The organism is Streptomyces sp. SS8, from assembly GCF_054072955.1.
In genome coordinates this window covers 1-46,693 of sequence record NZ_JBSVCZ010000037.1, presented here as the reverse complement: position 1 = coordinate 46,693, position 46,693 = coordinate 1, and the positions used below count along the sequence as shown (strand labels likewise).

The 46,693-nt window shown below is 73.0% G+C and carries 46 protein-coding genes, 1 tRNA gene and 2 pseudogenes; 27 read left to right on the top strand and 22 right to left on the bottom strand.

Going from position 1 to position 46,693, the window contains the following annotated elements; translation table 11 throughout:
• Positions 1-9 precede the first annotated feature (9 nt).
• Together ACW69E_RS26000 and ACW69E_RS25995 are read right to left on the bottom strand one after the other, a co-directional pair.
• Positions 10-657: a LysE family translocator gene (locus ACW69E_RS26000; protein WP_457500730.1), complete on the bottom strand. Its 648-nt coding sequence runs from the start codon at positions 655-657 to the stop codon at positions 10-12.
• Positions 650-1,210 (bottom strand): hypothetical protein, encoded by a 561-nt coding sequence (locus tag ACW69E_RS25995; protein WP_457500729.1) that lies wholly within the window; start codon positions 1,208-1,210, stop codon positions 650-652. The genes ACW69E_RS26000 and ACW69E_RS25995 overlap by 8 nt, the downstream gene beginning before the upstream one ends.
• A gap of 195 nt (positions 1,211-1,405) precedes the next feature.
• Between ACW69E_RS25995 and ACW69E_RS25990 the strand changes: the two genes are divergently transcribed.
• Together ACW69E_RS25990 and ACW69E_RS25985 are read left to right on the top strand one after the other, a co-directional pair.
• On the top strand, positions 1,406-2,743 hold the full coding sequence (locus ACW69E_RS25990) for an aminotransferase-like domain-containing protein (RefSeq protein ID WP_457500728.1): 1,338 nt from the start codon (positions 1,406-1,408) through the stop codon (positions 2,741-2,743).
• Positions 2,744-3,454: 711 nt separating this feature from the next.
• The gene (locus ACW69E_RS25985; RefSeq protein WP_457500727.1) at positions 3,455-4,243 is read left to right on the top strand and encodes a LuxR C-terminal-related transcriptional regulator; all 789 of its coding nucleotides are present in this window, start codon (positions 3,455-3,457) and stop codon (positions 4,241-4,243) included.
• Between the two features lie 34 nt (positions 4,244-4,277).
• Here the strand turns inward: ACW69E_RS25985 and ACW69E_RS25980 are convergent, their stop codons facing one another.
• Together ACW69E_RS25980 and ACW69E_RS25975 are read right to left on the bottom strand one after the other, a co-directional pair.
• On the bottom strand, positions 4,278-6,119 hold the full coding sequence (locus ACW69E_RS25980; protein WP_457500726.1) for a glycoside hydrolase family 3 protein: 1,842 nt from the start codon (positions 6,117-6,119) through the stop codon (positions 4,278-4,280).
• 425 nt (positions 6,120-6,544) lie between these two features.
• The gene (locus tag ACW69E_RS25975; protein ID WP_457500725.1) at positions 6,545-7,066 is read right to left on the bottom strand and encodes an N-acetyltransferase family protein; all 522 of its coding nucleotides are present in this window, start codon (positions 7,064-7,066) and stop codon (positions 6,545-6,547) included.
• 182 nt (positions 7,067-7,248) lie between these two features.
• On the opposite strand from ACW69E_RS25975, the gene ACW69E_RS25970 reads away from it, so the two are divergent.
• Positions 7,249-8,265, top strand: coding sequence for a sigma-70 family RNA polymerase sigma factor (locus ACW69E_RS25970; RefSeq protein WP_457500724.1), 1,017 nt, complete (start codon positions 7,249-7,251; stop codon positions 8,263-8,265).
• Between the two features lie 185 nt (positions 8,266-8,450).
• Here the strand turns inward: ACW69E_RS25970 and ACW69E_RS25965 are convergent, their stop codons facing one another.
• Positions 8,451-9,503 carry a P1 family peptidase gene (locus ACW69E_RS25965; RefSeq protein WP_457500723.1) on the bottom strand — a complete coding sequence of 351 codons (1,053 nt, stop codon included), beginning with the start codon at positions 9,501-9,503 and terminating at the stop codon, positions 8,451-8,453.
• 53 nt (positions 9,504-9,556) lie between these two features.
• Between ACW69E_RS25965 and ACW69E_RS25960 the strand changes: the two genes are divergently transcribed.
• On the top strand, positions 9,557-9,754 hold the full coding sequence (locus ACW69E_RS25960; protein WP_457500722.1) for a hypothetical protein: 198 nt from the start codon (positions 9,557-9,559) through the stop codon (positions 9,752-9,754).
• Between the two features lie 46 nt (positions 9,755-9,800).
• On the opposite strand, the gene mscL is transcribed toward ACW69E_RS25960, so the two are convergent.
• From mscL to ACW69E_RS25930, 6 genes are all read right to left on the bottom strand, one after another.
• Entirely contained in the window at positions 9,801-10,391 is a 591-nt protein-coding gene (gene mscL, locus ACW69E_RS25955) for a large conductance mechanosensitive channel protein MscL (protein ID WP_457500721.1), read from the bottom strand.
• Positions 10,392-10,511: 120 nt separating this feature from the next.
• On the bottom strand, positions 10,512-10,985 hold the full coding sequence (locus tag ACW69E_RS25950) for an RcpC/CpaB family pilus assembly protein (RefSeq protein WP_457500720.1): 474 nt from the start codon (positions 10,983-10,985) through the stop codon (positions 10,512-10,514).
• Between the two features lie 428 nt (positions 10,986-11,413).
• Positions 11,414-12,244: an S-methyl-5'-thioadenosine phosphorylase gene (locus ACW69E_RS25945; RefSeq protein ID WP_457500719.1), complete on the bottom strand. Its 831-nt coding sequence runs from the start codon at positions 12,242-12,244 to the stop codon at positions 11,414-11,416.
• Between the two features lie 112 nt (positions 12,245-12,356).
• Entirely contained in the window at positions 12,357-12,689 is a 333-nt protein-coding gene (locus ACW69E_RS25940) for an FmdB family zinc ribbon protein (RefSeq protein ID WP_457500718.1), read from the bottom strand.
• 144 nt (positions 12,690-12,833) lie between these two features.
• On the bottom strand, positions 12,834-14,168 hold the full coding sequence (locus tag ACW69E_RS25935) for an MFS transporter (protein ID WP_457500717.1): 1,335 nt from the start codon (positions 14,166-14,168) through the stop codon (positions 12,834-12,836).
• 288 nt (positions 14,169-14,456) lie between these two features.
• On the bottom strand, positions 14,457-15,938 hold the full coding sequence (locus tag ACW69E_RS25930; RefSeq protein WP_457500716.1) for a potassium/proton antiporter: 1,482 nt from the start codon (positions 15,936-15,938) through the stop codon (positions 14,457-14,459).
• 219 nt (positions 15,939-16,157) lie between these two features.
• Between ACW69E_RS25930 and ACW69E_RS25925 the strand changes: the two genes are divergently transcribed.
• Complete coding sequence (locus tag ACW69E_RS25925; RefSeq protein WP_457500715.1) at positions 16,158-18,941, top strand: penicillin acylase family protein; 2,784 nt, start codon at positions 16,158-16,160, stop codon at positions 18,939-18,941.
• A gap of 43 nt (positions 18,942-18,984) precedes the next feature.
• On the opposite strand, the gene ACW69E_RS25920 is transcribed toward ACW69E_RS25925, so the two are convergent.
• Positions 18,985-19,569: a 5-formyltetrahydrofolate cyclo-ligase gene (locus tag ACW69E_RS25920; protein WP_457500714.1), complete on the bottom strand. Its 585-nt coding sequence runs from the start codon at positions 19,567-19,569 to the stop codon at positions 18,985-18,987.
• 251 nt (positions 19,570-19,820) lie between these two features.
• Between ACW69E_RS25920 and galU the strand changes: the two genes are divergently transcribed.
• The 7 genes from galU (at position 19,821) to ACW69E_RS25885 (ending at position 25,362) form a co-directional block, all read left to right on the top strand.
• The gene (gene galU / locus ACW69E_RS25915) at positions 19,821-20,726 is read left to right on the top strand and encodes a UTP--glucose-1-phosphate uridylyltransferase GalU (protein WP_457500713.1); all 906 of its coding nucleotides are present in this window, start codon (positions 19,821-19,823) and stop codon (positions 20,724-20,726) included.
• A gap of 4 nt (positions 20,727-20,730) precedes the next feature.
• On the top strand, positions 20,731-22,140 hold the full coding sequence (locus tag ACW69E_RS25910; RefSeq protein WP_457500712.1) for a molybdopterin molybdotransferase MoeA: 1,410 nt from the start codon (positions 20,731-20,733) through the stop codon (positions 22,138-22,140).
• Positions 22,141-22,204: 64 nt separating this feature from the next.
• On the top strand, positions 22,205-22,714 hold the full coding sequence (gene moaC, locus ACW69E_RS25905) for a cyclic pyranopterin monophosphate synthase MoaC (RefSeq protein WP_457500711.1): 510 nt from the start codon (positions 22,205-22,207) through the stop codon (positions 22,712-22,714).
• 56 nt (positions 22,715-22,770) lie between these two features.
• Positions 22,771-23,265: a MogA/MoaB family molybdenum cofactor biosynthesis protein gene (locus ACW69E_RS25900; protein ID WP_457500732.1), complete on the top strand. Its 495-nt coding sequence runs from the start codon at positions 22,771-22,773 to the stop codon at positions 23,263-23,265.
• The gene (locus ACW69E_RS25895) at positions 23,262-23,888 is read left to right on the top strand and encodes a GNAT family N-acetyltransferase (protein ID WP_457500731.1); all 627 of its coding nucleotides are present in this window, start codon (positions 23,262-23,264) and stop codon (positions 23,886-23,888) included. The genes ACW69E_RS25900 and ACW69E_RS25895 overlap by 4 nt, the downstream gene beginning before the upstream one ends.
• A gap of 172 nt (positions 23,889-24,060) precedes the next feature.
• Entirely contained in the window at positions 24,061-25,185 is a 1,125-nt protein-coding gene (gene sepX, locus ACW69E_RS25890; protein ID WP_457500710.1) for a divisome protein SepX/GlpR, read from the top strand.
• A gap of 103 nt (positions 25,186-25,288) precedes the next feature.
• Positions 25,289-25,362 (top strand) — tRNA-Ala (locus ACW69E_RS25885).
• Positions 25,363-25,610: 248 nt separating this feature from the next.
• Here ACW69E_RS25885 and ACW69E_RS25880 read toward each other — a convergent pair.
• Positions 25,611-27,063: pseudogene (locus tag ACW69E_RS25880) on the bottom strand (glycosyltransferase family 39 protein).
• 626 nt (positions 27,064-27,689) lie between these two features.
• A pseudogene (locus ACW69E_RS25875) lies at positions 27,690-28,061 on the bottom strand (IS1380 family transposase); the annotation flags it as partial.
• Positions 28,062-28,408: 347 nt separating this feature from the next.
• On the opposite strand from ACW69E_RS25875, the gene ACW69E_RS25870 reads away from it, so the two are divergent.
• From ACW69E_RS25870 to ACW69E_RS25855, 4 genes are all read left to right on the top strand, one after another.
• Entirely contained in the window at positions 28,409-28,819 is a 411-nt protein-coding gene (locus ACW69E_RS25870) for a hypothetical protein (protein ID WP_457500709.1), read from the top strand.
• Between the two features lie 646 nt (positions 28,820-29,465).
• The gene (locus ACW69E_RS25865; protein ID WP_457500708.1) at positions 29,466-29,684 is read left to right on the top strand and encodes a hypothetical protein; all 219 of its coding nucleotides are present in this window, start codon (positions 29,466-29,468) and stop codon (positions 29,682-29,684) included.
• A gap of 222 nt (positions 29,685-29,906) precedes the next feature.
• Complete coding sequence (locus ACW69E_RS25860; protein WP_457500707.1) at positions 29,907-30,158, top strand: hypothetical protein; 252 nt, start codon at positions 29,907-29,909, stop codon at positions 30,156-30,158.
• Between the two features lie 11 nt (positions 30,159-30,169).
• Positions 30,170-30,616, top strand: coding sequence for a hypothetical protein (locus ACW69E_RS25855; protein ID WP_457500706.1), 447 nt, complete (start codon positions 30,170-30,172; stop codon positions 30,614-30,616).
• A 163-nt stretch (positions 30,617-30,779) separates the two neighbouring features.
• Here ACW69E_RS25855 and ACW69E_RS25850 read toward each other — a convergent pair whose 3' ends face one another.
• A complete protein-coding gene (locus tag ACW69E_RS25850; protein ID WP_457500705.1) occupies positions 30,780-31,028 on the bottom strand; it encodes a winged helix-turn-helix domain-containing protein in 249 nt (82 codons plus the stop codon).
• A 194-nt stretch (positions 31,029-31,222) separates the two neighbouring features.
• Here ACW69E_RS25850 and ACW69E_RS25845 point away from each other — a divergent pair, with 194 nt between their 5' ends.
• Positions 31,223-31,633 carry a hypothetical protein gene (locus ACW69E_RS25845; protein WP_457500704.1) on the top strand — a complete coding sequence of 137 codons (411 nt, stop codon included), beginning with the start codon at positions 31,223-31,225 and terminating at the stop codon, positions 31,631-31,633.
• Positions 31,630-32,127, top strand: a complete 498-nt coding sequence (locus tag ACW69E_RS25840) for a hypothetical protein (protein ID WP_457500703.1) — start codon at positions 31,630-31,632, stop codon at positions 32,125-32,127. Before ACW69E_RS25845 ends, ACW69E_RS25840 begins: the two co-directional genes overlap by 4 nt.
• 209 nt (positions 32,128-32,336) lie before the next feature.
• Here ACW69E_RS25840 and ACW69E_RS25835 read toward each other — a convergent pair whose 3' ends face one another.
• Positions 32,337-32,870, bottom strand: a complete 534-nt coding sequence (locus tag ACW69E_RS25835; RefSeq protein ID WP_457500702.1) for an NUDIX domain-containing protein — start codon at positions 32,868-32,870, stop codon at positions 32,337-32,339.
• Between the two features lies 1 nt (position 32,871).
• The gene (locus ACW69E_RS25830) at positions 32,872-33,945 is read right to left on the bottom strand and encodes a MerR family transcriptional regulator (protein ID WP_457500701.1); all 1,074 of its coding nucleotides are present in this window, start codon (positions 33,943-33,945) and stop codon (positions 32,872-32,874) included.
• A 108-nt stretch (positions 33,946-34,053) separates the two neighbouring features.
• Here ACW69E_RS25830 and ACW69E_RS25825 point away from each other — a divergent pair, with 108 nt between their 5' ends.
• The 5 genes from ACW69E_RS25825 (at position 34,054) to ACW69E_RS25805 (ending at position 37,403) form a co-directional block, all read left to right on the top strand.
• Positions 34,054-34,689, top strand: a complete 636-nt coding sequence (locus ACW69E_RS25825; RefSeq protein WP_457500700.1) for a sigma-70 family RNA polymerase sigma factor — start codon at positions 34,054-34,056, stop codon at positions 34,687-34,689.
• Between the two features lie 34 nt (positions 34,690-34,723).
• Positions 34,724-35,350: a DUF4383 domain-containing protein gene (locus ACW69E_RS25820; RefSeq protein WP_457500699.1), complete on the top strand. Its 627-nt coding sequence runs from the start codon at positions 34,724-34,726 to the stop codon at positions 35,348-35,350.
• A gap of 148 nt (positions 35,351-35,498) precedes the next feature.
• A complete protein-coding gene (locus ACW69E_RS25815; protein WP_457500698.1) occupies positions 35,499-36,338 on the top strand; it encodes a DUF4397 domain-containing protein in 840 nt (279 codons plus the stop codon).
• 5 nt (positions 36,339-36,343) lie between these two features.
• On the top strand, positions 36,344-37,012 hold the full coding sequence (locus ACW69E_RS25810) for a class F sortase (protein WP_457500697.1): 669 nt from the start codon (positions 36,344-36,346) through the stop codon (positions 37,010-37,012).
• 91 nt (positions 37,013-37,103) lie between these two features.
• The gene (locus ACW69E_RS25805) at positions 37,104-37,403 is read left to right on the top strand and encodes a zf-HC2 domain-containing protein (RefSeq protein ID WP_457500696.1); all 300 of its coding nucleotides are present in this window, start codon (positions 37,104-37,106) and stop codon (positions 37,401-37,403) included.
• 6 nt (positions 37,404-37,409) lie between these two features.
• Here the strand turns inward: ACW69E_RS25805 and ACW69E_RS25800 are convergent, their stop codons facing one another.
• From ACW69E_RS25800 to ACW69E_RS25790, 3 genes are all read right to left on the bottom strand, one after another.
• A complete protein-coding gene (locus ACW69E_RS25800) occupies positions 37,410-38,171 on the bottom strand; it encodes an SAM-dependent methyltransferase (protein WP_457500695.1) in 762 nt (253 codons plus the stop codon).
• A 129-nt stretch (positions 38,172-38,300) separates the two neighbouring features.
• A complete protein-coding gene (locus ACW69E_RS25795) occupies positions 38,301-39,239 on the bottom strand; it encodes an arylamine N-acetyltransferase family protein (protein ID WP_457500694.1) in 939 nt (312 codons plus the stop codon).
• Positions 39,240-39,400: 161 nt separating this feature from the next.
• Positions 39,401-39,880, bottom strand: coding sequence for a GNAT family N-acetyltransferase (locus ACW69E_RS25790; RefSeq protein ID WP_457500693.1), 480 nt, complete (start codon positions 39,878-39,880; stop codon positions 39,401-39,403).
• Between the two features lie 22 nt (positions 39,881-39,902).
• Here ACW69E_RS25790 and ACW69E_RS25785 point away from each other — a divergent pair, with 22 nt between their 5' ends.
• On the top strand, positions 39,903-40,700 hold the full coding sequence (locus tag ACW69E_RS25785) for an exodeoxyribonuclease III (protein WP_457500692.1): 798 nt from the start codon (positions 39,903-39,905) through the stop codon (positions 40,698-40,700).
• Here ACW69E_RS25785 and ACW69E_RS25780 read toward each other — a convergent pair.
• The gene (locus tag ACW69E_RS25780) at positions 40,688-41,959 is read right to left on the bottom strand and encodes an FUSC family protein (RefSeq protein WP_457500691.1); all 1,272 of its coding nucleotides are present in this window, start codon (positions 41,957-41,959) and stop codon (positions 40,688-40,690) included. The two genes, ACW69E_RS25785 and ACW69E_RS25780, sit on opposite strands and share 13 nt — an antisense overlap.
• Positions 41,960-42,037: 78 nt before the next feature.
• Entirely contained in the window at positions 42,038-42,958 is a 921-nt protein-coding gene (locus ACW69E_RS25775) for a MerR family transcriptional regulator (protein ID WP_457500690.1), read from the bottom strand.
• 200 nt (positions 42,959-43,158) lie between these two features.
• Between ACW69E_RS25775 and ACW69E_RS25770 the strand changes: the two genes are divergently transcribed.
• The 3 genes from ACW69E_RS25770 to ACW69E_RS25760 are packed head-to-tail and all read left to right on the top strand — an operon-like array spanning position 43,159 to position 46,531.
• Positions 43,159-44,679 carry a flavin-containing monooxygenase gene (locus ACW69E_RS25770; protein ID WP_457500689.1) on the top strand — a complete coding sequence of 507 codons (1,521 nt, stop codon included), beginning with the start codon at positions 43,159-43,161 and terminating at the stop codon, positions 44,677-44,679.
• Positions 44,676-45,647, top strand: coding sequence for an alpha/beta fold hydrolase (locus ACW69E_RS25765; protein WP_457500688.1), 972 nt, complete (start codon positions 44,676-44,678; stop codon positions 45,645-45,647). The genes ACW69E_RS25770 and ACW69E_RS25765 overlap by 4 nt, the downstream gene beginning before the upstream one ends.
• Entirely contained in the window at positions 45,647-46,531 is an 885-nt protein-coding gene (locus tag ACW69E_RS25760) for an SDR family oxidoreductase (RefSeq protein WP_457500687.1), read from the top strand. The genes ACW69E_RS25765 and ACW69E_RS25760 overlap by 1 nt, the downstream gene beginning before the upstream one ends.
• Positions 46,532-46,693 lie beyond the last annotated feature (162 nt).

The following is a 46,693-nucleotide window of genomic DNA, read 5'->3' as shown; positions in this document are numbered from 1 at the left end:
GGCGAGAGGTCAGCTCGGACCGCTCGGTGTCGAGGTGTCGATGGCCAGCGAGACGGCAAGCGCACCGAGGGCCGTTCCCATCAGGTAGCGCTGGAACTTCAGCCAGGAGGGGCGGCGGGCGAGGAAGACGGAGATGGTTCCGGCCGCCAGCACGATGAGCAGGTTGACGGTGAGGGCCACCACGATCTGGACGGAGCCGAGCATGATGCCCTGGAGCAGCACGTTGCTCGCCGTCGGGTCGACGAACTGGGGGATGAGCGAGAGGTACATGATGGCGATCTTCGGATTGAGCAGGTTCGTCATCAGCCCCATCGTGAACAGCCTGCGCGGCGGGTCGTGCGGAATCTCCTGGGGGGCGAAGACGGACAGACCGCCGGGCTTCAGCGCGCTCCAGGCGAGGTAGGCCAGATAGGCCGCGCCGGCTATCTTCACGGCGGTGTACAGCTCGGGTACCGCGATGAAGACGACCGACAGGCCGAGGTTGGTGGCCACCAGATAGACGAGGAAGCCCACGGCGACGCCGCCGAGGGACACGACTCCGGCACGCCTTCCCTGGGTGATGCTCCGGGAGACGAGATAGATCATGTTCGGCCCGGGGGTGAGCACCATTCCCAGGGCCACCATCGCGACGCCGAGAACCCCGCTCGCCTCAACCATGGCTTTCCACCGCTTCCCCCCCGGTCCCGCGGGCTCCGTTCAGTACCTCGGAGAGGCTGTGGACGATGTCGTGGAGGAAATGGCGGGTGAGGAGGTCCAGGGTGGGCCGAGGAGCGGGGAAGCGGGGGTCCTCGTACTCCCAGTCGTCGTCGGTGAGCACGGCCAGGCGGTCGGCCAGGGCCCCGGCGGCCCGGCCCAGCTCCTCGGATGTCCGCCGGGCGTCCTCGTCCCGGTAACGCGGCGGAGGCTCCGAGCCCCCGGGTGCCGGTGCGGCCGGCGGGGCGGGCCCGAGGACCGTGTCGATCCGCCGGTGGAACAGGATGCACATGTCGCGTATATGGCAGCCGTGCTCCAGTGGCGACCAGGGGAGCGTGCCGTCGTGTCGCCGGGCGGTGCCGGGGGCCGCCAGCACCTGCTGCCAGCCTGCCGCGTACTCCAGGAGCAGGTCCGAGGCCTTCCACCGGCTGTACGGACGGGAGGTGAAGGCGCATCGGCCGCACCGGGGTAACGGGAGCGGGGGACGGTCCAGCAGTGTGTGTGCCGTGGTGTTCACCGGGCTGCGGCCACCTTCCTGGTGGTGTGTCCTGCGGCTGTCTGTCGGCTGTCCGACCAGTGCGCCCGAATCGTCCTGCGTCCACTGCTCGGTGCGATAGCGAGTGTATGGCGGATTCATGGTCCGATCAATGTGGAGCATTGCCCTCGGTGTAATACTGTGTTTGGATGCCGGTACACCGGGGGGGAGGATGCCGTGAAGGACTACAGGAGCGTCGCCGACGCGGTCGCCGAGGAGATCAGGTCGGGCCGCCTCAGGGCAGGAGACCGGCTTCCCCCGCAGCGCGACTTCGCCCGGCGGCACGGCATCGCCGGTTCCACGGCCACCCGCGTCTACCGGGAACTCGCCCGCCGGGGCCTTACCGTCGGAGAGGTGGGCCGCGGCACCTTCGTGCGCGCCGCCCCCGGCGTGGTCCCCTCTTCCCCGCCCGAGCCCGCGGGCGGCCGGGTCGACCTGGAGCTCACCCACCCGGTGGTGCCCGGGCAGGCCGGGTTGCTCTCCGCCGGACTCGGCAGGCTGCTGCGTCCCGACGTCCTGGGGCCCGCGCTGCGGCCGGCCGGTCCGGACGGCGGCCCCGCCACGCGCGAGGCCGCCGCCGATCTGCTGACGCGCGGCGGCTGGCGCCCCGACCCCGCGAGAGTGCTGTTCGCCGGGAGCGGCCGGCAGGCGGTCTCGGCCGTCGTCGCGGCGCTGGTCCGGCCGGGTGCCCGGCTGGGCGTGGAGGAACTGACCTACCCGGCGGTCAAGGCGATCGCCGCCCGGTTCGGCATCACCCTCGTGCCGCTGGCCGTGGACGACGCGGGGCTGGTCCCCGAAGCCGTCGAGGAGGCCCACGAGGCCGGGCCGCTGCACGCGGTCTACGTCCAGCCGGTCCTGCACAACCCGCTGTCGCTCACCATGCCCGCGGAGCGGCTGGAGCGGCTGGCGGACACCCTGGCGAGGCTCAGGATCCATGCGATCGAGGACGCCGTGTGGTCCTTCCTCCGGGACGACCTGCCGCCTCTGGCGTCCCGCGCGCCCGAATGGACGATCGTCGTCGACAGCCTCTCCAAGCGGCTCTCGCCGGGGCTGTCCCTCGGGATCGTGGTGGCCCCCGCGTCCGTCGCGAACCGCGTCTCCGTGTCGCTGCGCTCGGGAGGCTGGACCCCGATGCGATTCGCACTGGAGGCGATGTCCCAGTGGCAGGCGGACGGCACGGTGCGGGCGGTCGTGCGGGCCAAGCAGCGGGAGGCCGGGGTGCGGCAGGAGATCGCCCGGCGCCACCTGGGCGACTTCGTGACGCGGGGCGCCCCCTGCTCGTACTACCGCTGGTGGGAGCTGCCCCCGGCCTGGCGTGCCGACACCTTCGTCGCCGCCGCCGCGCGGCACGGCATCGGGGTCACACCGGCCGCGGCGTTCTCCGTCGGCCGTCACCGGATTCCCGACGCGGTCCGCCTGGGCCTGGCCTCGCCCGCCCCCGACACCCTCTCCCGGGCCCTGGCCACCCTGGCCGATCTCGCCCGGTCGGCTCCGGCCGACCTCGCCGCCGACTGAGGGCGGGACGTGCGGAGCGGAGCCGGAGGAGCCGTCGGATGGCCTTCCGGACGGGGCTCGCGGCACGGACGGCGGGCGGCTGAGCGGCGACCCGGAAACCCTCCGGTTTCGGCTCAGTGTCCGGGCGGATTCCGCAGGAAAAGGACCTGATATCGGATTGCGGAACCCGCTGTTTCGATGCAGCAGCCCCATGCCGAATCGAGGAGTGAATCCCGGGCGCAGGGGGATGAAACCGAAATAAAAGTGCGGGAAAAGCTGACGGTCCGAGACATATCGACACCTCATCGATGTGATTTTTCCCACGTTTGGCGGAACTCGGTTCCTGTTCACAAAGGCAGCCGGATGCCGGCCTCGCGGTCCAGATGCGAGAAAGCGCCATATTTATTCGTCCGGCCTCTTTGTGTGGCGGCATGTCAATCCTGTGCATATTCCCCGGGCGATGCCAGCCTGCTTGGCGTCGTAATCGCGCAAAGCGGCAACACGAAGGACGGGCAGATGTGTCGTTATCCTGAAATGGGTGCATCTCCTCGAGAGGTGCGCGTGTGCGACGAGGGGCTGCAGCTGTACCGCGAGGCACTGGAGGCGGGGACCGTATCAGGCGGCGTGCCCGAATGCCTCGTCGAGTGCGGCCTTCTGAGGCCGCTGCCGGGCAGGGAGAACTCGTTCGTCCCCGTTCCCCCGAGAGTCGCGGAATCGGAAGTGGTCCGTTCGGTGGAGCGAGAAATAGAGCAGTACGAGGGAATCCTGGCGGCTCTGCGTTCCTCTTTCCTCGCCGCGGAAATCGTCTACCGGGACACCCAGCGGCAGGCGGAACCCTCCATCGAATCGCTGAAAGGCGAGAAGGTGATCGGGGAGGCGCTGAGGCTGGCGGTGGAGTCGTGCAGGGAGGAACTGCTGACCGCGCAGCCGGGTGGCGGCCGGCCCCCCGCGCTGCTCGCCGAAGCGCTGCCCCGCGACCTGGCCCTGGTACGGCGGGGCCTGCGGCAGCGCACGCTCTACCAGCACAGCGTGCGCTCGCACCGGCCCACCCTGGCGTACATCGAACGGGTCCTGGCCGAAGGAGCCCAGGTCCGTACGCTGGACGAGATCTTCGAGCGTGTCATCATCTGCGATCGCACGGTCGCCTTCATCCCCGGCGCCCCGGAACGGAGGAACGCCGCGCTGGCCATCCGCCACCCCGGCGCCATCGACTTCCTCACCAAGGTGTTCGAGCACATGTGGGAGCGCGCGGAACCCGTGTCCATCTCCATGGACCGGCACCGCCCCGACCTGCTCACCGACTCCGTCCGCAGGACCGTGCTCCGCATGGTCGTGACCGGGCACACGGACGAGAGCATCGCGGCCCGCCTGGGTGTGAGCGCCCGCACCGTCTCCACGCACATCAAGAAGATCTCCGAGGCGCTGGGCAGCCGAAGCCGGGCGGAACTGGGCTACCTCGTCTCCCAGCGGCGGCTCCTCGAAGCCGGGAACACCTCCGCCGGGACCCCGGCGACGCCCTAGTGGTACCGCCCCGGGGTGCCCGGCCGCCTGCGGATCAGTACGTCAGGCCGTGTCCGAAGGGGTAGAGGGTGCCGGTGGAGCCGGCGTCCGGGACGGCGACCGGGAGCCTGCCGGCGGGGGAGAGGTCGCCGTAGACGGTGCGGACGGCGGCCCGGAGGGAGGGGGCGCCGTAGGAGTAGGTGGCCAGGTAGGCGGGGACGCCGGGGAAGCGGCGGATGTCGTACGGGTTGCGGACGGCGACGGCGACGACGGGTGTGCCGGTGTCCATCAGGGCCTGGACCAGTCTCGCCTGGGCGGTGCCCTTCTCCGAGCCCGCCGCGGCCGCGTTGACGGAGACGATCACCAGGCCGTGGCCCGCCGCCGCCCCGGCCGCCTCGGTGATGCGGTCCGCAGAGGGGATCGCGCCCGTCTCCAGGACGGTGGCGCTCTGGCCGGGCCGCTCGGCGACGGCGTCGGCGAGGGCCCGGGTGGTGCCCACCCCCCAGCCGGTGACCAGGACGGAGCGGGCGCCGGAGGAGAGGGGGAGGAGGGAGCCCTCGTTCCTGACCAGGGTGACGGTGCGGTCGGTGATGGCCTGGGCGTCGGCCCTGTGGCGTTCGGAGCCGACGGTGCGCACGGCGTGCTGCTCGTCCACGTACGGGTGCCGGAAGAGGTCCCGGCGGAGCTTGTGCGCCAGGATCCGCTCCACGGATGCGTCCAGACGGGAGACGGGGATCCGCCCGCCGCGTACGGCCTCCAGGACGGCGTCGTAGGCGGTGTCGAGCTTCGGCGCCAGGACGAGCTGGTCGCAGCCGGCCATGAGGGCCTGGACCGGTGCCACGTCCGGCGGGAACTGGCCCGAGGCGCCCTGCATGTCCAGGGCGTCGGTGACGATCAGGCCCTCGAAGCCCAGCTCCTCGCGCAGCAGCCCGGTGATGATCGGCCGCGACATGGTGGCCGGGACGCCCGACGGGTCCAGGGCCGGGACGACGATGTGGGCCGTCATGATCGTGTCGACGCCGCGTGCGATGGCGGCCCGGAAGGGCGGCAGGTCGATGTCCTCCAGTTCCTCGCGGGTGTGGTCGATCCGCGGGAGGCCGGTGTGGCTGTCGGTGTCGGTGTCGCCGTGCCCGGGGAAGTGCTTGGCGGCGGAGGCGACCCGGCCGCGGTGGTAGCCGCTCACGGAGGCGTCGACCAGGGAGGCGCACAGGGAGGGGTCGGAGCCGAAGGAGCGGACACCGATGACCGGGTTCTCGGGGTTGACGTTGACGTCGGCGACGGGGGCGTAGTTCTGGTTGACGCCCATCGCCGCCAGCTCCAGGCCGATGATCTCGGCCGAGCGCCGGGTGTCGGAGGTGGACCGGCCCGCCGCCAGCGCCATGTTCCCGGGCAGGAGGGTGGCGGGGTCGGTGAGGCGGTAGACGACGCTGCCGCCTTCCTGGTCGATGGAGACCAGCAGCGGTACGCGGGCGCCCGCGCCGCGCGCGGCGTGCTGGAGGCCGTTGGACAGACGGGTGGTCTGGAGCGGGTCGCGGACGTTGTCGGGGCCGCGGCGGGCGTCGAAGTAGATGACCCCGCCCGGCCGGTACTTGGCGATGACCTCGGCGGGGGTGTCCACGCCGTACAGGGTGCGGTTGCCCGCGGACGCGGTGTCGGCGGACTGTCCGTAGACCTCGACGACGAAGAGTTGCCCGATCTTGTCCTCCAGGGACATGCGGCGCACCAGCGCCCGGGCCCTGGCTCTGGCGCGCGCGTGGTCACCGCCGGAGGCGGCGGCCTGTCCGGCGGCCGCGTTCGCCGGGGAGGAGAGGGCGGCGGAGGCGGTCAGCGCCGCGGTGACACCGAACAGGCCGGTGGCGAGGGCTTGTCTGCGGCTGGGAGTCGCGGGCTGCTGCATCGGGTCTCTCCTCACATGGGCGGACGGAGCGGGTGGGGCCGGTGGTGCGCGTGCGGAGGGGAAGGCATGTGGGGGTGGGCGCCGGGGCGGTGGCGGCCACATCGTTCCAGCGCGCCGGGCCCAGGGCCAGAGGGATGCGGGACTGTCAGTGGTCGGGCCATTGGCGGGGGCGCGGAGGGCGGCGCGGGGAACTCGGGGGCCGGGACGGGGGACGGCTTCGGGAGGTGGGGCGGGGGGAGGCGGGCCGGGGGTCGGGCGGGTCCACCGGGATTGTGCGGTGGCGGCCGGTGCCGGGTGCGGCGACGCGCGGCGGGGGCGCGGCACGGTGGCCCTGGAGGGTGACGGGAGGAGGCGTCCGGCGGGTCCGGCGGGCGCCGCGCGTGGGCGGCGCGTGCGCCGTGCCCCGGTCGCCGGTCCCGGCCGCCTCAGGGGTTCAGCGGCTTCTCGTACCAGGCCACGTCCCAGTACCGGCCGAACTTCCGGCCGACCTCGCCGTACGTGCCGATGTGGCGGAAGCCGAAGCGGGCGTGGAGGCGTACGGATGCCTCGTTGGGCTGGGCGATGCCCGCGTAGGCGCGGTGGACGTCCTCGCCGCCGAGGGCGTCGAAGAGGCGCTCGTACAGCAGGGTGCCGACGCCCCGCCCGCACGCGTCGGGGGCGAGGTAGACGCTGACCTCGACCGAGGTGGAGTAGGCGGGTCTGGGGCGGAAGGGGCTGCTGGTGGCGTAGCCCAGAAGGCGGTTCGATTCCGCGTCCAGGGCAACCAGAAGGCGGTGCGGGCCGTCCTTGGGGTGGGAGAGCAGCCAGGGACGCCTGGCCTCGGGGGCGAGGGGCTCGGTGTCGAATGTGACGGGGGTCTCACGTACGTAGTGGTTGTAGATGTCCGTCAGGTCCGGAAGGTCGCCTTCCTCGCCCGCTCTGACCTGGACTTCCCCGCGTTCGGTCATGGAAGGCCCCCTCTGTGTGGCGGCGCAGAATACCGCAAGATCCGGAAAAACGATGCGCGCCGTGGGAATTCTGTCCGGATTGAAGTCGTTGATTCCATCGGAACGGGCACCCGAACCAGGAGACGCCGGGTGGCTGGACCGCCACCGACCAGTTGTAGACCACGACTCGCAAGGGAGTACGCATGGCAACCCGTGCCGTCGCCCGTCGTCAGGCCGACTCCAACGGCGCTGATGAGGCACGACCTGTACGTACCTCGTCTGCAGGGGATGTAGCGGACCGGGACCTGGTCGGCATGTACCTCGACGAGATCGCCCGCACCCCGCTGCTGGACGCGGCGAAGGAGGTCGAGCTCTCGCTCGCCATCGAGGCGGGCGTGTACGCCCGGCAGATCCTCGACGGCGAGGTCGAGCCCGTCTCGGGGGACTCGCCGGCGGCGACCGCGACCCGCGAGGAACTGGAGGCCGTGGCCGCCGAAGGCGAGCGCGCCAAGGACGTCTTCATCCGTTCCAACCTGCGCCTGGTCGTCGCCGTCGCGCGGCGCTACCCCCGCAGCGGCCTGCCGCTGCTGGACCTGATCCAGGAGGGGAACGCGGGCCTGGTGCGGGCGGTGGAGAAGTTCGACTACCGCAAGGGCTTCAAGTTCTCCACGTACGCGACGTGGTGGATCCGCCAGGCCATCACGCGGTCGATCGCCGACCAGTCGCGGACCATCCGCCTCCCCGTCCACCTGGTCGAGGAACTGGGACGGATCCGGCGTGTGCAGCGGGAGTTCAACCGCGAGCACGGCCGCGACCCCGAGCCCGCCGAGATCGCCGAGGAGCTGGGCTCCAGCCCCGAGCGCATCACGGACGTGCTGGACTGGGCGCGTGACCCGGTCAGCCTGAACATGTCCGTGGACGACGAGGGCGAGACGCAGTTCGGCGACCTGCTGGAGGACACCTCCGCGACCTCTCCCGAGGACTCCGTGCTCGTGATGCTGCGGCGCGAGGAACTGGAGGACATGATCGGCCGGCTCGACGACCGGACCGCCTCCATCATCCGGGCGCGCTACGGCATCGAGGACGGGCGCGAGCGCACGCTGACCGAGGTCGGCAAGCAGCACGGCCTGACGAGGGAACGCATTCGCCAGATCGAGAAGCACGCCCTGCTCGAACTGAAGAAGATGGCCCATGACACGGGCTTCGACGCGGCGGCGTGACGGCGTCCGGCGCGGTGGGACACACCGCGCCGTGACGGGACACGACCGAAGACGACCGAACACGCCCCTGGACAGGGACCCCGGCGCACCCCCCGGCGCCGGGGTCCCGCTGTGTGCGGAGCCCGTGACGCCCGGCGCCCCGGTGGTGCGGGGGCGGCGGGAACCCGGGGCCGGAAGGTACCGGCTCATGGGCGGCCGTAGAGGTCGTGGTACGCCGGGAACACCCCACCCGGACCGTCCACACCCTCCGCGGCCCGCACCGCTTTGACCACCGCACGCGTCAGGGCGTCCGCGCCGGCCGCCAGCACGTCGTTGATCTCCTCCGCCTCCGGACGGCGAGCACCGGTGGACAGGGCGAAGACGGTGTCCCCGTCGGTGAGCAGATGCACCGGGCGGACCGCGCGGGCCAGTCCGTCGTGGGAGGTGCCCGCCAGCTTCTGCGCCTGGGCCGGGCTGAGCTCGGCGTCGGTGGCCACCACGGCCAGCGTGGTGTTGAGGGGCGGGCGCACCGAGGCGGCCGAACGGCGCTCCGACTCCTGCTGGGCGGCGGCCAGGGACCGCAGTGCCTCGGCGTGCTCGGCCTCCGAGGGGAAGGCCGGACGCTTGCCGTACAGCTCGCCGTAGAGCACGCCCGTGGCCGGGTCCAGGGTCGAGCCCACCGCGTTGACCACGGCCAGCGCGCCCACCGTGGTGCCCGAGGGCAGGACAGTGCTCGCGGTGCCCACCCCGCCCTTGAGCCCGCCCGCCACGGCCCCCGCGCCGGCCCCGACGTTGCCCTGGGGGACCGGCTCGCCGACGCTCGTACGGGCGGCCGCCTCGGCCGCCTCCCGGCCGAGCGCGGCGTCGGGGCGGGCCCGCCAGGATCCGCCGCGGCCCAGGTCGAAGAGGCAGGCGGCCGGGACCACGGGCACCACCTGGTCCGGCTCCGGACCGACGGGGAAGCCTCTGCCCCGCTCCTCCAGCCAGGCGGTCACCCCGCAGGCGGCGTCCAGCCCGAAGGCGCTGCCCCCGGTCAGGACCACGGCGTCGACGCGCTCCACCAGATTGCGCGGATCCAGGGCGTCGGTCTCCCGGGTGCCGGGCCCGCCGCCCCGTACGTCCACGGCGGCGGTCGCCCCGCCCTCCGGGGCGAGGACCACGGTCGTGCCCGTCAGCCAGCCGTCGCCGATCCGCTGGGCGTGGCCGACCCGCAGGCCCTGGACATCGGTCAGTGCGTCGTTGACCCTCGAGGCGCTCATGAGGCCATGATCCTCCTCCCGGGCGCGGACCGGGGCCGCCGTACTCTGGAGGAATGAGCACCCCCGCCACCCCCGGCTCCGGCGCCGCGCCCCGCGACCCGGCCTCCGCGCTGGACTTCTCCGATCCGCTGAGCAGGCCCTCGGCCGACGACACCGACCGGGGCTGGGGCGAGCGCCCGGAGGCGGGCGGCGACGGCGGCGCGGGCGATCTGGCCCGCTTCCTGGACGAGAAGCCCCCGCACCACCTCTGAGGCCACCGGCGAGACCGTTCGTGGGGCACTGTGGGGGACGCTCGCGTCAGGGCTTCTTCGAGATACCCCCGGATGTGCCGGACGCACCGGACGGCCCCTCGGAGCCCGGCCCGGAGCTGCCCCCGGAGGCGTTGCGCTGCGCCGTCAGCAGGGCGGCGGCGTCCGTGGTGCCGTTGCCCTCGCGCTGGGCCAGCAGCGCGTCGCGGATCTCGGTGAGCAGCTCCACCTCGGTCTTCTGGACGGGAGTCGCGGCCTGCTCCGCCGCCTCCTTGGCGCTCAGGGCGTCCAGCCGCTGCTTGAACTTGTTCATCGGCACGATCATCAGGAAGTAGACGACCGCGGCGGTGATCAGGAAGGTCAGCGCGGCGCTCAGCACCGAGCCCCACTTGATGGCGATGCCGCTGAGGGCCGCGCCCGTCGCCTCGTCGAAATCGCACGGGCCCTGGAGGCAGGACTGGTAGTGGTCGAGGTCCCTGGGGCCGATGGAGCCCACCACCGGGTTGATGACGCCCTCCACCACCGAGTTCACGATCTTGGTGAAGGCCGCCCCGATGACGACGGCGACGGCCAGATCGACCACGTTGCCCCGCATCAGGAATGACCTGAACCCGGCCAGGACGCCCTGCTTCTCGCTCAAGAGACTGCCTTTCCTCCGCACACGCGCTCCGGCCTCCGCCGGGTGAACGCAGCACACGCTGCACGAACACCGCGCGCACTGTCCAGCCCGGGCCACGGTCCGGTCCCCGGCGGGCGGCGGTCAGCACAGCGTCACCGCCAGAAGGGAGTGCGCCGCCGCGCCGGCGAGCCGGGCGGCCGTCGCTCGGGGCACCGAGAGCACCACCAGCGCCCCCTCCCGGTCGCCGGGGCCGGCCCCCGGCCCGGGGGCCGGTTCGGGTACGGCCGCCACCCGCACGTTCCGGGCGATGGTCCGTGCGCTGCCTGCCGGGCCGTCGGCGGGGCCGCCGGCCGGGGTGCCGGCGGGCGTGGCCAGTACGTCCACCCTGTCCCCGGGACGCAGCAGCCGTACCGCCTCCGCGTCCGGGATCCGCACCGGGGCGTCCACCGTCGCGTCGCCTTCCTCCCCGCCCGGGGACGCGGGCGGAGGCGGGGCCGCCGGTGCTTTCCCGGCCGCGGGCCGGTCCGCGGGAAGCGCATGGCCCCCGCCCCCGCCCTCCGCGGGCGCTCCTTGGAAGGCGGCACCCGCGGCGACGACGGCCAGCAGCAGTGCCATCGCCCGGAACCACCGGCCGGCCGCCCGGAGGGGGCCGAGAGGGCCCCGCCCCGCGCGCACCGGTTCGAACTCCGGCACAGGACCCGCGGCCGGAGGGCTTGAGGGCGGGGGCAGGGAGTGGGGTGTGGAGTGGGAGGAGGACGAAGCCGGGGAGAACGAGGGTGAGGAGGAGGGAGGAGCGGACAGGAAGGAAGAGGACATCGCGGTCACCGCCTTGTGGTGGAAACACCCCCCACGATGTCCGGTTCCGCGGCGGCCCGCCGGGCCCTGTGGACCACCCACAGGTTGTGGACAACTCGCTCACCCGCACGAGGGACGGAACCCGCACGAGGGACGGAACCCGCACGAGTCGCGCCCGCACCCGCCCCTGCCGCGCGCTCCGCCGTTCCCGCAGCGCCCCCGGCCGGTTGCCGGGAGGCCGGCGGCCCTTACGGAAGCTCGATCCCCGGGTCCATCCCGTCCAGCGCCGTCGCGCACGCGCAGTCCCGCTCCGCCGGCAGCCCGGCCACCGTGTCGAAGAGCACCTCGCGCAGCCGCCCGACGTTCTGCGCGAAGACCTGGAGCACCTCCTCGTGCGAGACGCCCTCGCCCGTCTCCGCACCGGCGTCCAGATCGGTGACCAGCGCCATCGAGGAGTAGCACAGGCCCAGTTCGCGGGCGAGGACCGCCTCCGGGTGCCCCGTCATCCCGACCACCGACCAGCCCTGCGCCGCGTGCCAGCGCGATTCCGCGCGGGTGGAGAAGCGCGGCCCCTCGATCACCACCATGGTGCCGCCGTCCACCGGCTCCCAGCCGCGCCCGCGCGCCGCCGCGACGGCCGCCGCCCGGCCCGTCTCGCAGTAGGGGTCGGCGAAGGACAGGTGCACCACGTTCGGCACCGAGCCGTCGGGCAGCGCCTCGCCGTCGTAGAAGGTCTGGACGCGCGACTTGGTGCGGTCCACGAGCTGGTCGGGCACCACCAGGGTGCCGGGCCCGTACTCGGGCCGCAGACCGCCCACCGCGCACGGTCCCAGCACCCGCCGTACACCGACCGAGCGCAGTGCCCACAGGTTGGCCCGGTAGTTGATCCGGTGCGGGGGAAGGTGGTGCTTGCGGCCGTGCCGGGGCAGGAAGGCCACCCGGCGCCCGGCGATCTCGCCGATGAAGAGGGAGTCGCTGGGCTCGCCGTACGGCGTGTCCACCGCGACCTCTATCACGTCGTCCAGGAACGAGTAGAAGCCGGACCCGCCGATGACGCCTGTCTCCGCCTGTGCGCTCATGGCCGAACACACTAGTCCCCGCCCGACGCCGCGGCCCCGCCGCGGTGCGTACCGAGACGGGGCCGGGGGAAGCCGGTTCCGGCTCCGGGCCGGAGGGCGGCAGACGGTGGGATCAGGCCGCCGAGGAGCCGGCCTTGGACGACGAGCCGCCGGACGAGCCCGAGCTCTTCTCGGAGGAAGAGGACGACGCCGACGAGGACGACGAGGACGACGAAGAAGACGAGGACGACGATGTCGAAGAGGACGACGACGTGCTGCCGGACGAGGAACCGCGGCTGTCGTTCCGGTAGAAGCCGGAGCCCTTGAAGACGATGCCGACCGCGGAGAACACCTTCTTCAGGCGGCCCTTGCAGCTCGGGCACTCGGTGAGCGCGTCGTCGGTGAACTTCTGAACCGCTTCCAGGCCCTCGCCGCACTCGGTGCACTGGTACTGATAGGTCGGCACTTGCTCCTCCTGGCACTCTTCCTTGTGGAGTGCTAACGACGCACCATGGTGCAGTATTCCGGCCTCTTAGTCCACCGGGAGCCGGTGGACGGTGACTCGCGCCACGCTCCAGGGCCCTTTCCCGTCCTCCGTCCGGAGCCCCCGTCACCCGGTCCGCGGCTCCCGCCCGCCGCCCGTCCGCCCGTCCGCGGCCTGCCCGTCCTGCGGCTTCAGCCGGCCGCGCAGCGCCGCCACCGTGACCAGCGCCAGAGCCGTGGCGGCCAGCGGCACCGTGAACCCGGCGCTCGGCCCGAAGCCGTCCGTCAGCTGCCCGGCGGCCGACGCGGCGCCGGCCTGGCCCAGCGCCACCGCGCCGGCCATCCAGGTGAACGCCTCGGTGCGCACGCCGGCCGGAGCCAGCCGCTCCACCAGGGTGAAGCCGGTGATCAGACTCGGCGCGATGCCCATGCCCGCCAGCAGTCCGAGGACGGCCAGCAGCGGGACCGCGTCCACCGCCCACAGCGGCGCGGTGGTCAGCGTCAGCAGCGCGTACGCCGCCAGCAGCCGCCGCTGCGGGGCCGAGCGCCAGGTCAGGGCGCCGAACACGAGGCCGGCGAGCATGTTGCCCGCGGCGAAGGTCCCGTACAGCACGCCGTTGAGGCCCGGCTGCCCGATGGAGTCGGTGAAGGCGGCCAGCGACACCTGCATCCCGCCGAAGACCGAGCCGATCCCGAGGAAGGCGACGATCAGCACCCGCACCCCCGGCACCGACAGGGCCGAGGGGTGCGGCGCGCCGTCCGCTCCGCGGGCGCGGCGGTGGGCGGGGGGCGCGGTACGGCGCTGGGCCGCGAAGACCAGCCCGCCGACGACGGTCAGGGCCGCCTCGGCGGCCAGCCCTGCGGCCGGGTGCACCCCGGTGCACAGGGCGGTGGCCAGGACCGGACCGATGACGAAGGTGAGCTCGTCGGTGACCGACTCGAACGCCGCAGCCGTCGACAGCAGCCGGGCGCCGCCCGGCCTGCCTGAATCACCCGGCGGACCCGAACCGCCCGGCGAGCCCGGCCCGCCCCTGAGCAGATGCGCCCAGCGGGCCCGCACCATCGGGCCGACCTGCGGCACCGAGGCGCCGGCCGGCACGGCCGCCAGCAGCAGCGCCCACAGCGGTGCCCGGGACAGCGCCAGGGCCGCCAGCACGCCCACGGCGGCGGCGTGCAGCAGCACCCCGGGCACCAGGACCGCCCGCTGGCCGAAGCGGTCGGCGAGCCGGCCGCTCCGGGGTGCGAACAGGGCCATCGACACGCCGGTCACGGCCGAGACGGTGCCCGCCGTGCCGAACGATCCGGTGGTGTCCTCGACCAGCAGCACGATGCCGAGCGTCAGCATCGCGAAGGGCTGGCGGGCCAGGAAGCCGGGCAGCAGGAACGTCCACGCACCCGGGGTGCGCAGCAGGTCCCGGTAGCCGGGCTTCCGGTTCGTGACGGGAGTGACCGTGGTGGCCACGGCCGTACCTTTCTGCCGCCTGGTAGCGCGCCGCGGGCCGTACGGCGCGCGGTGTCGCGGTACGGCGGGGGCACGCCGAAGGCCGTCCTCTCGCACGGACCGCGGCGTGTGGTCGGCCGGGCGGCCGTGCCGGCCCTGCATCAGGCGGGGTCGAAACTCCGGTAGCTCCGAAAGTCGGACAAACGTACGGCCTCAGGGTAGCCGATCACCCCGCGGGCCCGAGCCCGTCCCGAGCCCGTCCCGGGCCCGTCCCGGGCCCGTCGCGAGCCCGTCCCGGGCCCGCCCCCCTCAGCCCCTCCGCAGCGCCGAGCTGCCCGCCGTCCCCAGCCAGCCAGCCAGCTTGCCGCCACGGCCCACGGCCATCAGCCGCCGCTCGGTGGCGTCCCGCACCGCGTCGGTGGCGACCACCAGCAGCTCGTCGCCGCGTCGCAGGACGGTCGTCGGCGAGGGCACGAAGCTGCTGTCCCCCCGTACGACCAGGGTGACCGCCGCGCCCTTCGGCAGCCGCAGCTCCGTCACCTCCACGCCGTGCATCCGCGAGCTCTTCGGGATGGAGATCGAGATCAGATGGCCGCGCAGCCGCTCCAGCGGGGCCGACTCGATCTCCAGGTCCTGCGCACCGTCGCCGTCGGCCAGTCCCAGCTTCCGGGTGACCCAGGGGAGGGTCGGGCCCTGGATCAGGGTGAAGACCACCACCAGGACGAAGACGATGTTGAAGATCCGGCCGCTGTCGCGGCCCGGTTCGGCCATGGGGATCGTCGCCAGGATGATGGGCACCGCGCCGCGCAGTCCTGCCCAGGACATCAGCGCCTGCTCCCGCAGGGGCAGGCGGAAGGGCAGGGAGCACAGCAGCACCGAGACCGGCCGGGCCACCAGCGTCAGCACCACTCCGATGGTCAGCGCGGCCCCGAAGTCTTCCAGCAGCTCCGAGGGGGCGGCCAGCAGGCCGAGCAGGACGAACAGGCCGATCTGCGCGATCCAGGCCAGACCCTCCGCGAAGCCCCGGGTGGCGGGACGGTGCGGCAGCTTGGCGTTGCCGAGGACGATCCCGCAGATGTAGGTCGCCAGGAAGCCGCTGCCCTGCGCCAGCGTGCCCCCCGAGTACGCCAGGACGCACAGCGCCATCACCGCGATCGGGTACAGGCCGGAGGAGGACAGCGCCATGTGCCGCATCCCGTACTCGCCCAGCTTGCCGACGAGGACTCCGGCCGCGATGCCGATCGCCAGCTGCAGCGCGATGTTTCCGACCAGGGAGTACCACGAGTCCATCTGGCCGGACGCCGAGAAGGCGATCACCAGGATGACCACGGGCGGGTCGTTGAACCCCGACTCCGCCTCCACCGTCCCGGCCAGCCGCCGGGGCAGCGGCATTTTGCGCAGCACGGAGAAGACGGCGGCGGCGTCGGTCGACGAGACCACCGCGCCCATGATCAGTGCCAGTTGCCAGTCCAGGCCGACCAGGTAGTGGGCGCCCGCGGCGGTGACCCCCACGCTGATTCCGACACCCACCGTCGCGAGCACGGCGGCGGCGGGCATGACCGGCTGGATGTCGCGCCACTTGGTACTCAGTCCGCCCTCGGCCAGGATCACCACGAGCGCCGCGTAGCCCAGCACCTGGGTCAGCTCGGCGTTGTCGAATTCCACCCCGAGGCCGTCCTGTCCCAGGGCCAGACCGAGACCCAGGTAGATCAGGAGGCTGGGCAGGCCGGTGCGCGTGGAGAGCCGGACCGCGGCGATGGAGATGAGCAGGACGATCGCGGAGACCAGCATGAGTTCGTTGAGGCGGTCGACAGTCAGAAGCGGATCCTTCCGTGGGCGTGCGGAGGCAACGGCCGGGACCCGACCGCCGGGAAGTCATTTCTTTGCCTAACAATTTACCATTGGTTGAATCTCCGGCTCCTGATGCTCGGACTCCCTGCCGACCGGCGACCCGGCTCGTCCTATGGTTGCTCCAGCACCTCGGTCCCACCCTGCCCTCGAAGGACAGCGATGCCCGCCAAGAAGACCCCGCGACGCGCCCGCCTTCTCGTGATCGCAGTCGTGCTGCTGCTCGTGGCGGGCGTCGGCTACGGCGCCTACTGGAGCGTCGGCACCGTCCGCGCGTCCTTCCCGCAGACGACCGGCTCGATAGAGCTGGAGGGCCTCTCCGCCCCGGTCACCGTCAAACGCGACGAGCACGGCATACCCCAGCTCTACGCCGACAGCGCCGAGGACCTCTTCCGCGCTCAGGGCTATGTCCACGCCCAGGACCGCTTCTGGGAGATGGACGTACGGCGGCACATGACGGCCGGCCGGCTGTCGGAGATGTTCGGCGAGAGCCAGGTCGAGACCGACGCCTTCCTGCGCACCCTGGGCTGGCGGGAGGTGGCGCAGGAGGAGTACGACACCAAGCTGTCGGAGACGACCAAGAAGTACCTGCTGGCCTACGCCGAGGGCGTCAACTCCTACCTGGGCGGCCGCAGCGGCGCGGAACTCTCCCTGGAGTACGCGGCTCTGGGCCTGGTCAGCGACTACAAGCCGCACAAGTGGTCGCCGGTGGACTCCGTGGCCTGGCTCAAGGCCATGGCCTGGGACCTGCGCGGCAACATGCAGGACGAGATAGACCGGGCCCTGCTCTCCAGCCGCCTGACGAACAAGCAGATCGAGGCGCTCTACCCGGACTACCCCTTCGACCGGAACAAGCCGATCGTCCAGGACGGCGCCGTCAGCGCCCTCGACGGCGCCTACGACCCGAAGGGCACCCCCGCGGAGGGCGGGAACCCCGCGCAGAACGGCACCACCGCCCCCGGCACCACTGATCCCGGCGCCACGAACCCCGGCGCCACGAACCCCGGCGGCGCCGGCCAGGGCACCGAGACCGGCCAGGGAGTGCGGACCCAGCTCGCCGCGCTGGCCGCCTCCCTCGACGCCGTCCCCGCCCTCCTGGGCCCCAGCGGCGACGGCATCGGCTCCAACTCCTGGGTCGTCTCCGGCGAGTACACGACCACCGGCAAGCCGCTGCTCGCCAACGACCCGCACCTGGCCCCGCAGCTCCCCTCCCTCTGGTACCAGATGGGCCTGCACTGCAACTCGGTCGGCAAGGACTGCCCCTTCGACGTGGCGGGCTTCACCTTCTCCGGCATGCCCGGCGTGATAATCGGCCACAACCAGGAGATCTCCTGGGGCTTCACCAACCTCGGCGCCGACGTCACCGACCTGTACCTGGAGAAGATCGAGAACGGCACGTACCTCTACGACGGGAAGAAGGTCCCGTACGAGACCCGCGAGGAGGTCATCAAGGTCGCGGGCGGCGAGGACCGGAGGATCACCGTCCGCTCCACCCGCCACGGCCCCCTCGTCTCCGACCGCAGCGACGAGCTGGCCGGAGTCGGCGACCACGCCCCGGTCGGCGACGTCGCGCCCGACCGCGGCAAGGGCTACGCCGTCGCGCTGCGCTGGACGGCGCTGGAGCCCTCCAGGACCATGGACGCGGTCTTCGAGCTGAACACCGCCACCGACTTCGACGGGTTCCGCAAGGCCGCCCGGAAGTTCGCCGTCCCCTCCCAGAATCTGGTCTACGCCGACACCGAGGGCAACATCGGCTACCAGGCCCCCGGCCGCATACCGGTCCGCGCCGAGGGCCACGACGGCCGCTACCCGGCGCCCGGCTGGAACCCGGACTACGAGTGGGAGAGCTACATACCGCAGGAGGCCCTGCCCTGGGAGTACAACCCGGAGCGCGGCTACATCGTCACCGCCAACCAGGCCGTGATCGACGCGGAGAAGTACCCCTACCCGCTCACCGAGGACTGGGGCTACGGCGCCCGCAGCCAGCGGATCGACGACCTCATCCAGTCCAAGATCAAGGACGGCGGCAAGGTCTCCACGGACGACATGCGCACCATGCAGCTGGACAACAGCAGCGAGATAGCCAAGATCCTGGTGCCGTACCTGCTGAAGATCGACGTCAAGGACCCCTACGTCCGCCAGGCGCAGGAGCTGCTGGAGGGCTGGGACTACACCCAGGACGCCGACTCCGCGCCCGCCGCCTACTTCAACGGCGTGTGGCGCAACCTCCTCAAGCTCGGCTTCGGCAACAAGCTCCCCAAGGAGGTCCGCGTCGAGGGCGAGTGCCTGCGGGTCCGCCCGGCCGACGAGTCCGGCCCGATCGAGGACCTGAGCGGCAACCCGCGCACCGTCCGCGAGTGCGGCACGCGCGCCCCGGCGTCCGCGCAGCCCGACGGCGGCGACCGCTGGTACGAGGTCGTGCGCACGCTGCTGGACGAGCCCGACAGCGGCTGGTGGACCCCCGGCAGCCGCTTCGAGGAGGGCGAGGGAGACCGCGACGCGCTGCTGGCCCGCGCCATGGAGGACGCCCGCTGGGAGCTGACCACCAAGCTCGGCAAGGACATCGAGACCTGGAGCTGGGGCCGTCTGCACCGGCTGATACTCCAGAACCAGACCCTGGGCACCGAGGGCCCCGGCTTCGTCCAGCACCTGCTCAACCGCGGCCCGTGGGACCTGGGCGGCGGCGAGGCGGCCGTCGACGCCACCGGCTGGAACGCCGCGGGCGGTTACGAGGTGATCTGGGTGCCGTCGATGCGGATGGTGGTCAACCTGGCCGACCTCGACGGGTCGAGCTGGATCAACCTCACCGGCGCCTCCGGCCACGCCTACCACTCCAACTACGTTGACCAGACGGACATGTGGGCCGAGGGCGAGCAGCTGGACTGGGCGTTCAGCCGCAAGGCCGTCGAGGACGCGACCGTGGACACCATGGCCCTCACCCCGTAACCGCCCTCACCCCGTACCGCCGCGAGCCCCGCGCCCGCCGGTCTCACGCCGTGAAGCGGTGCACCCCCTCGGGGGTCACCGCGGCGTGCACCGGACGGTCGTGGGGCTCCGCCGGTACCCGGCGCAGGTACTCGCCGGAGTGCAGCAGCACCACAAGCGCCGGGGCGGCCCCGGAAGCCTCGATCCGGGCCAGCACCCGGTCGTAGCTGCCCCCGCCGCGCCCCAGGCGCATCCCGCGCCGGTCCACCGCCAGCCCCGGCAGCAGCACGGCGTCCGCCCCGGTCACGGCCTGCGGCCCCAGCCGCCGCCCGGTGGGCTCCAGCAGCCCCCGGCGGGCGGGGGAGAGGAACTCGGCGCCCTCGTACGCGGCCCAGTCCAGGTCGTCGTCCGGCAGCAGCACCGGCAGCAGCACGCGTACGCCGCGCCAGTGGAGTTCGTCCACCAATGCGCGGGTGTCCGGCTCGCGCCCCACCGAGACGTACGCGGCGACGGTGCGCGCCCCGGCCAGCTCGGGCAGTTCCAGGGCGTGCCGGGCGAGCGCGCCGGCGAGCCGGTGGACGCCGTCCTCGGGCAGATGAGCCCGCGCCGCCAGCAGGGAACGCCGCAGGGCCCGCTTCTCACCGGCCACCGTCCGCGGCCCTTCCCCCGGTTCCGTGTCCGGTGCCGCGTGTGTACCCCGGTGTGCTCCGGTGGTTCCGTCGTCCTTCACGCCGTGTTCATCTCCCCGGCTCGATTACGCCAGTCCCTCGCCATGGCAGGCGCATTATCATCCTGATGGCGCGCCAGCGCGGCCCCGAGCGCCGGGACATTCTCCCGTAAACCGCAACGGACCAGTCAGACATGCGCGTTACGGGACAAACCAACGGCTATGGTGCAGACATGACTACCTCGCGTACACGGCGGATCACCAAGGCCGTCATCCCGGCCGCCGGGCTCGGCACCCGCTTCCTTCCGGCGACGAAGGCCACCCCGAAGGAGATGCTGCCGGTCGTCGACAAGCCCGCGATCCAGTACGTGGTGGAGGAGGCCGTCACCGCCGGCCTCCCCGACGTCCTGATGGTCACCGGCCGCAACAAGCGCCCGCTGGAGGACCACTTCGACCGCAACTACGAGCTGGAGGAGGTGCTGCGCAGCAAGGGCGACGCCACCAAGCTCACCCGCGTCCAGGAGTCCACCGACCTGGCCACCATCCACTACGTACGCCAGGGCGACCCCAGGGGCCTGGGCCACGCGGTGCTGTGCGCCGCCCCGCACGTCGGCGACCAGCCCTTCGCCGTCCTCCTCGGCGACGACCTCATCGACGCGCGCGACCCGCTGCTGTCCAGGATGATCGAGGTCCAGGAGACCTACGGCGGCAGCGTCGTGGCGCTGCTGGAGGTCGACCCGGCCAGCATCCACCTCTACGGCTGCGCCGTCGCCGAGCCCACCGGCGACGACGACGTCGTGCGCGTGTCGGACCTGGTGGAGAAGCCCTCCCGCGAGGACGCCCCCAGCAACCTGGCCGTCATCGGCCGTTACGTCCTGGACCCGGCCGTCTTCGAGGTGCTGCGCAAGACCGAGCCCGGCCGCGGCGGCGAGATCCAGCTCACCGATGCCCTCCAGACCCTCGCCGGGGATCCGGGAATCGGCGGCCCGGTCCACGGTGTGGTATTCAAGGGCCGCCGCTACGACACCGGCGACCGCGGGGACTACCTCCGCGCCATCGTCAGGCTGGCGAGCGAGCGCGAGGACCTGGGCCCGGACTTCCGCGCCTGGCTGCGAGACTTCGTCAAAGAGGAGCTGTAGGCACTTGAGCGGTACCCGGTCCGTCGACGAGCACCTGGCCGACATCCTGCGGTCGGTCCGGCCGCTGGAACCCATCGAGCTGCACCTGCTCGACGCCCAGGGCTGCGTGCTCACCGAGGACGTCCTGGTGCCCGTCTCCCTGCCGCCCTTCGACAACAGCTCCATGGACGGCTACGCGGTGCGCGTCGCCGACGTGGAGAAGGCGGACGAGGACGCCCCGGCGGTGCTGGAGGTCGTCGGCGACGTGGCGGCGGGCGCCGGCCGGCCGCCCGAGGTCGGCCCCGGCCAGGCCGCCCGTGTGATGACCGGCGCACCGCTGCCGCCCGGCGCCGAGGCCGTCGTCCCCGTGGAGTGGACCGACGGCGGCACCGGCGGCGGCCCGGCCGACGCCATGGCCGCCCACAGCGCCGACCCGTCCGGCGCGGCCGGCGAGGTCCGCGTCCACCGCCCGGTGGCGGCACGGCAGTACGTGCGGGGCAAGGGGAGCGACGTACGCGCCGGCTCCGTCGCCCTGGAGGCCGGCACCGTCCTGGGCCCGGCGCAGATCGGCCTGCTGGCCGCCGTCGGCTGCGGCACCGTCACCGTACGGCCGCGCCCGCGCGTGGTGGTGCTCTCCACCGGCAGCGAACTGGTCCGCCCCGGCGCGCCGTTGGGCCCCGGCCAGATCCACGACTCCAACAGCTTCGCGCTGACCGCCGCCGCCCGCGACGCCGGCGCCATCGCCTACCGCGTCGGCGCGGTGGCCGACGACGCCGCCGCCCTGCGCACCGTCATCGAGGACCAGCTCGTACGCGCCGACGCCATCGTCACCAGCGGCGGCGTCAGCGTCGGCGCGTACGACGTGGTCAAGGAGGCGCTCACCGGGCTGGAGGGCACCGTCCTGGGCGGCGCCGAGCCGCCGGGCGACGGGGACGGCGAGGACGGGGAGGGCTGGGACAGCGGGGGCGAGGGCGCCGGGAGCGCCGGCGACACGCCGCGGCCCCCCGCGCGCGTGGAGTTCCGCCGCCTGGCCATGCAGCCCGGCAAACCACAGGGCTTCGGCCTGGTCGGCCCCGACCGGATCCCGCTGTTCGCCCTTCCCGGCAACCCCGTCAGCTCCTACGTCTCCTTCGAACTGTTCGTCCGTCCCGCCCTGCGCGCCCTGATGGGCCTGGAGCCCGTCACCCGGCGTACGGTCACCGCCCGCCTGGAGTGCGAGGAGCCGATCGCCTCCCCGGAGGGCAAGCGCCAGTTCCTGCGCGGCCGGTACGAGCCCCCGGCCGCCGGGGAGGGGCTGGGCACGGTCAGCCCGGTGGGCGGCCCCGGCTCGCACCTGCTGGGCTCGCTGGCCCGCGCCGACGCGCTGGTCGTCGTACCCGAGCGGACCACCGAGGTCGCCCGGGGCGACGAACTGGAGATCGTGCTCCTGGACTGACTCGACGGTGCCCGCGCCGCGGCGGGTACCGTTGACGTCCGGAGCGGACCGACGCGGGAGAGCGATGAGCAGCGCGCGACAGGGGAGTCCAGCAGGCGAGGCCGCCGGCCTCACCCACATCGACGAGGCGGGCGCGGCCCGGATGGTCGACGTCTCGGCCAAGGACGCCACCGTCCGTACGGCGCGCGCCACCGGCCGCGTACGCGTCTCCCCCCGGGTGGTGGAGCTGCTGCGCGGCGAGGGCGTACCCAAGGGCGACGCGCTCTCGGTCGCCCGTATCGCCGGGATCATGGGCGCCAAGCGCACCCCCGACCTCGTACCGCTGTGCCACCCGCTGGCCCTGTCCGGGGTGAAGGTCGACCTCGCCGTCGCCGACGACGCGGTGGAGATCGCGGCGACGGTGCGCACCACCGACCGCACGGGTGTGGAGATGGAGGCGCTGACGGCCGTGTCGGTCGCGGCGCTGACGGTCGTCGACATGGTCAAGGCCGTCGACAAGGGGGCCGTCATCACGGACGTGCGGGTGGAGGAGAAGACCGGGGGAGCCTCCGGGGACTGGAGCCGCGACCGATGACCGAGCCCGCTCCCGTGTCCGCCCCCGCGCCCGCCTCCGAGCCGGAGCCCGCGCCGATGGCCCGCCGCGCCCTCGCCGTCACCGTCTCCAACCGCGCCGCCGCGGGCGTCTACTCCGACACCACCGGCCCGCTGCTGGCCCGGGCCCTGAGCGCGCTGGGCTTCGCCACCGACGGCCCGCGCGTCGTCCCCGACGGCGAGCCCGTCCAGGAGGTACTGCGCGAGGCCGTCGCCGACGGCTACGCCGTGGTGCTCACCACCGGCGGCACCGGCATCTCGCCCACCGACCGCACCCCGGAGATGACCCGGGCCGTGCTCGACCACGAGGTCCCCGGCATTCCCGAGGCCATCCGCGCCGCCGGGAGGCCCAAGGTGCCCACCGCGGCCCTCTCGCGCGGCGTCGCGGGTGTCGCCGGCCGCACCCTGATCGTCAACCTCCCCGGCTCCACCGGGGGCGTACGCGACGGCCTGGCGGTCCTGGAGCCCCTGCTGCCGCACGCCGTGGACCAGATCCACGGCGGCGACCACCCCAGGAAGGACGCACCCCACTGAACGCACCCTGGCCGGTCGAGCTGACGGACGGTGACATCACCCTCCGCCCCATAAGGCTGCGCGACCACCGCGTCTGGCGCGAGGTGAACCAGCGCAACCGTGACTGGCTGCGCCCCTGGGAGGCCACCGTCCCGCCCGCCCTGCCCGGCCGTCTGCCGCCGCGCCGCCCGACGTACCGGCAGATGGTCCGGCACCTTCGGGCGGAGGCGCAGGCGGGCCGGATGCTGCCCTTCGTGATCGAGTACCAGGGGCGGCTGGTCGGCCAGCTCACCGTCGCGGGCATCACCTGGGGCTCGATGTGCTCGGGCCACATCGGTTACTGGGTGGACCGGGAGGTGGCCGGACGCGGTGTGATGCCGACGGCCGTCGCGCTCGCCGTGGACCACTGCTTCCGCACCGTCGGACTGCACCGGATCGAGGTCTGCATCCGCCCGGAGAACGGACCGAGCCGCCGGGTGGTGGAGAAACTGGGATTCCGGGAGGAGGGGCTGCGGCCGCGTTATCTGCACATCGACGGCGCCTGGCGCGACCATCTGGTCTACGCGCTGACCACGGAGGACGTCCCCGGCGGCCTGCTGGAAGGCTGGCGCCGGCGCTCTCTTCCAGGCGCCTCGCAGAAATAAAATAAATGTTCGATATTGCCTGAGGGTAAGACACCTTACAGTCAGCGGACGGACACATTCGCGGAGGCTGGCCGCCTTAATCGCAAAAAACGGTTGAGATATCAGCCGGATCGTGCGACACACCGCGCCAATTGGCGTATCACCCTCGCGAAACCCCTCTACCGTGTGGTGGGTGAGCAGCAGCGGCCTCATCTACGCAGTCATCGTCGGGGCCTGGGCCGCCTACCTGGTGCCGATGTGGCTCCGCAGGCAGGACGAACTCAACGAGGCTCGTCCGACGGAGCGCTTCGGCACCGCCATCCGGCTGCTGTCCGGCCGGGCTGGCATGGAGCGCCGGTACGCCAGGAACGTCAAGGAGGCGTCCGGGGACGGCGGCCCCGCCGACGGTGACGACCAGGGTGCCCCGGGCGTCGACGTCCGGGCGCTCGCCGACCCCGTGACCGAGCACATCACGGTCCCCGGCCCCGCGACGGTCGCGCGCGCCGAGGCCCCCACCGAGGTTCGCCGCCCCCAGCAGGAGCAGCAGGACCGGCCCGGCAGGCCCGACCGGCCGAGCCGGCCCGGCTACCCGAACCAGGGGCAGAAGGGGCGGGCCAAGCTCCTCGCCCGCCGCCGGCGCACCACGATGGTGCTCTTCCTCGCCTTCACGCTCGGTGCGATCGTCGCGGCGGTCGGCGGCATCGCGTTCCTGTGGGCCCCGGCCGTCCCGGCCGGGCTGCTGAGCGCCTACATCGCCCATATGCGCGCCCAGGAGAGGCGCCGCTTCGAGTTCGTGATGGACCGGCGCCACGCCGAGGACGCCGCCCGCCACCTGCGCGAGCGCCGCACGGACCGCGCCGACCACACGGAACGGGCGGACCACGCCACCGGCGGTCGTACCGCCACCGGCCGCAACGCCACCGGCCGCAACGCCTCCGCCCACACCCCCGAACCGGCCCCCGAGCCCGCCCCCGACCCGGAGGCGGACGAACGGCGCGCCCTGGTGGAGCAGACCGACCACGCCGAGTGGGTGGACGCCCAGCGCCGCGAGCGCACCCCCGCCCCGGCGGAGAGCGGCTGGGAGCCCACCCCCGTACCGCTGCCCACCTACGTCAACGCCCCCGTCGCCCCGCGCACCGCCCGCAGCCTGGACCTGGAGGCCCCGGACGCCTGGAGTTCCGCCCGCTCCACCACGGCCTCCTCCGAGCCCGCCCGGCCCTCCGGCCCGGCCTCCTCGCACTCGTCCTCCCCGCGCCGCCGGACCCCGCTCTTCGACCAGTACGCGGACGAGGACCGCCCCCGCGCGGCCAACGAGTGACCCCGCCCGCCCCGGGCGCCCCCGTCGTCCCGCCCATCGTGACCAGCGCGGGAACGGATTTCCGCGCACGGGCATGGGGATGCTAGGGTTTCACCCGTTGCAAGGGCCTGTAGCGCAGTCCGGTAGCGCACCTCGTTCGCATCGAGGGGGTCAGGGGTTCAAATCCCCTCAGGTCCACACGGCAGCAAGAAGCCCCTCCCAGGGTCTCCCGGGAGGGGCTTTTCCGTGCTGTACAGCAGCGGCGTACAGCGGGCGGCGCGCGAGCCGCTTGGAGGAACCCGCCGCGCATCCCCACGGACCACGGCCGAACCGCCCGGCCGCCCGGGCGGACGACCGCAGTGTGCGGCTGCGCCGCGCACCGGGCCGGGACTGGCCGGCGGATGCCTCCCGATACCGCCGGACCGCTCCGGCTCCGAGGTTCGGGATCATGAAGGCCGGCCGGGCGTGCGCCTCTCGTACACGGTCACTTTCCGGCCGCGGACCTGTTCATGAGCCACCGGCCGGAAGTACTCCCGGAGCGTGGAGATCTTGACCCGGTCCCGCGCCGAACTCGCCGGCTTCGCCACGTCTTCCGCGTCGGTGACCAGAACGATGCGCTGCCGGGCGAGCATCTCGGTACGTATGCGCGCGGCGTCCCGCTCCGTTCCCTTCAGTGTTCCCGAGCGTTCCGGCGTCTCCTTCAGAGCTATGTCCCGCAAGCCCGTGAAGGCGTGTGGGGAGAGCCAGCCGGGTGTCCCGCCGCGCTGCCGGGACGAACAGCACGGCGTCCCCGGACTTCTTCAACCGTTCCACCTGCGCCGCGGCTGCCAGGACGTCGTCCACGCGGCTCTGCGGCGATCGCTTCGCGAGCGCCTGCGGAAGTAGGGCGACCGTGACGGGCAGGACCCAGCGCGCGGCGCTCCACGACAACCGCTGCACCGCCCCCACCAGCGCGCCGAGAAGGACACCGACCATCAGAGCCGAGCCCAGCAGGCTGAACAGCACATACCGGTCCACGAAAAGCGGTCTGAACAGCGAGAGCCCGACGAGACCGAGCTGCGGGACCGCGAGCAGGGGCAGACCGACGGCCGCCGCCGAGAGCCGGCCCGCCCGGGGCCGGTCCAGCAGGGTCCCGGCGCCGGCGATCGCAAGCAGGACCGCCGGTCCGATCAGCATGTGCCAGGTCAGCGGAGGGATCCAGGACACCTGCCCGGACTGTGTCCGGCTGAAGAGGATCAGCGGCGTGACGCCTGCCGTTGCCGTCACGGATGCCGCGGTCCAACAGGCCCATGTCCCGCGCCTGGCCCGTGCCCACACCAGGGTCGTCAGGTGTGCGGGCAGTATCAGCAGCGAGAGCCAGTTCAACAGGCCGCACACGAAGACCGTGCAGCTGTAGGCGGTCCAGTACCCCCACCGGTTCCGCCGCCCCTGCAGTATCGCCACGAGCAGCAGCGTCAAGAGCCCGGCGCCCGCCGCCACCAGGGCGTACGGGCGGCCCTCCTGAAGGTGGAACTGCACGGGGGGAAGCAGTCCGAGCGCCATGCCTGCGCCCGTACCCACCGGATTCCCGGAAAGCCGCCGACCGAGTTCCGCCACACATGCCGCTCCCGCCGCGACCGCCAGCACCGAGGGCAGCCGTAACACGGTGGTGGAAGGACCGAAGTACTCGAACAGCGCGTGCATGAGCAGGTAGTAGAGGGCGTGGACGACATCGACGTGCTCCAGCATGCGCGTTATGTCGCCGGTGGACCGGAGGGCGACCTGCCAGGTCGCGGCCTCGTCCCGCCAGACACTGTCCTCCCGCGACAGCCCCCACAGGCCGAGCGCGACAGTCCACAGGAAAGGAACAAGCCAAACGGGAAATATGCACCGGGATCGTACATCGTTGAGTATCCTCAACTTCGGCGCTCCCCTGGCCGGACAAATCAGCGCGGTTGCTCGCAAAGGTGTCGCTCGGCGTGAATCCGTGTGACGTGCGGGCCGGAAGCACGGTCATGCTGTTTCCGGCAAGGATCGCTGCGCTCTGAGCCGGGAGTTTCGCGGAACGGTCCGGTGGCGTCAACTCTGTTTCCTGTGCGGGTGGTCGGGTGGGAGTTGGGGGCTGAGGAGGTGTGTGCCGGGCGACTTCTCCGCGTCGGTGGAGATTCGGTTCGGAGTGGAAGCGGGAGTGTGAAAAAGTGGATCCAGTAATTCCGGTATTGAATTCGTCGAGTCGGGTGTGCAGTGGTGGTCGCCGCACATGGCGACATCGTCCGCGGTGCCTATGACAACGCGTTCGCCCTGGGAGCGCCGCCCGCCCCCAGGCGAGTCTGGCGGCGGAGGCATCGGCCCCCGGCGAGTTGGGGCGATCTCCGCCCGGCTGGGAAGCGATTTCCGTGCGCATCGGAATTCCCGGCCGGGAGCACCCGTGAACACGCTGCACGGCGACGCGAATTCCCTCCTGTGGAAACCGGGAGGGGCTTCTTCGATTTCCGCATGCACCGGCCTGTGAAGCCCGGCGGCGGACCCTCACGCGTTCTGTTCCCGAGTCTGGGCAGGTCGGCGTCGGTGAGCCGCGACTGGGCCCCGGGAGGGGGCCGTTCCTTGCGGACGATCAGCCGCATGCCCGCTGGCCGGCCGTGCAGGACGTCGCCGGTGAGTTCGGCGACCCAGGCTCCGCCGCGGACCTCACCGTCCGGCTCGACGGCCGGTCCCCAGGCCGAGGCCGGAACCTGCAGCACATGCTGGTGGATCGCGCCGGTGATCACCATGCCGACGGAGCAGGAGAGCCGGCGTCCGAGCTGGACGAGCCAGGCGACGAATTCGTGGGTGCCGTCGGCGGAGTCGGTGCGGATCAGGGGCTGCCGCCCGCGCCGGTGCCTCTTCGGCAGTCGCGCCAAGGCCAGTTGGGCGGTGGTTCGTTTGCTTCCTCATGCGACTGGAGGAGTCTAGATTGGGTGTTATGGCAGAGGACTCCAACGAGAACACTCCACCTACCTCCTCACCCTTGCCGCCACCACCTTCACTGCCACCATCCTCACCTCCCCTACAGCCGCAACAACCAAGGTCGGCATGGTGGATTGTCGGTCTCCTCGCCCCTGTCCTCGTCGCGATCATTGGCTTGATCGGGGTGTTGATCGCCAACAGCCAGGGATCAGCTCCCACCGAAGGGTCGAAACCACCAAACAGTGCGACAGAGTCGGCGGATCCAGCGCTCTCAGGGAGCTCGAAGCCACCAACCGGTGCGACTGCCTCGTCTCCAACCGTGCCGTCCGGCAGTGGCGGCACCAAGGAGGCGACCCCAAAAGTGAGATTTGGGCCTAAAGTATTTGATTTCCCCGGCGACGAGAATATTGACCTGGATTCGAAACCGCCGATTCTCATCGCCACACTGACCGGTGGCACAGACGTGGGTTTCTACGGCGACAGGACCTCGCTCGGCACCCTCAACGGTGAGCCCAGACTTGCCCCTCTTCCTCCCTCAGGTTCTGATCCGAGTGAGGCCGAATGCGTTGCGGCGGTGCAGGCGAACGGCACATATAACTTGCCTCTGACGAGGGGAGCCCGCTACTGCGCGATTTCCCGTGATGGGCGCACGGCCTACCTGCGTGCTGTCGCGGCTCCGACTGCGGGAACCATTCGGCTCGAAGTCACCGTTTGGGAAATCCCGGACTGATCCAGCGGCGGGCACTCACAGGAAGGGAACCCTGGGGACGACTGCAGCCCGGGGCTGTTCCATAACGACACGGGCTTGACCGATGAACGGTCCTCATGCCGGGTTCTGCGCGGCGGTCGACCGCATACCGCGGGGGCTCACTCGCCTTGCCGCAAGGAGCCTCGATGCGCCTCCGTACGGCCCTGGTCGCCGTCACCGGCGCCTTCTCTTACCGGTACGTTGGCCTGAGCGGAGCGCCGCGGTCGGTGACCCTGCACGCCCCGCGGAGCCCAGGCTGTGTCCCGCTCGCAGAGGTCGCGGGCCCCGGCTCGTCCCAGCACGCTTTCACTTCGCACAGCGACACTGACGAGTGGGTGATGGTGTTCACCGAGCCCGACTGCACGGGCGACTCTTGGCCCCTGCGCCCGCACGGGCAGCCCGCCACCCACCGGCTCACGCTGCGCTCGGTGTATTTCACCGGCCGCCGCCTTTGACGTGGACACGCGGGTAGGAACCGATACGCTCCTTCACCCGGGAAGTGCCTCCGACGATGGCAGGAACAGGGACCTGGGCAATACTCGTTCATGCTGCTCAGAGGAACTTCTCGTTTGCCTGGCCAACCGTCGGACACCGGGCTTCACGAAAGCGCGAGGCTAGGTTGTCACCTGTGAACGCATCGAAGCCCTCTCTGTTCAGGCGGATGACCGCGGCGCTCGGCCTCACCCACGCTCCGGAGGGTGAGCCCCGCCCCGGTGGGCCGAAGGTCTCACGGTTCGGCCGTTTCGTCTCACCGCGCCTGGACCAGGAGCTGAAGGAACTGCAGGTCCGGGTCGCGCAACTTGAGGAACTGCTGGGTCGTCGGCAGGCCGAAGACACCCGGAACTGAGCCGAGCGCGCCCGGCGGCGTCTTTCTTTACGAGACCTCCCCCATGACGAGGCCGGAGGGCACGGACAACGCGAGACGCCGATGCCCGACGTGCGGGCCGGCCGGGGGCCGGGCGGGATCCTTGGGCAAGGGCTGGGAACGGGTACCTCGGCACCGGCCCTCCCGCGGCACGTGCGCAGCAGCTCAGGCCGTGGCTCTCGCAGAACCTGCCATGCTTGGAGTATGGCAACTCGGAAGATCGCCATCACCGTGCCCGAAGGGCTGGTGGAATCGATCAAGGAGCGCGTCGATGCGCGCGGAGTGTCCGGTTACACGGCGGCTGCCGCCGCTCATCAGGACGCCATGGACCGACTTCGCGAGTTGGCCGAACGCCTGGAGGAGGAGCACGGTGCCGTGACGGACGACGAGCAGCAGGCGGCGCTGGACCGCATCGCCGCCATCGACGGCTGGCACGACGAACAGCGGTCACGCTGAAGCGAGGCCGCGTGAGTCGCACCACCCGGGCGAAGTCGCACCGGCCGCGACGGCGTGTCCTCGTTTTCGGCTCCGAGGCGCTCCCCAAGGCGGTTCAGGGGGATCGGGAGACGGCCGCGCTGATCAAGACGGCCCCGCGGCTCGACATCCCGATCGTCACCTCGGCGCTCACGACCCTGGAGGCGTGGGATCCGCGCGAAGCGTCGAGACAGGCGTTGTGGAACTGGACGCTGTCCCGGATTCGCGTCGTACACACGGACGACCGGGTGATCGCGACGGCGCGCGACATGTGGAAGGCGGCCGGCCTGCACGGGCACAAGTACGCCATCGACGCGGTTCTGGCGGCTGTGGCCGGGCAGGAGGCCGCGCAGGGTGCCCAAGTGACCGTTTTCACCTCCGACACCGACGACATGCGGCAACTCCTCGCAGGCCACCCGGTGCGAGTCGAGAAGGTCTGACGAGGCGTCCACGTCTTTCCGTCAATGCCCGGCATACCTCTGTCGCCACACCCAGGGCGGAGGAGGTCGGTCCCGCGGGACGCGGACGGATGGGCGAGAGTGCGGCTTCCCAGTGAGGCGGGTTCGGCGGACGGTGCCGCCGGGGGTGACGGCTCCTGGTCCGTTACTCGCCGTCCTTGTCGGCGGGCTCGGACGCGATCACGTACGTTCCTTTGATCGGCAGGGTGGCGACCAGGCCTCGGGTGCGCAACTCGGCGACGGCGCGCCGGACCGTTCCGATGCTCACGCCGTAGATCTCGGTCATCTCCCGCTCACCGGGCAGACGTCCCCCTACTGGTGGCTGTCCCGCCTTGATCTCGGCGGCGATCCGGTCCGCCAGCTCCATGTACAGGTACTGAGGCAATTCAGGCATACGCACACGGTGTCGCGCACGTCCGCGTCCTGAAGGAGTAGGACGCGTACTTATGCGTCCGGACGCGTTAGTAGTCATAGGGGTGCATGGGGACGCATAGGGGAGTAGTCTGATCGCGTAACGAGACAAGAAGACCCCCGCGACCGTCCGACCGGCCCGGGGGCATGGCCACCAACTTCTAGGGAGTTGATGACGTGCGTGACCTTATCGCGCGTTTCCTGGGCTGGGCCCTGAGCCCCGCCCTTCTGTGGGCTCTGACGCTGCTGTTTCCGGCCACCGGGAGGCGCCGGAGGGTGCGGGCGCCGCAGCGCCGGGCGGCCTCGGTGCGAGCCCTCCGGACCGACGAGAGCGCGGCCTGCCCGGCCGTGGAGACGGAGCCCGTACGGCGGGCCCCGCGCAGCCGCGGGGAGGCGTCGGACGTGGCACCCGTCCGGCCGTACTGGACGGCGCACGAGCGGTCGGTGCGCAGGAGGCGCCGGCGGGTGCTGTGGATGGCGACCGTGGGGCTGGACCTCGACACGCGGAACATCCACCTCCAGACGCACGGCGTCCGCGCCCGGCCCGTCCTGGGGCCCGGCTGGACCGTGACCGGAGGCGGCCTGTGAGGAAGGCGGGAACGGGCGCGGAGGAGGCCGGATACATCTCCGTGCGCTGCGCGATCGGGGCGCACGGCGAGTGCGCCGAGGCCGAGCCGGGGGAGAGCGGCGTACCCGGAGTGCGTCATCTGGCGTGCGGCTGCCCCTGCCATCCGGGGCGGGAGGAGAGGGCGGTGCCCGCTCCCGTGCCGCCGCCCGGTGGTGAGGGCTGGTACCGGCTGTGCTGGGCCGGCCGCCCCGACAGGGAGCTGGACCGGCTGTTCCCGAGCGTGTCCTACGGGGTGCTGATCGGCCGGGACGTGCCGGTGATGCTGCGCGGGATGCGCGGCTGCCTGGCCCCGTCGGTCTTCCATGACCCCGCCCGCGTCCGTGAGCGGGCCGACACCGGACAGGGCTGGTCGTACGAGGACGGCAACCTCACCGTCCACGCCCACCGCATCGCCGAACCGGCAGGCCCGCAGCCGCTGTTCGGCGGCGCGGAGTGGAAGGGTGCGGGCCGGTGACGTCCCAACGCGGGCGCCGCGGGCGTCTGGAGTCGTGTACGTGGACCACCCTCCTGGTCACGGTCTCGGCCGTCTCCGTGGTCCTGCTCCTCCAGGCCGCCCACCGGGGCTGAGGCAGGGCAGGCGGTCCGGCCGCAGGCCATGGCGTAGGCGCCCTTCCCGGGTCTGGGAAGGGCGCCGACGGGTCGCGGGCAGGTGGGTCCGGGCGCTCAGGTGTCCCAGCGGATGAGGGAGAGTTGCGGGCCGCCGGTGAGGTAGGCGCGGAGGGCGCCACCGGTGGAGGGGACGAAGTTCTCCGGGATGGCGTCGACGGGGACCCAGCGGACCTGGGAGTGCTTGCCCGGTTCGAGATTCTCGGGCTCGCCCGACCACTCGTGGGCGGCGAAGACGACGGTGAGGTAGCCGTTCGGGGACTCGACGCCCCAGGCCCCGTGGACGACATGGGCCAGGCGCAGGTGCTCGGCCTTCACCACCAGGCCGGTCTCCTCACGGAGTTCGCGCACGGCGGTCCCGGTGACGGGCTCGCCGGGGTCGCTCTTGCCGGTGGGCAGGTCCCACATCCCCTGTGCGAACTTGGCCCGCGGACCGCGCCGGAGGAGGAGGACGCGGTCGGCGGCCCGGTCGTGGACGATGACGGCCGCCACCAGCAGGGTCATCGATTCGAGCGCGGGCGGGAGAGCGGTGCGGGTCTCGTGCTCGGGCTGTGCCACGGTGATCCCTTCGGGAGTCGGGTTCCCGAGCATGTCAGGCCGGACGATCCGGCGGCCGGGGTTCCGGCGGGGCGGTCAGCAGGTCGAGGGCGTCGCGCAGGCCGCGGGGGCGGGCGATGCCCGGCAGGCGCAGCCCCCGCCAGCCCGGCCCGGCGACCAGTACGGCGGGGCGCACGCGGGCGCCGCGCACGCCCCAGGCGGTGGCGCGCACCCGGCGGACCAGGGCGGGGTCGGCGGTGCGGCGGGTCTGGGACCACAGGACGACGGCGGACGGCCCGGTGCGGCGCACCGCCTCCTCCATCGCCCCGGCCGGGACGGAGGCGCCGAACATCCGGATGCCGACGCCGTGTTCGGCCAGCGCGGCGGCCAGGACCTCCAGTGGGAGGGTGTGGGTCTCGTCGGGCGCGCAGGCCAGCAGCACCGGTCCGGAGGGTCCGGAGGGTGCGGGCGAGGCGGCGGGTGCGGGGCGCGGCCGGGCCGCCACTCGGCGCAGGGCCGAGGAGACGTGCCAGGACAGCAGGTGCTCCACCTCCACATAGCGCTCGCCGGAGGTGACCCACTTGCGGCCCGCCGCCCGCAGGGTGGGCATGATCACCTCCTCCCAGGCGCCGGCCACGCCGTGCGCGGCGATGGCCCGGTCCAGCAGGTCGTCGAGGGCGGGGGCGTCCAGGCGTACGGCCGCGCGGGCCAGGCCCCGGCACTCCCGGCTCACGCTGCTGCCCACGGGCAGGGTGTTGCCGCCGCCCGCGCGGGCCGGCGCGGAGGAGGACGGTTCGGCCGGTTCCGCGGGGTGTGAGGGTTCCCCGGGCGCGGGCTGCGCGGGCGCGGGGGCCGCCGCGCCCGGCGAGGCGGCGGCGCGCGCCTGGCGGGCGGCCTCCGCCGGGGGCACGCCGGAGGCGGTCAGGCGGCACATGGCCTCCAGTACCGCGATGTCCTGCGGCGACCACCGCCGGTGACGGCCGCCCTCCCGGACGCTCGGCCCCAGCCCGTACCGCCGGTCCCACGAGCGCAGGGTGGTGGGCGCGACGCCCAGTCGCCGGGCGACGGCGCCGGTGCTGAGCCCCGCCTGCCCGGGCGTGCGGTCGTCGGTTTCCGGAGCATCCGCCATGCGTCCAGAGTAGTCGACGCAGAAACGATGCGACTTGCTGCCAATCGTCATGCGCTCCACCGTGGAAACACCGAAGCGCACCCCGCGCCCGGTGGGAGGAGCGAAGCCATGACGCTTGCGACGGCCCAGGTGGCGGCCCCGCGCCCGGCCCCTCGCCCGGACACGCTCACGCGGCCGCGCCGACCGGCCCCCGGGGACGCGGCCGCCTCCGAGGAGGAGGTGGCCCGCGCCCTCACGCACGGCGAGGAGTGGGCCCTGGCCGAACTCTTCGAACGCTGGGGCACGCTCGTCCACACCCTGTCCGCCCGCGTCCTGGGAGACGGCCAGGACGCGGAGGACGTCACCCAGCAGGTCTTCCTGGCCGCCTGGCGCGGCCGGGACGCCTACCGGCCCGAGCGCGGCACGCTGCCGGGCTGGCTCGTCGGCATCACCCGCAAGGTGACGGCCGACGCGCTGGCCGCCCGCGCCCGGCGCCGCGAGCCGGCCGCGGTGGGCTCCACGTTCCCACCCGCCGCGGCCGGACCCCATCCGGACGAGGTCCTGGACCGCCTCCTGGTCGCCCGCGCGCTGACCGAGCTGTCCGCGCCCCAGCGCCGGGTGCTCTTCCTGGCCTTCTACGAGGACCTCACCCACGCCGAGATAGCCCGCCGCACCGGCCTGCCCCTGGGCACGGTCAAGGCGCACGCCCGCAGGGGACTGCTGCGGCTGCGCCGGCGGATGGACGCCGTCCGGTACACCCCGTGACCCTCCGCGAACTCCCGCGAGGAGACGATCAACCATGAACATCCGGGACGAACTGCCCATCGACCACCGGCTGGCCGGTGTCTACCGCTACGGAGCCGCCGTCAGCGGCCTCATCCTGCTGGTCTTCGGAGTCCTCGGATTCGCCAACCGGCTCGACTTCTTCGACACCACCGGCTCCGAGATAGCCGGGCTGTCCAGCAACGGCCTGCTGAGCCTTGTCTCGGTGACGGTCGGAACGCTCCTGATCACAGGTGCGGTCGTCGGCGGCAACTTCGCCTCCACGCTCAACATGACGGTCGGCGCGCTGTTCATCCTCAGCGGCTTCGTCAACCTCGCCCTGCTGGAGACATCCGCCAACATCCTGGCGTTCCGCATGCCCAACGTCATCTTCAGCTTCCTGATGGGCCTGGTCATCGGCACATTCGGGATGTACGGGCGGATAAGTGGCGGACTGCCGCACGACAACCCATACTGGCTCAGGCGCCACCCCGAACAGGCCGCCGCCGAGGAGGAGCGCAGGCGCCGCCTGGCGGCAGCGGGGATCGGCGCACCGGGCCCCGCCCCCGAGGTCCTCGGAGCAGGGGGCGCACGGGGGACAGGTCCGGACCGGCCCGCTCTGAACCGTGACAACCACCGTGAAAGCGCCCGAGGAAGGGTGTAGCGGCACGCCGACCGACCAACCCCCCGCAGCAGGCGACGGACGGTCAATTCAGAAAAATCCGTCGCCAAGCGCATCCGAAAGGGCCGGCAGTCCGGAAGAGAGGGTGAAGTCCCGCACCTGAGCGGGGCTCCCACGAAGGGAAATCCCGATGATGAACTCGCGCAGCAGGAAGATCGCCTCCGTCACCGCCGGTGCGTGCGTACTGTCCCTGGCCGTGGCCGTCCCCGCCTCCGCGGACAACCACACACAGGGCGAGAAGGCATCGGTCTCGGTCTTCCACGGCGTCCCCGGTCTCACCGTCGACGTCTACGCCAACGGAAACGAACTGCTCCCCGACTTCGAGCCCGGCACCCTGACCGAGCCTCAGGCACTGGACCTGGGCACCTACGACATCGAGGTCTTCGCGGACGGCGAGGGCCCCGACGGCGACCCCGCCATCCAGAAGAGCGTCGAGGTCCCGGCCGGCGCGAACGCCACGCTCGCCGCGCACCTGAACGCCGACGGCGACCCGGTCCTCACCGCCTTCGTCAACGACACCTCCAAGGTCCCGGCCGGGCAGTCCCGGCTGACCGTCCGCCATGTGGCCGCCGCTCCGGCCGTGGACGTCCGCGCGGGCGGCGAACCGGTCATCGAGGGACTGACCAACCCCAACGAGAAGTCGCTGGAGGTGCCCGCCGGCACGGTCAGCGCCGATGTGGTCCTCGCCGGCACCGAGACGGTGGCCATCGGCCCCGCCGACCTGGAACTCGGCGAGGGCGCCAACACCGTCGTCTACGCCTGGGGCAGCGCCGAGGACGAGAACCTCGCGCTGAAGACGCAGACGATCGACGGCATGGCCTCCGCGCCGGGCGGCGTGGACGCCGGTGAGAGCGGTGCGATGGCCGCCGACAACGAGTCCGCCACCGCCTGGCTGGCCTGGGGCACCGCGGGCGCCGTCGCGGTCGCCGGTCTGCTGGCCGCCCGCCGCCGCTACGCCAGGGACAACTGACGGCCATGCGTGCCTCCATCAGGGGTGGGCGGCCCTCCGCGGCGGCCGTGACGGCCGCCGCGGTGGTCGCCGCCGTCCTGGCGGCGCTGCTGGCCTGGTCGCTGCGGCCGTCCGGAGCCGCGGTGCCGCAGGACTTCGGCGACCGGCCGCGGGCCCAGGAGCCCGCGGCCGGGGCGCCGTTCGAGGTCCACGACAGCGAGGCGGACGGCGCGGGCGGCGCGTCCGCCCCCGAGCCGGCGGCCCTGAGCATCCCCCGGCTCTCCCTGGACGCCCGCGTCCAGGACGTCGGGGTCGAGGACGACGGCACGGTGGAGATCCCCGAGGACGCCGGGCAGGCCGGCTGGTACCGCTACGGGCCGGCGCCGGGCGCGCCCGCCGGATCCGCCGTCGTCGTCGGCCACGTCGACGACCGCACCGGCGACCTGGGCGCCTTCGCCAAGCTGTACGGCGTCCGCGAGGGCGACGACATCACCGTCGAGCGCCAAGGCGCCCCGCCGCTGCGGTACGAGGTGACGGCCCGTGAGGTGGTCGACCGGGACAGCCTCCCCGACGAGGTGTTCCGGCGCGACGGACGGCCGGTGCTGACCCTGGTCACCTGCGCGCCCCCGTACGACCGGGAGAGCGGCGGTTACCAGAGGAACCTGCTGGTGTACGCCATCCCCGCCGGGGAGTGAGGCCGAGGGACGACCGGGGCCGGGCCGCCGGCACGGCACGGTACGGTCCGGCGACAGGCCGCCACGGCGGCATGGTGAGGAGGAGGACGGCGTGGACCACTGCGACCCCACCCTGTCGGCCGCGCTCGCCTTCGGAGAGGCCTCCGAACAGGAGACCCGTGCCGCCGAGCGGCATCTGGAGCACTGCGCCGCCTGCCGCGAGGAGTTGGCGGCCCTGCGGGAGCTGGCGGACACCGCCCGCCGCGCCGCCCCCGCCGACAGCGTGTCCGTACGGCCGCCGCCGCGCGTGTGGGAGGCCATCGCAGCCGGGATCGCCGCCGAGCGCCGGGGCGGCGGGCAGGGGGACGGGCGGAACGGCGGACGGAACGGAACGGGCGGCGGGCCGGAGTGACGCCGGTCAGCCGGCGGGGATCAGCGTGAGGTAGGCCAGCCCCAGCACACCCCGGTAGTGCAGCCAGGCGGACCGGTGCCCCTCGACACGTTCCCGGACCCCGGCGGCCGAGGGATGGCCGCCGTGGCTCGCCAGCCACTCCTCGGCATCGGCCAGGTAGCCCGACTCGAACTCCTCCCACTCGTCCTCGTTCGCCGTCTCGATCCACTCGACCCGGAACCCGGCGCCCACGGCGGCGTCCACCAGACCCACGAGAGGGAGGTGGTCCGAGGCGGACGCCCCCGGCCACATGCCCGACAGCTCGGCGGCGGTGGGGGTGCGCTGCCAGAAGCCCTCGCCGAGCAGTACGCGCCCTCCCGGGGAGACCAGCCCGCGCAGCTCCGCGAGGGCGGGGGCGGTGTGACGGGGCGGTTCGACGGGGGTGAGGGCCTGGCTCGCCCCGAGGCACAGGACGAGGTCGGCGGGGCCGCGCCCGGTGTGCTCGGCGGACTCCCGGACGAACTCCATCCGGTCGGCCAGCCCGCGCGACGCGGCGTTCCGGCGGCCGCGCTCCAGGTCCTCGGCGCCGATGTCCAGGCCCGTGCCCGTGCAGCCGGGCACCGCTTCGAGCACGCGCAGCGTCATCTCGCCCCAGCCGCAACCGATGTCGAGGACGGTGGCGGGGCGGTTGCGGGCGAGGCGCGCCACCATGCGGTCGGCCCGCGTCCCGGAGAGGGGGCCGTGGAAGGCGAGACGGGTCAGCCGGGGCGGCGCGTCGGTGTCGGTCACGCGGGGAACGCTAGCGACGCGGACGGTGGCGGGACAGCGAATATCCGGAAGGCGCCGGGCGCCCGGCAGGGCGGGGGCGCGTGCGGGGGCGAAGGCGCGGCGCTCCGCCCGGGCCGGGGCCCCCGCCCCTCAGCCGGCGGGGACGCCGACCGGGCCGCTGTCGGCGGGAAGGCGCTCCACGGCACCGGCGAGCGCCTCGGCGTCGGCCGCGTCCAGCCCGATACCGAAGACGTCCCCCAGCACCTCGGGCACCTCGTGCGGCTTCAGCTCCCGCACCCGGCGCGAGCCGTCCGCGCGGGCGGTGGTCACCCAGCTCGCGCCGTACAGCGCCTGGCGGACGTCCGGGCCGGTGCGCTGGGCGATCGGGCGCCGCACGAACGGCGAGCGGGGGTGGGTGGAGACGTAGTGGTTGCCCATCTCCCAGTCGATCGCGTACCGCGGGTCCAGGGTGAAGGTGTGCAGGTCCGACCATTCCTCCCCGGCCCCGCGCCGCTCGTGCAGCACCCACTCCCGGGCCTTCGCGGTCGTACCCAGGGGCGTGACGGTGCGCTCCAGCCGGAACTCCCATCCGCTGTCGGAGGTCCGCGCGCCGTCGGCCAGCTCGACCGGCTCCAGCGGGCTGCCGCCGAAGCCGATGTCGCAGATCCACACCCGCCCGGTGTCCGCCGTCTCGGCCGTCTCCACGCGCAGGACGGCGTGCGTGGCGGGGCGTACGCGGCCCGAACCCATGCCCACCCGCGAGGTCAGGCCGCCGACGCCGAAGCCCAGCCGCTCCAGGGCGGCGGCGAAGAGCCGGGCGTGCTCGAAGCAGTAGCCGCCGCGCGCCCGGCGCACGATCTTGTCCTGGAGTGCGGGCAGGTCGAGCCGGACCGGCCGGCCCAGGACGATCTCCAGGTTCTCGAAGGGGACGCCCAGCACGTGCGCGCGGTGCAGGGCGCGCAGGGTCGCCTCGGTCGGGGAGCGGTCCCCGGTGTGGCCGATGCGGGCCAGATAGGCGTCCAGGTCCAGCTCCGCGCCGTCCCAGCGCCGGTCCGCGCCGTCCCCGCCGGTGTTCTCCGCGTCCGTCATGACCGTACCGTCCTCCCCGTCGTGTGCTTCCGCGCGGGCCGGCGGGCACCGGCCTGCGCAGACGAACCTAGGACCTCAAGCGGGCTTGAGGTCAAGGAGCGGCCGGGCCGGTGCTGGGCCCGACTCGGAGACTCGGAGGCTCAGGGGCTCGGCTCGGCGGCTCAGCGCAGCGGCTTGGCGTAGCAGCGGCTGCCCGGCTCGTGCCGGTAGACCCCGAACTTCTCGGTGGGCGTGTAGCCGCTCGACTCGTACAGCGCCATCGCCTCCGGCTGCATGGTGCCGGTCTCCAGCACCATCCGCAGCCGCCCCGCCTCCCGGGCGTCCTCCTCCAGCAGGGCCAGGATGCGGCGGGACAGCCCCTGGCGCCGCGCCTCGCGGATCACGAACATCCGCTTGAGCTCGGCGTCGCCGTCGCGGTAGTTCTCCCCGTTCTCGTCCATCGCCCGCCAGCCGCCGGTGGCCACGGGCCGGTCCCGCTCGTCGTACGCGATCAGGAACAGGCCGCGCGGCGGCGAGAACATCCCGGGTTCCAGAGGTGTGACATCGCCCTCGCCGCCGTAGCGCTCGGCGTACTCCAGCTGCACCAGATCGGTGAGCTTCGCGGCGTCGGGGTGGTCGTAGGCGACGGGCGTGATGCGCATGTCCGCATCGTAAGGTGCCGGGGTGCTGACGATTTCGACGGTCAATGTGAACGGGCTGCGCGCCGCGGCGAAGAAGGGCTACACCCAGTGGCTGGCCGCCACCGACGCGGATGTGGTGTGCCTGCAGGAGGTGCGCGCCGAGCCGGAGCAACTCCCCGGCGAGGTACGCGATCCGGAGGGCTGGCACGCGGTGTACGCCCCGGCCGCCGCCAAGGGGCGGGCGGGTGTGGCGGTGCTCACCCGGCGTGCGCCCGAGGAGGTGCGGGTGGGTTTCGGGGTGAGCGAGTTCACGGACTCCGGCCGCTATCTGGAGGTGGACCTGCCGGGCCTGACCGTCGCCAGCCTCTACCTGCCCTCGGGCGAGGTCGGCACCGAGCGGCAGGAGGAGAAGGAGCGCTTCATGGCGGCCTTCCTGCCCTACCTGGCCGGGCTGCGCGAGCGCGCCGCCGCGGCCGGCCGCGAGGTCCTGGTCTGCGGCGACTGGAACATCGCCCACCGGGAGGCCGACATCAGGAACTGGAAGGCCAACGGCAAGAAATCCGGCTTCCTGCCCGGGGAACGCGCCTGGCTCGGCCGGGTCTTCGACGAGGCCGGCTACGCCGACGTCGTCCGCCGCCTCCACCCGGACCAGGACGGGCCGTACTCGTGGTGGTCCTACCGGGGCCGCGCCTTCGACAACGACGCCGGATGGAGGATCGACCTTCATGTGGCCACCGAGCCGCTGGCGCGGCGGGCGGTGAAGGCGTACGTGGAGCGCGCGGCCGACCACGCGGGCCGGTGGAGCGACCACGCGCCGGTGACGGCCGTCTACGCGCCCTGACGGCCGGAGGCGCCGTTCCCGCCTCCGCCGCCGTCCCCGTCCACGCCGTCCCCGCTTCCCTCGCCGCGGCCGCCCGGCAGGAGGCTCGTGGCCAGCCGGCGGGACTCCGCCAGCAGGGGGCCCAGCACCGACAGCCCCTCGGGTACGGCGGTGGCGTGCCGGGGGAGCTCGGCGCGGAGCCGGTCCTGCTCGACGCGGATCTCCCCGACGGCCTCGCGCAGCTCGCGGCGGGCCGTCTCGGGGGCGTCGCCGGTGACCGTGCGACCGTAGGCGTCCAGGGCCGCGGCCACCTGCTGGAGGAAGCCGGCGTACGGGCGGGTGACCTCGTGGCCGGGGCGGGGCACGTCGTCGCTCTCGTCGGCGGCCTCCAGCAGGGTCCGGGTCAAGACGGTGAGGCGTTCGGCGACGTCCTCCAGGGTGGCCAGGGTCTCCTCGTACGCCGCCGTCAGCCGCGCGGCCTCGGCGCGGCGGCGGCTCTCGGGGTTGAGGCGCATGCTCTCGCGGCTCCAGCCGACCGCGGACTCCACGCCGCGGATCAGCCGGGGCAGCCGGCAGGCCCGGTCGTACCAGGCGCGGACGCGGTCGTACTCCCAGGGCTCGTCCAGGCCGTCCGCGACCTCGGTCACGATCTCCCGCGCCTCGCGGACGGCGGAGTCCACCGCCTCGCGCGCGCTGCGCAGATGGACGGGCGGCAGGACGAGCGCGTTGACGCCGACGCCGACGGCGGTGCCCAGCAGGGCGGCCAGGACGCGGGAGACGGCCGAGTCGAGCGTGGCCTCGCCGGGGACGAGGGTGAACAGGGCGGCGGTGGAGGCGTAGATGCCCTGGGCGCCGAAGCGCGGCCAGTTGCCCAGCAGGGTGGTGACGGGCAGGACGAGGATCATCACCAGCACCGGATGGCCCAGGGGGATGACCAGGGCCGCGGCCAGCACCGTGCCGATGGTGATCGCCATCGTCTGCTGGAGCCCCTGCCACACCGAGCGGTAGACGGTGGCCTGCACCAGGACCACCGCCACCCAGGGCGCCATCAGGGCGAAGGCGTCGGGCAGCAGCCAGGCGGCGGCCAGCCAGGCCAGGACGGCGGCGAGCGCGGCCTTGAGGGACTGGACGACGACGTCGCGCTCCCGGCCCGGCCCCTGCCAGGCCCGGTGCAGGGAGCGGGCGCCCCAGGAGACCTCGGCCCGCACCGCGCGGGCGGCGCGGGTCATGGGGGAGGGGCGGTCGGAACGCGTCGTGGACCCGGACTGTGTGTGCACCATCGAGGTACGGGTTGCCGTGGGGGCGGCGGTCATACATGGACTTCGCGGGCGCGGCGCGGTGCAGGGGCCGCGCGCTGGTCAGCCGCCGGACGGGCCCTGCGGCCGACCGTCCGTGCCCGGCCTTTCGGCTTCCCCGCCGGGCCTCGGCTCCGGCTCCCCGCCGGGGCCGTCCGGGCCGTCCGGCCGCGACCAGCTCTCCAGTTCCGCGCGGACGCGGCGGTCCATGGCCAGTGCCAGTTCGACGTCGACCACCTGCTCGGCCAGCGGGCGCAGCCGGTCCATCACGTCCGACAGGCGCCGCAGGTCGTCGGGGGAGAGCTCGCGGACGCCGGTGAACAGATGGGCGCGGACGAGGTTGGTGAACAGGTCGGCGACGGCGTCGGCGTGCTCGCGCACCACGCGCCCGGCCTCCAGCACGGCCCCCAGCGGGATGCCCTCGCCCACCAGGGAGGTGGAGGCGTCGAGCAGGCGGCGGCTGACGTGGACGACCTCGTCGCCGTCGACGGCGACGTAGCCCAGGTCCAGGGCGGTGGCGAGGTTGTCGGAGGTGACCTCGTCGGGGAAGTGGGCGGCCAGGTCCTCGGGGGTGAGGCGGACGGGGGTCTCCTGCGACCAGGGGGAGACCAGCGTGCTCTCCAGGCCGAGCAGTTCGGCCGCGCCGCCCGCGTCGCGGCCCTTCTCGAAGGCGTCGATCAGATCGGCGATCCCGCCGAGGGTGTGGCCGCGGGCCAGCAGCGCGGAGATCGTCCGCAGCCGGTTGAGGTGGTGCTCGTTGTACCAGGCGATGCGGCCCTCGCGGCGCGGCGGCGGGAGGAGTCTGCGCTCGCGGTAGAACCGCAGGGTGCGCACGGTGATGCCGGCGGCCCTGGCGAGTTCGGCCGTGCGGTACTCGGCGGGCGGGTCCGTGCCGTCGTCCTCCGTTCCGGTCCGCGTGTGCGCCGCGCCGTCCGCCCGTCCGCCGTCCGCCCGTCCGCTGTCCGCCGATGTCCTGTCCGCCACACCGAGAGCCTATGCGGCGGGGGCGGCCGGGCGCCCGGGCCAGGGGTGCAACCGGCGGTAACTTTCCCACGCCGTACCCCTACCCATGGGTACGTTCCTGCTCTACTCTCCAACCATGCCAGCGATCACTGGCATGTTTCACGGGTGGGGCACCACAGGACAGCAAACAGCAACAGGACACACCGGAGTCGGGAGGCGGCATGGCCGGACACGAACACGTACGGGTGGCGGTGATCGGGTCGGGATTCGGAGGCCTGGGCGCCGCCGTACGACTGCGCCGCGCGGGCATCACGGACTTCGCCGTACTGGAGCGCCGCGACTCCGTGGGCGGCACCTGGCGCGACAACAGCTACCCCGGGTGCGCCTGCGACGTACCCTCCCACCTCTACTCGTTCTCGTTCGCGCCCAACCCCGACTGGCCGCGGAACTTCTCCGGGCAGGAGCACATCCGCGCCTACCTGGAGAAGGTCGCCGACACCTTCGGGCTGCGCCCCCACATCCGCTTCAACTCCGAGGTGCTGAGCGCCCGCTGGGACACCGAGGCGCTGCACTGGGAGATCGAGACCGGCCGCGGCACCCTGACCGCCGACATGCTCGTCTCGGCCACCGGCCCGCTCTCCGATCCCAAGATCCCCGACATCCCCGGCCTGGACGGCTTCACCGGCAAGGTCTTCCACTCCGCCCGGTGGGACCACGACTACGACCTGCGCGGCAAGCGCGTCGCCATGATCGGCACCGGCGCCTCCGCCATCCAGATCGTCCCCTCGATCCAGCCGCTGGTGGACAGACTCACCCTCTTCCAGCGCACCCCGCCGTGGGTCATGCCGCGCATGGACCGGAAGATCACCGCGGCCGAGCGCTGGCTGCACGCCAAGGTGCCCCCCACGCGCGCGCTGCGCCGCCAGATGCTCTGGCTGATCAGGGAGTTCCAGGTCGGCGCCTTCACCAAGCACCCCGCACAGCTCGGCCTGGTGGAGAAGCTCGCCAGACACCACATGACCAAGGTCGTCAAGGACCCGGCGCTGCGCGCCAGGCTGACCCCCGGCTACCGCATCGGCTGCAAGCGCATCCTGCTGTCCAACACCTACTATCCGGCCCTGGTCAAGCCCAACGTGGACGTGGTCGCCTCCGGCCTGACGGAGGTGCGCGGCAACACCCTGGTGGCCGCCGACGGCACCGAGGCCGAGGTGGACGCGGTGATCTTCGGCACCGGCTTCCACGTCACCGACATGCCGGTCGCCCAGCGGATCACCGGCGCGCAGGGCATCACGCTGGCCGAGGCATGGAAGGACGGCATGGAGGCGCTGCGCGGCTCCACGGCCACGGGCTTCCCCAACTTCATGACCGTCATCGGACCCAACACCGGCCTCGGCAACAGCTCGATGATCCTCATGATCGAGGCGCAGCTGAACTACATGGTCGACTACCTCCGGCAGCTGGAGACGCTCACCGCCGGACCGGCCGGCCGGGCCGCGCTCGACGCCCGCCCCGAGGCGGTGCGTTCCTGGACCGACCACGTCCAGCGGCGGATGACGCGCACCGTGTGGAACACCGGCGGCTGCGACAGCTGGTATCTGGACGCCAACGGCCGCAACACCACCGTGTGGCCGGGCACGACCGGCGAGTTCGCGAAGGAGACCAGGCACGTGGACCTGGCCGAGTACGAGGTGCTGCGGGCCCCGGCCCGCACCGGACAGCGGAAGGCGGAGGCGACCCGATGAGCCGTGGACCCGGAGCGACGACGGGTGGGCCGTACGACCCGCCCACCCCCCGCCGCGAGCTGAACGTGACCTCCGCCGACGGATCCCGGCTGCACGTCGAGGAGCACGGCCGCGAGGACGGGCCAACGGTCGTCCTGGTGCACGGCTGGACCTGCTCGACCGCCTTCTGGGGCCCCGTGGTCCGGAGACTGGCCGAGGACCACCGGGTGTTCGTCTACGACCAGCGCGGCCACGGCCGCTCCCCGGCCGTCGGCCCCGGCGGCTACAGCACCGAAGCCCTCGCCGACGACCTGTGCGCCGTCCTGGAGGCGGCCGGATCCCGGGCGGTCGTCGCCGGGCACTCCATGGGCGGCATGACGGTCATGGCCGCCGCCGGGCGCCCGCAGGTGCGCGAGCGCGTCGCCGCCGCGCTGCTGTGCAACACCGGCAGCTCCCGGCTGCTGGACGAGTCCACCGTCGCGCCGCTGAGAGCGGGCAGGCTGCGCTACCGGATCCAGAAGGCCGTCCTCGGCTCCAGCCTGCCGCTGGGCCCCGTCACGCCGCTGGGCATGCGCGTCCTGCGGTACGCCACGATGGGCCCCGGCGCGACGAAGGAGCAGATGCGGGCGTGCGCCCGCATCGTCCACGCCTGCCCGCGCACCGTACGCGCCTCCTGGGCCCGGAAGGTCCTGGCCGTGCTGGACCTGGACGCCAACCTCGCCGCCCTGGACCTGCCCGTCGGCGTCATCGCCGGCGAGAAGGACCGGCTCACCCCGCCGGTGCTCTCCCGCCGCCTCGCCGAGGCGCTGCCGGAGTGCACCGGCCTGACCGAACTGCCCGGTCTGGGGCACATGACGCCCCTGGAGGACCCCGGAGCCGTCGCCGGCGCGGTGGCCGCGCTGGTGCGCGACCACCTGGCGGACACGGCGCACGACGCGGGGCGGAACACACCGCCGGCCGAGGTGCCGGCCGGAAAGGAGAGCGCGTAATGGCACGCAGGGACCTCCAGGGCCAGGTGGCGGTGGTGACGGGCGCGGCCCGGGGCGTGGGCGAGCTCCTCGCCCGCAGGCTGGCCGCGCGCGGCGCGCGGCTCGCGCTGGTCGGGCTGGAGCCGGAAGAGCTGAGGAAGGTCGGCGAGACGCTGCCGACGGACTCCGCGCACTGGCACGCCGACGTCACCGACCACGAGACCATGTCCCGGGTGGCCCGCGAGGTGCGCGAGCGCTTCGGCGCGGTCGACATCGTCGTCGCCAACGCGGGCGTGGCCACCGGAGGCCCCTTCACCGACTCCGACGAGACCGCCTGGCGCCGGGTCATCGAGGTCAACCTGCTGGGCAGCGCCACCACCGCCCGCGCCTTCCTGCCCGCCCTGATCGAGTCGCGCGGCTACCTGCTCCAGATCGCCTCGCTCGCCGCGCTCACCCCGGCGCCGATGATGACGGCGTACTGCACCTCCAAGTCGGGCGTGGAGGCCTTCGCCCACAGTCTGCGCGCGGAGGTCGGCCACCAGGGCGTGCGCGTCGGCGTCGGCTACCTGAGCTGGACCGACACCGACATGGTGCGCGGCGCCGACCAGGACGAGGTGCTGCGCGAACTGCGCGGCCGGCTGCCCTGGCCGACCAGCAGGACCTACCCGCTGGGCCCGGCGGTGGACCGGATCGTCGCGGGCATCGAGCGGCGCTCGTTCCACGTCTACGGGCAGTGGTGGCTGCGCGGCATGCAGTCGGTCCGCGGCTACCTGCCGGGGATCATCGGCCGGGTCGGCCAGCGCGAGATGAGGCACTTCGCGCCCCGCCTGGCCGCCTCCGGCCGCCCCCGCGGCCTGGTCGGCGCGGGCGGCGCGGCGGACGAGAAGGAGCGTACGGAGGGCTGAGCGAGCGGAAGGCCGCTCGGGGACGGAAGCGGGGGGGGGGGGGGGGGGGCGCCGCCCCCCCCCCCCCCCCCCCCCGCCCCCCCCCCCGCCGCCCCGCCCCCCCCCCCGGCGCCGCCGCCCCGCCCCGCCCCCCCGGGGGGGGGGGCGGGGGGGGTGGGGGCG

What these genes read in the sequence shown, in the direction of transcription:
- ACW69E_RS26000 (WP_457500730.1), bottom strand. Translation starts at nt 657, where the DNA reads ATGGTTGAGGCGAGCGGGGTTCTCGGCGTCGCGATGGTGGCCCTGGGA.
- ACW69E_RS25980 (WP_457500726.1), bottom strand. Translation starts at nt 6,119, where the DNA reads ATGCAGCAGCCCGCGACTCCCAGCCGCAGACAAGCCCTCGCCACCGGC.
- ACW69E_RS25975 (WP_457500725.1), bottom strand. Translation starts at nt 7,066, where the DNA reads ATGACCGAACGCGGGGAAGTCCAGGTCAGAGCGGGCGAGGAAGGCGAC.
- ACW69E_RS25970 (WP_457500724.1), top strand. Translation starts at nt 7,249, where the DNA reads ATGGCAACCCGTGCCGTCGCCCGTCGTCAGGCCGACTCCAACGGCGCT.
- ACW69E_RS25965 (WP_457500723.1), bottom strand. Translation starts at nt 9,503, where the DNA reads ATGAGCGCCTCGAGGGTCAACGACGCACTGACCGATGTCCAGGGCCTG.
- ACW69E_RS25960 (WP_457500722.1), top strand. Translation starts at nt 9,557, where the DNA reads ATGAGCACCCCCGCCACCCCCGGCTCCGGCGCCGCGCCCCGCGACCCG.
- ACW69E_RS25950 (WP_457500720.1), bottom strand. Translation starts at nt 10,985, where the DNA reads ATGGCACTGCTGCTGGCCGTCGTCGCCGCGGGTGCCGCCTTCCAAGGA.
- ACW69E_RS25945 (WP_457500719.1), bottom strand. Translation starts at nt 12,244, where the DNA reads ATGAGCGCACAGGCGGAGACAGGCGTCATCGGCGGGTCCGGCTTCTAC.
- ACW69E_RS25930 (WP_457500716.1), bottom strand. Translation starts at nt 15,938, where the DNA reads ATGCTGGTCTCCGCGATCGTCCTGCTCATCTCCATCGCCGCGGTCCGG.
- ACW69E_RS25925 (WP_457500715.1), top strand. Translation starts at nt 16,158, where the DNA reads ATGCCCGCCAAGAAGACCCCGCGACGCGCCCGCCTTCTCGTGATCGCA.
- galU (WP_457500713.1), top strand. Translation starts at nt 19,821, where the DNA reads ATGACTACCTCGCGTACACGGCGGATCACCAAGGCCGTCATCCCGGCC.
- moaC (WP_457500711.1), top strand. Translation starts at nt 22,205, where the DNA reads ATGAGCAGCGCGCGACAGGGGAGTCCAGCAGGCGAGGCCGCCGGCCTC.
- ACW69E_RS25900 (WP_457500732.1), top strand. Translation starts at nt 22,771, where the DNA reads ATGGCCCGCCGCGCCCTCGCCGTCACCGTCTCCAACCGCGCCGCCGCG.
- ACW69E_RS25860 (WP_457500707.1), top strand. Translation starts at nt 29,907, where the DNA reads ATGGCAACTCGGAAGATCGCCATCACCGTGCCCGAAGGGCTGGTGGAA.
- ACW69E_RS25850 (WP_457500705.1), bottom strand. Translation starts at nt 31,028, where the DNA reads ATGCCTGAATTGCCTCAGTACCTGTACATGGAGCTGGCGGACCGGATC.
- ACW69E_RS25835 (WP_457500702.1), bottom strand. Translation starts at nt 32,870, where the DNA reads ATGCTCGGGAACCCGACTCCCGAAGGGATCACCGTGGCACAGCCCGAG.
- ACW69E_RS25830 (WP_457500701.1), bottom strand. Translation starts at nt 33,945, where the DNA reads ATGGCGGATGCTCCGGAAACCGACGACCGCACGCCCGGGCAGGCGGGG.
- ACW69E_RS25825 (WP_457500700.1), top strand. Translation starts at nt 34,054, where the DNA reads ATGACGCTTGCGACGGCCCAGGTGGCGGCCCCGCGCCCGGCCCCTCGC.
- ACW69E_RS25820 (WP_457500699.1), top strand. Translation starts at nt 34,724, where the DNA reads ATGAACATCCGGGACGAACTGCCCATCGACCACCGGCTGGCCGGTGTC.
- ACW69E_RS25815 (WP_457500698.1), top strand. Translation starts at nt 35,499, where the DNA reads ATGATGAACTCGCGCAGCAGGAAGATCGCCTCCGTCACCGCCGGTGCG.
- ACW69E_RS25810 (WP_457500697.1), top strand. Translation starts at nt 36,344, where the DNA reads ATGCGTGCCTCCATCAGGGGTGGGCGGCCCTCCGCGGCGGCCGTGACG.
- ACW69E_RS25795 (WP_457500694.1), bottom strand. Translation starts at nt 39,239, where the DNA reads ATGACGGACGCGGAGAACACCGGCGGGGACGGCGCGGACCGGCGCTGG.
- ACW69E_RS25790 (WP_457500693.1), bottom strand. Translation starts at nt 39,880, where the DNA reads ATGCGCATCACGCCCGTCGCCTACGACCACCCCGACGCCGCGAAGCTC.
- ACW69E_RS25780 (WP_457500691.1), bottom strand. Translation starts at nt 41,959, where the DNA reads ATGGTGCACACACAGTCCGGGTCCACGACGCGTTCCGACCGCCCCTCC.
- ACW69E_RS25770 (WP_457500689.1), top strand. Translation starts at nt 43,159, where the DNA reads ATGGCCGGACACGAACACGTACGGGTGGCGGTGATCGGGTCGGGATTC.
- ACW69E_RS25765 (WP_457500688.1), top strand. Translation starts at nt 44,676, where the DNA reads ATGAGCCGTGGACCCGGAGCGACGACGGGTGGGCCGTACGACCCGCCC.
- ACW69E_RS25760 (WP_457500687.1), top strand. Translation starts at nt 45,647, where the DNA reads ATGGCACGCAGGGACCTCCAGGGCCAGGTGGCGGTGGTGACGGGCGCG.